General features: G+C 66.2%; 36 protein-coding genes and 2 pseudogenes. 11 read left to right on the forward strand and 27 right to left on the reverse strand.

The features are described 5' to 3' along the window. Positions 1-204: 204 nt before the first annotated feature. Both AC1DBQ_RS05525 and AC1DBQ_RS05530 read right to left on the reverse strand, forming a co-directional pair. A complete protein-coding gene (locus AC1DBQ_RS05525; protein ID WP_476927548.1) occupies positions 205-969 on the reverse strand; it encodes a hypothetical protein in 765 nt (254 codons plus the stop codon). Positions 970-1078: 109 nt separating this feature from the next. Further along, on the reverse strand, positions 1079-1654 hold the full coding sequence (locus AC1DBQ_RS05530; RefSeq protein ID WP_116768469.1) for a helix-turn-helix domain-containing protein: 576 nt from the start codon (positions 1652-1654) through the stop codon (positions 1079-1081). Positions 1655-1935: 281 nt separating this feature from the next. On the opposite strand from AC1DBQ_RS05530, the gene AC1DBQ_RS05535 reads away from it, so the two are divergent. Beyond that, positions 1936-3459, forward strand: coding sequence for a sodium:solute symporter family protein (locus tag AC1DBQ_RS05535; RefSeq protein WP_476927549.1), 1524 nt, complete (start codon positions 1936-1938; stop codon positions 3457-3459). A 99-nt stretch (positions 3460-3558) separates the two neighbouring features. Here the strand turns inward: AC1DBQ_RS05535 and AC1DBQ_RS05540 are convergent, their stop codons facing one another. Beyond that, positions 3559-3792, reverse strand: a complete 234-nt coding sequence (locus AC1DBQ_RS05540) for a hypothetical protein (RefSeq protein WP_476927550.1) — start codon at positions 3790-3792, stop codon at positions 3559-3561. 410 nt (positions 3793-4202) lie between these two features. On the opposite strand from AC1DBQ_RS05540, the gene AC1DBQ_RS05545 reads away from it, so the two are divergent. Together AC1DBQ_RS05545 and AC1DBQ_RS05550 are read left to right on the forward strand one after the other, a co-directional pair. Then, positions 4203-5318: a VIT1/CCC1 transporter family protein gene (locus AC1DBQ_RS05545; RefSeq protein ID WP_476927580.1), complete on the forward strand. Its 1116-nt coding sequence runs from the start codon at positions 4203-4205 to the stop codon at positions 5316-5318. Positions 5319-5380: 62 nt separating this feature from the next. Beyond that, positions 5381-6277 carry a matrixin family metalloprotease gene (locus tag AC1DBQ_RS05550; RefSeq protein WP_476927551.1) on the forward strand — a complete coding sequence of 299 codons (897 nt, stop codon included), beginning with the start codon at positions 5381-5383 and terminating at the stop codon, positions 6275-6277. Between the two features lie 16 nt (positions 6278-6293). On the opposite strand, the pseudogene AC1DBQ_RS05555 reads toward AC1DBQ_RS05550, so the two are convergent. The 5 genes and pseudogenes from AC1DBQ_RS05555 to AC1DBQ_RS05575 all read right to left on the reverse strand — a co-directional run bounded on the left by AC1DBQ_RS05555 (position 6294) and on the right by AC1DBQ_RS05575 (position 11195). Continuing rightward, positions 6294-7427 (reverse strand): annotated as a pseudogene (locus AC1DBQ_RS05555) (LOG family protein). A gap of 126 nt (positions 7428-7553) precedes the next feature. After that, positions 7554-8330: an SDR family NAD(P)-dependent oxidoreductase gene (locus AC1DBQ_RS05560; protein ID WP_476927552.1), complete on the reverse strand. Its 777-nt coding sequence runs from the start codon at positions 8328-8330 to the stop codon at positions 7554-7556. Between the two features lie 27 nt (positions 8331-8357). Beyond that, positions 8358-9728, reverse strand: a complete 1371-nt coding sequence (locus tag AC1DBQ_RS05565) for an MFS transporter (protein WP_476927553.1) — start codon at positions 9726-9728, stop codon at positions 8358-8360. A 218-nt stretch (positions 9729-9946) separates the two neighbouring features. Next, the gene (locus AC1DBQ_RS05570; RefSeq protein ID WP_476927554.1) at positions 9947-10654 is read right to left on the reverse strand and encodes a FadR/GntR family transcriptional regulator; all 708 of its coding nucleotides are present in this window, start codon (positions 10652-10654) and stop codon (positions 9947-9949) included. 85 nt (positions 10655-10739) lie between these two features. Then, positions 10740-11195 (reverse strand): SRPBCC family protein, encoded by a 456-nt coding sequence (locus AC1DBQ_RS05575; protein ID WP_116768461.1) that lies wholly within the window; start codon positions 11193-11195, stop codon positions 10740-10742. 40 nt (positions 11196-11235) lie between these two features. Here AC1DBQ_RS05575 and AC1DBQ_RS05580 point away from each other — a divergent pair, with 40 nt between their 5' ends. After that, positions 11236-12015, forward strand: a complete 780-nt coding sequence (locus AC1DBQ_RS05580) for a gamma-glutamyl-gamma-aminobutyrate hydrolase family protein (RefSeq protein WP_476927555.1) — start codon at positions 11236-11238, stop codon at positions 12013-12015. Positions 12016-12170: 155 nt separating this feature from the next. On the opposite strand, the gene AC1DBQ_RS05585 is transcribed toward AC1DBQ_RS05580, so the two are convergent. The 4 genes from AC1DBQ_RS05585 to AC1DBQ_RS05600 form a co-directional block, all read right to left on the reverse strand. Then, a complete protein-coding gene (locus AC1DBQ_RS05585) occupies positions 12171-13205 on the reverse strand; it encodes a Gfo/Idh/MocA family oxidoreductase (RefSeq protein WP_476927556.1) in 1035 nt (344 codons plus the stop codon). 76 nt (positions 13206-13281) lie between these two features. Then, positions 13282-14199, reverse strand: a complete 918-nt coding sequence (locus tag AC1DBQ_RS05590; protein ID WP_476927557.1) for an ATP-binding cassette domain-containing protein — start codon at positions 14197-14199, stop codon at positions 13282-13284. A gap of 13 nt (positions 14200-14212) precedes the next feature. Next, a complete protein-coding gene (locus tag AC1DBQ_RS05595) occupies positions 14213-15262 on the reverse strand; it encodes an ABC transporter permease (protein ID WP_476927558.1) in 1050 nt (349 codons plus the stop codon). A 53-nt stretch (positions 15263-15315) separates the two neighbouring features. Beyond that, positions 15316-16311, reverse strand: coding sequence for a substrate-binding domain-containing protein (locus AC1DBQ_RS05600; protein WP_476927559.1), 996 nt, complete (start codon positions 16309-16311; stop codon positions 15316-15318). Positions 16312-16660: 349 nt separating this feature from the next. On the opposite strand from AC1DBQ_RS05600, the gene AC1DBQ_RS05605 reads away from it, so the two are divergent. Next, entirely contained in the window at positions 16661-17401 is a 741-nt protein-coding gene (locus AC1DBQ_RS05605; RefSeq protein ID WP_476927560.1) for a GntR family transcriptional regulator, read from the forward strand. Between the two features lie 151 nt (positions 17402-17552). Continuing rightward, positions 17553-18449: a 5-deoxy-glucuronate isomerase gene (gene iolB, locus AC1DBQ_RS05610; RefSeq protein WP_476927561.1), complete on the forward strand. Its 897-nt coding sequence runs from the start codon at positions 17553-17555 to the stop codon at positions 18447-18449. Between the two features lie 17 nt (positions 18450-18466). Here iolB and AC1DBQ_RS05615 read toward each other — a convergent pair whose 3' ends face one another. After that, positions 18467-19711, reverse strand: a complete 1245-nt coding sequence (locus AC1DBQ_RS05615) for an MFS transporter (protein WP_476927562.1) — start codon at positions 19709-19711, stop codon at positions 18467-18469. A 164-nt stretch (positions 19712-19875) separates the two neighbouring features. Between AC1DBQ_RS05615 and AC1DBQ_RS05620 the strand changes: the two genes are divergently transcribed. After that, entirely contained in the window at positions 19876-20325 is a 450-nt protein-coding gene (locus AC1DBQ_RS05620) for a MarR family winged helix-turn-helix transcriptional regulator (protein WP_476927563.1), read from the forward strand. A 100-nt stretch (positions 20326-20425) separates the two neighbouring features. On the opposite strand, the gene AC1DBQ_RS05625 is transcribed toward AC1DBQ_RS05620, so the two are convergent. The 9 genes and pseudogenes from AC1DBQ_RS05625 to AC1DBQ_RS05665 form a co-directional block, all read right to left on the reverse strand. Continuing rightward, the gene (locus tag AC1DBQ_RS05625; RefSeq protein ID WP_476927564.1) at positions 20426-21919 is read right to left on the reverse strand and encodes a sugar porter family MFS transporter; all 1494 of its coding nucleotides are present in this window, start codon (positions 21917-21919) and stop codon (positions 20426-20428) included. Further along, a complete protein-coding gene (locus AC1DBQ_RS05630; protein WP_476927565.1) occupies positions 21916-22791 on the reverse strand; it encodes a sugar phosphate isomerase/epimerase family protein in 876 nt (291 codons plus the stop codon). The genes AC1DBQ_RS05625 and AC1DBQ_RS05630 overlap by 4 nt, the downstream gene beginning before the upstream one ends. Before the next feature lie 87 nt (positions 22792-22878). Then, positions 22879-23892: a Gfo/Idh/MocA family protein gene (locus AC1DBQ_RS05635; protein WP_476927566.1), complete on the reverse strand. Its 1014-nt coding sequence runs from the start codon at positions 23890-23892 to the stop codon at positions 22879-22881. 18 nt (positions 23893-23910) lie between these two features. Further along, complete coding sequence (locus tag AC1DBQ_RS05640) at positions 23911-24822, reverse strand: sugar phosphate isomerase/epimerase family protein (protein WP_476927567.1); 912 nt, start codon at positions 24820-24822, stop codon at positions 23911-23913. Positions 24823-24978: 156 nt separating this feature from the next. Then, a complete protein-coding gene (locus AC1DBQ_RS05645; protein ID WP_476927568.1) occupies positions 24979-26487 on the reverse strand; it encodes a CoA-acylating methylmalonate-semialdehyde dehydrogenase in 1509 nt (502 codons plus the stop codon). Between the two features lie 47 nt (positions 26488-26534). Further along, positions 26535-28463, reverse strand: a pseudogene (gene iolD / locus AC1DBQ_RS05650) (3D-(3,5/4)-trihydroxycyclohexane-1,2-dione acylhydrolase (decyclizing)). A gap of 39 nt (positions 28464-28502) precedes the next feature. After that, positions 28503-29468, reverse strand: a complete 966-nt coding sequence (locus tag AC1DBQ_RS05655) for a Cgl0159 family (beta/alpha)8-fold protein (RefSeq protein WP_476927569.1) — start codon at positions 29466-29468, stop codon at positions 28503-28505. Beyond that, on the reverse strand, positions 29465-30466 hold the full coding sequence (iolC, locus tag AC1DBQ_RS05660) for a 5-dehydro-2-deoxygluconokinase (protein WP_476927570.1): 1002 nt from the start codon (positions 30464-30466) through the stop codon (positions 29465-29467). Before iolC ends, AC1DBQ_RS05655 begins: the two co-directional genes overlap by 4 nt. Before the next feature lie 212 nt (positions 30467-30678). Next, positions 30679-31083 (reverse strand): tautomerase family protein, encoded by a 405-nt coding sequence (locus AC1DBQ_RS05665; protein WP_476927571.1) that lies wholly within the window; start codon positions 31081-31083, stop codon positions 30679-30681. Positions 31084-31361: 278 nt separating this feature from the next. On the opposite strand from AC1DBQ_RS05665, the gene AC1DBQ_RS05670 reads away from it, so the two are divergent. Together AC1DBQ_RS05670 and AC1DBQ_RS05675 are read left to right on the forward strand one after the other, a co-directional pair. Next, positions 31362-31724, forward strand: coding sequence for an ArsR/SmtB family transcription factor (locus AC1DBQ_RS05670; protein WP_476927572.1), 363 nt, complete (start codon positions 31362-31364; stop codon positions 31722-31724). Further along, a complete protein-coding gene (locus tag AC1DBQ_RS05675) occupies positions 31721-32203 on the forward strand; it encodes an SRPBCC family protein (RefSeq protein ID WP_476927573.1) in 483 nt (160 codons plus the stop codon). Before AC1DBQ_RS05670 ends, AC1DBQ_RS05675 begins: the two co-directional genes overlap by 4 nt. A 178-nt stretch (positions 32204-32381) precedes the next feature. Here the strand turns inward: AC1DBQ_RS05675 and sucD are convergent, their stop codons facing one another. From sucD to AC1DBQ_RS05695, 4 genes are all read right to left on the reverse strand, one after another. After that, on the reverse strand, positions 32382-33284 hold the full coding sequence (sucD, locus tag AC1DBQ_RS05680; RefSeq protein WP_476927574.1) for a succinate--CoA ligase subunit alpha: 903 nt from the start codon (positions 33282-33284) through the stop codon (positions 32382-32384). A 12-nt stretch (positions 33285-33296) separates the two neighbouring features. Next, on the reverse strand, positions 33297-34466 hold the full coding sequence (gene sucC, locus AC1DBQ_RS05685) for an ADP-forming succinate--CoA ligase subunit beta (protein WP_476927575.1): 1170 nt from the start codon (positions 34464-34466) through the stop codon (positions 33297-33299). 432 nt (positions 34467-34898) lie between these two features. Then, positions 34899-37448 carry a DNA helicase PcrA gene (gene pcrA, locus AC1DBQ_RS05690; RefSeq protein WP_476927576.1) on the reverse strand — a complete coding sequence of 850 codons (2550 nt, stop codon included), beginning with the start codon at positions 37446-37448 and terminating at the stop codon, positions 34899-34901. A 355-nt stretch (positions 37449-37803) separates the two neighbouring features. Beyond that, positions 37804-38661 (reverse strand): inositol monophosphatase family protein, encoded by an 858-nt coding sequence (locus tag AC1DBQ_RS05695; RefSeq protein ID WP_476927577.1) that lies wholly within the window; start codon positions 38659-38661, stop codon positions 37804-37806. 77 nt (positions 38662-38738) lie between these two features. Here AC1DBQ_RS05695 and AC1DBQ_RS05700 point away from each other — a divergent pair, with 77 nt between their 5' ends. Beyond that, entirely contained in the window at positions 38739-39389 is a 651-nt protein-coding gene (locus tag AC1DBQ_RS05700; protein WP_476927578.1) for a hypothetical protein, read from the forward strand. A gap of 302 nt (positions 39390-39691) precedes the next feature. On the opposite strand, the gene AC1DBQ_RS05705 is transcribed toward AC1DBQ_RS05700, so the two are convergent. Then, positions 39692-40717, reverse strand: a complete 1026-nt coding sequence (locus AC1DBQ_RS05705; protein ID WP_476927579.1) for a hypothetical protein — start codon at positions 40715-40717, stop codon at positions 39692-39694. Positions 40718-40926: 209 nt separating this feature from the next. Here AC1DBQ_RS05705 and AC1DBQ_RS05710 point away from each other — a divergent pair, with 209 nt between their 5' ends. Further along, positions 40927-41073 (forward strand): hypothetical protein, encoded by a 147-nt coding sequence (locus AC1DBQ_RS05710; RefSeq protein WP_456507406.1) that lies wholly within the window; start codon positions 40927-40929, stop codon positions 41071-41073. The last annotated feature ends 17 nt before the right edge of the window (positions 41074-41090 follow it).

Consider the following 41090-nt stretch of genomic DNA (forward strand, 5'->3'; position numbering starts at 1 on the left):
GGCGAGACCGGCGAGACCATGAGACGAATGGGACTGTTGTGCGTCCCCCCGCTGATGACGCTACTCACAGCGTGTTTCAGGAAGGCTTTCCTCGTTTTGCGGGCGCGTTACGGGAGGGGCCCGGGCGTGAATTCGCCGTTTCCGGCAGATTACCGGAATGTGACGAACATCTCACCAAAGTCGCAGCGGTCGGCCGCGTGCGGGTCAGCTGTACTTGAGACTGAGCAACAGGSGCTTGAGCTGGGTGTACTGTTCCGTGGTCATCCAGGCTTTCGCGGAGTCGACGGAGGCGAACGCCGGGCTGCCGAACAGCACCTTGGCCTCGGCGCCGCCGTTGGGGAACTGGACGTAGGAGTAGCCGGCTTCGGTGACCGAGGGTGCGAAGTCGCGTTCTTTGCGCACTCCCATGTGGAAGTCCGACTTGTCGGCGAAGGAGTCAAACGCGAATCCGAAGGCCAACTGTTCGCCGTCCACATCTTTCAGCCCCGGGACCGGAGCGGTGTCCAGGACGGTCCGGGCCACCGGGCCGGACGCACTGCTGCCGTTGGTGCTGCTGATAATCGACGCCAGCTCGTTGCCCGTGGCATCGGCGAGGACCGCCTGCACGCCACGCAGCTTGGCGGCGTTCTCGGGAKAGCCGACCACCCGGATGGACCAGGTGKCCGGGTAGGAAAAGGACAGATGTCCGTCCGGGAACGTGAAGGTCTTGACGCCGGCCTGAGCGCCCGCCGTCGGCGTGGCCGGGGAGGTGGCAGTGACAKCGGGGGCCGGCGTGGCCGCGGTTGCGGAGGGCTCCGCCGTCGCGGCGGGGCCGGATTCCTGCTGTGTCGAGGCCGCCGCAGTGGCGCTCGCTGTGCCGCTTCCGGTCTCGCCGGCACGCTGGCCCGGCGCGGCACAGGAGCTCAGGCCGAGTCCGGCCGCGAGCGTGGCGGCCAGCGCCAAGGACAGAAAAACGTCGTTGCGGTTCATGAAATCCCCCAGTTGAAGCTAATGTGAGCGGCTTCCGCTCGTCCTGTATGGTTCCGGCACAGATATTTCCGGCAGAGCCGGAGTGGTAACTTCTTCACGCTTACCAGCCCTACCGGCTGGCGGCCGGTACCAGCACCCACAGCACCTCGACGGCGTCGTCCGTGGGGTTGACCCAGGTGTGGGGCTCCCGGCCGGGGAACGTCACCGTGTCACCCGTGCTGAGCTCGAATTCTTCATTGGTGAGGATCAGCCGGATGCTTCCCTTGACCACGTGAAGGACGTCGACATCGCAGTCCACGGCATAGAGTTCGGACTCGCCGCGCCCGCGGGGCTCGATCACGGCCTGGATGATCTGGACGCGGCGCTCGGAGCGGGCAGTCAGCAGCCGCTCGACGATCCCCTCGCCCCCGAGGGAGATCCGGGGGCCTTCGTTCCGCTTCGTGAGGTGGGTTTCGGGGGCGGCGAAGAGGTCGCCGATCGAAATGGACAGGACCTGGCACAGTGTCACCAGGGATGCGACCGAGGGCGAGGTGAGGTCCCGTTCGACCCTGCTGAGGAATCCCTTGGTGAGCCCCGTGGCGTCGGCAACCTGTTCAATGGTGAGCCGCTGGGACTGCCGGGCCGCGCGGATCCGCGAACCGATGGCAACGGGAACGTTGCTCGGTTCAACTGGTAGAGCCTTCATTTAGGAACCTTTCACGGCCGGCCGCTTGGCCCCATCATTGGAGCAATCCTAGCCGGAGCGGGCGTTCGTGACGCGGAACCGGCGGCGGCACGCGCTGCGCCTTGACTGTTACCGGAGTCACAACATACCCTTTGGCAACATGTGTTGCCTATTGGGCAATACCGGAGGTTCCGACGGACATCCTCCTCCACCCACGTCACGCAGCAGCTGACTTGCCGAACGCACTGTTGAGGCCCGGCAATGCCCGCGCACGCTGCCCATCAGCTCCAAGGAGCCCTTTTATGGACGCAAGTTTCGTCAACATCGCCATTGTGGTGGTGTATCTGCTCGCCATGCTGGCGTTCGGATGGTGGGGCAAGTCCCGCACCAAGAACAACAGCGACTTCCTCGTCGCCGGCCGCCGTCTCGGGCCGTTCCTCTACACCGGCACCATGGCCGCCGTCGTGCTGGGCGGCGCCTCGACGGTCGGCGGCGTGGGCCTGGGCTACAAGTTCGGCATCTCCGGCATGTGGCTCGTGGTCGCCATCGGTTCCGGCGTCCTGCTGCTGAGCCTGCTCTTCGCCAGCACCATCCAGAAGCTGAAGATCTACACCGTCTCCCAAATGCTCACCCTGCGCTACGGCAGCAATGCCACGCAGACCTCCGGCATCGTCATKCTCGCCTACACTCTGATGCTCTGCGCCACCTCCACCGGCGCCTACGCCACCATCTTCGTGGTGCTCTTCGGCTGGGACCGCGCCCTCGCGATCGCCGTCGGCGGCGCAATCGTGCTGGTCTACTCGACCATCGGCGGCATGTGGTCCATCACGCTGGCCGACCAGGTCCAGTTCGTCATCAAGACGGTCGGCATCTTCTTCCTCATGCTGCCGTTCACGCTCAACGCCGCTGGCGGCCTCGACGGGATCCGCAGCCGGGTGGATGCCACCTTCTTCCAGATCGACGGCATCGGCGCCCAGACGATCATCACGTACTTCGTGGTCTACACCCTCGGCCTGCTGATCGGCCAGGACATCTGGCAGCGCGTGTTCACCGCCAAGACGCCCGAAGTGGCACGCTGGGGCGGCGCCACGGCCGGCATCTACTGCATCCTCTACGGTGCAGCCGGTGCCCTGATCGGCCTCGGCGCCCGCGTGGCCCTCCCGCAGATCGACGTCAAGGCCCTTGGCAAGGACGTTGTCTACGCCGAGGTCGCCACCCACCTGCTGCCCATCGGGATCGGCGGCCTCGTGCTCGCCGCCGCCGTCGCMGCCATGATGTCCACCGCCTCCGGTGCCCTGATCGCGGCCGCCACTGTGGCCCGCGCCGACGTGCTGCCGTTCGTCGCCGGCTGGTTTGGCAAGACCGTCAACACCGATGACACCGACAACCCGGAGCACGACGTCAAGGCCAACCGCCTGTGGGTCCTGGGCCTCGGCGTCGTGGCGATCGTGATCGCCATCATCACCAAGGACGTCGTCGCCGCTCTGACCATTGCCTACGACATCCTTGTTGGCGGCCTGCTCGTGGCCATCCTCGGCGGCCTGGTGTGGAAGCGCGGCACCGGCGCTGCCGCCGCGGCGTCCATGGCGGTCGGCTCGGTMATCACTCTTGGCACCATGATCATCCTGKAAATCAACGCCGAGGTTCCGCTGGACGGCATCTACGCCAACGAGCCGATCTACTACGGCCTCATCGCCTCCGCGGTCGTCTACATCGCGGTGTCGCTGCTGACCAAGCCGACGGATCCGGCAGTTATGCAGAACTGGCACCGGCGCGTCGCCGGCGGCGCAGCCGAGGACGAACAGGTTCCCGTTCTGACGCACTGAAAGTACGTCAAAGCTCGACGGCGGCGCTCCCCTTCCGGGGGCGCCGCCGTCGTCGTTTGTTGGATCGTCGTTTAGTGAACCATCAAGCGGGTGGGAGCATCACTCGTTTTCCTCGGGCTCCAGGAATTCTTCCCCTTCGAGGGGCACTACCGGTGTCTCCTCGCCCAGGAAGTCCTCCCTGTCCAAGGGAACAAGCCGATCCGCCTCCTCCAKAAGCTCCTCCTCCTCGGTCTCCGCGCCATCACTCACGGGCGCGTCCTCGGCGTAATCGTAAGCGGGATCGGATTCGAGGGAATCCCGGGCCGGCTGGATGGGTGATCCGGTGCTGTCCATGGTGCAACCTCCGTGTGACAGGGGTGGCGGCAAGGGCCCCGGAGGGCCCGCCCTGGGTTTCATTCGAACACCGTGAACCCGGGTGGTCAAGGGCCCGCAATCGTTGGCGGAAACTATCTGCGGGCGGCCCCGCCCCTGCTCGCCGGTTACGGCTTCCCGAAACTTTCCGCTAAGGATTGCCAGCCGGAAAAGCTCGGAATTACGGGGTACTCTGGAGTCGCAATGGGGCCGGACCATGCCCGACCAAACCCAGGAGTTTTTTCGTGTCTCAGTACACCGAATCGGACCACAACGATTCCCAGCAGCACCACCCGACACAGGATTCTTCGGACCGCGGCCACACGGACCCGCGCCCCGCGCCGCCGCAGGCCTCAACGCCCAGCGCCGCACCCACCGCAACTCCGAGCGCCGTGCCCAGCTCAACTCCCGGCACCGCACCCACCGCAACTCCCAGCGCCGCGGACATCAAACGCTGGCGCCAGTACCTCGCCGATGAACGCGCCGAGGCATCCGTCTACCGCGATCTGGCGCAGAACCGCAGCGGCGAGGAACGTGCCATCCTGCTCGCGCTGGCCGAGGCCGAGGGCCGCCACGAGGCCCACTGGCTTCAACTGCTGGGCGAGCACGCCGGCAAGGACCGGCATGCCTCGCTCCGGAGCCGGTTCCTTGGCTTCCTCGCCCGGCACTTCGGCTCGGTCTTCGTCCTGGCCCTGGCCCAGCGMGCGGAGAGCCGCTCCCCCTACGCCAACGACCCCTCTGCCACGCCGGCAATGGTCGCCGACGAGCAGATCCACGAGGAAGTGGTCCGCGGACTGGCCACCCGGGGCCGCAACCGCCTGGCCGGAACCTTCCGGGCGGCCGTTTTCGGCGCCAACGACGGGCTGGTCAGCAACCTGTCCCTCGTCATGGGTATGGCGGCCTCGGGCGTTGGAAGCCAGGTGGTCCTCCTCAGCGGTGTCGCCGGGCTGCTGGCCGGTGCGCTGTCCATGGGTGCCGGCGAGTTTATTTCCGTCCGGTCGCAGCGGGAGCTCCTCGCCGCGACCCGGCCCACCCAGATCACCTTGGCGGCGGCGCCGTTGCTGGACATCGAGCACAACGAACTCCTCCTCGTGTACCTGGCCCGCGGCATGTCCCGGGAGGCTGCCGAGCACCGCGTCGCCGAGCGCATGGGCCTGCTGGACTGCGACTGCGATCCGAGCCTGTCCCTGCAGCCGGAACTGCCGGATGCCGAGGACCAGCATGAGGCCGTCGGCACGGCCTGGGGAGCAGCGGCGTCGAGCTTCTGCTTCTTCGCCTCCGGCGCGATCGTGCCCATCATCCCCTTCCTGCTGGGCATGACGGGAATAGCCGCGCTGGTGGTTTCCGCCGCCCTGGTCGGCCTGGCGCTGCTGCTCACGGGCGGCGTCGTGGGCCTGCTGTCCGGCACGTCCCCGACCACCCGCGGCCTGCGCCAGCTGGGCATCGGCATGGGCGCCGCGGGCGTGACGTACCTGYTGGGCATGGTCTTTGGCGCGGTGGTGGGCTAGTGGACGGTCCTGAATTTMGGGACCGCGGGCCGCAGCACAGCCGGCCCGCCACGGCATTGCGGGTGGTCAGGAACCTGGCCGCCGCTGCCGTGATCGCCGGTGCGGCGTTCCTCGCGGCCGGACTCATCCACGGCGATCCCGGGTTCACGGGGCTCTTCGAGGTCTCCCGCGGCACCGGGCACAACGCCGGGCAGAATGCAGGCCACAGCCAGGGCGCTGACGTGCAGCCGGCGCCGCGGACCGGCCAGGTGTCGGGCCAGCCTGCTGTTCCGGCCGGAGAATCCGGGACGGACACTCCCCCGCCCGGGCTCGAGGAACAGGACAAACCCCTCGGCTCGGCCCGGAAGCCGGACGTCGCCAGCACCTCCTACAAGTTCCTCACAACGAACGAGGACGGCAGCCCGGTGGGCTACTCGCCGTGCCGGCCGCTGCACTATGTGGTCAATGCCGCTCTGGCTCCGCAGGGCTCCGAACGGCTCGTGGACGACTCMATCCGGACCATCTCGGAGGCCACCGGGATCAAGTTCATCAATGACGGCCCCACGGGCGAGCTCCCCTCGCCAACCCGCGCGCCATATCAGAAAGACGTCTACGGGGACAGGTGGGCGCCGCTGCTGATTGCCTGGACCACACCGGAACAGGCCCCGCAGCTCAAGGGCCCGGTGATCGGCACYGGCGGCAGCACCCACTTCAGTTTCGGCKACGGTCCCAAGAGCTTCGTTACGGGCAGCCTGKAACTGGATGCCCCGCAAATCACGGAAGACCTGGGCCGGTCCGAAGGCGCTGCCTATGCCACGGCTGTGATCCTGCACGAACTCGGCCACGTCATGGGCCTGGAACACGTCGATGACCCCGCCCAGCTGATGTATCCGGAAATCGGAACCCCCGAGGGGCTTGCCGYCGGCGACCTGAACGGCCTGTACGAGCTCGGCCACGCCCAGTGCCGCAAAGACCTCTAGCCGGATAGCAGGACAGCTAGCGCGCCAGCGCGTCGAGCGCTTCCTCCACGGTGTCGACCAGGAAGATCCGTCCTTCCATGCGGCGGCCGGAGGCCAGGCTCTGCAGGAGCGGCCATGCCGGGAACCGCCGCAGCCAGTGCTCCTGCCCCACGAGGACCATCGGCGTGATGGTTTCGGGGGCGCCGTAGTAGTTTTCGCAGGCGTCCTGGAAGATCTCCTGCACCGTGCCGCCGGAGCCCGGCAGGAACACGATGCCGCCGTTGCAGAGCTCGAGCAGGATCGCTTCCCGGATGGCATTCGMGAAGTATTTGGCCACGTGCGTGGCGAAGAAGTTGGGCGGCTCGTGACCCTAGTACCACGTGGGAATCCCGAGCGACGGCGTTCCCTCCGGGTAGCGTTCGACGACGGCGGCGGCTGCCCGTGCCCAGGCAGACACCGAGGGGCGGAAGGCCGGCACCGCCGCGAGGTCGGCCAGGGCCTGCCGGAAGTCCTGCTCCGGGGCGTCACTGAGGAAGGCGCCCAGGTTGGCGGCCTCCATGGTCCCGGGACCGCCGCCGGTGGCAACCACCCTGTTGTTCCGGGCCAGCAGCCGGCCCAGCAGAGCGGCTTCCTCGAAGAGGGCGGTGCCGCGGCGCGCAGCGTGCCCGCCCATGACGCCCACCATCGTGCGGCCCGCGCAGAAGTCCGAGCGGGTCAGCTCGTCGAGGGCATCGCCGATCGAGTGGTCATGCAGGGCCGCAGCCAGGGTGGCACCGAGGCGGTGGCGCTGGCCGGGCCGGATGCTCCACTGGTAGATCCGCGCGTCGAGAGTGTCCTCATAGCGTGACGTGTTGATCCCGGCATACAGTTCCTGCGGCGTGTACAGCTTGCCGCGGTAGGGGTTGAACGGCACGGCCTCGAGCCGCGGAAAGAGCAGGGCTCCGCGGTTGCGCAGCGAATCCTCCACGCCGCCGTCGAACGTGCAGCCCAGGAAGATCGCGCCCTGYACGTCCAGCGCTTCGAGCTGGTGCCGGCGGCCCCGCAGGTCCAGCGATTGGACATGCCAGCCGTGCATGCTGCGCGCTCCGGCGGCKACCAGCCGGTCGAAGCCGGCCAGGCTCTCGACCTCCAGGGTGCGGGGGCTGGGGTGCAGGCTGCGGGCGGCGCTCATGGAGCCAGCCTAGACTGTGGCCGGCCCCTCCCTCCCCCCGTTGCGCTATCACTTGTGGCGGCCATTCGGGGGTTTTAAGGGCCACAAGTGATAGCGCAACGGGGAGGTTGGGAGGGTGGGGGTCGGTCAGGAGACCTGGAGGCCGCCGTTGATGTCGTAGGTGGCCGCGGTGATGTAGCCGGCGTCCGGGCCGAGCAGGAAGGCGATGAGGGCCGCCACTTCCTCGCGGCTGCCGACCCTTCCCATCATGATGCCCTCGGACATCTGGGCCTTGCGTTCCTCGCTCAGCGTGCCGCCCATGATGTCGGTGTCGATGGGGCCGGGGGMGATGGCGTTGACGGTGACCCCGAACTCGCCCACCTCGCGGGCCAGGGCGCGGGTGAACCCGATGATGCCGGCCTTCGATGCGCTGTAGGCGACCTTGGAGTACGTGCCGCCGCCCCGCTGTGCCGAAATCGAGGAGATGCTCACAATCCTGCCGAGCCTGCGCTCGATCATACCCTTGAGCACCCGCTGGGAGACGATGAAGGATCCGCGCATGTTGATGGCGAAGACCTTGTCCCATTCTTCGACCGTGGTCTCCATGAACGGCGTCGGGGAGCTGATGCCGGCCAGGTTGGCCAGGGCGACGATCGGGGGCAGCGTCCCCTCGATCTCCGTGATGGCCCGGTCTACCGATGCGGCGTCGGAAACGTCCGCGCCGACGCCGATGGCCTTGACCGCGCGGTTGGAGCCGATTTCGGCGGCAGCTGCGGCAGCGTCCTCGGCATTGATGTCCAGGATCGCAATCGACCAGCCCTCGCTGGCCAGGCGGTCGGCGCCGGCGCGGCCGATGCCGCGGGCCGAGGCGGCGCCGGTCAGGACCACGGTGCGTTCAGTCGGGAAAGGGGTAATTGATGTCATGACGACGGTTCCTTCTGGGAGGTCGGGTTAGGAGACTTTGGCGGGGTCGACGGCGGCCGCCGCTGCGACGGCGGGGTCAAGGGCGGCGTCACCTTCAGGGCGCTTGCGGGCGTAGAGGTACGTGGCCGCCGCGGTGAGGAACAGGCAGAGRGAGAGGAACAGCAGTMCKCTCTGGTTGCTGCCGGTGKCGTCCTTGAGGAGGCCAACGGCGTACGGGGAGATGAAGCCGCCGAGGTTTCCGAGGGAGTTCACCAGGGAGAGGCCGGAAGCGGCAGCCGCGCCGGTCAGGGCGGCAGAGGGCATCGAGAGGAACGGGGCGATGGCCCCGTAGATCCCCATGGCCGAGACCGTCAGGCCGATCATCGCGAGGACAGGGTTGACCGACAGCAGATAGCCGGCGGCCAGGAGTCCCACGCCCGCGAGCACCATACTGACGGCGGAGTGCCAGGCACGCTTGCCGGTCCGGTCAGCCCGCTTGCTCCAGAAGTAGACAAAAACTGCGGCCACGGCATAGGGGATAAAGACGATGAAGCCGACCTCGGCCGTGGAGAACTTGCCGAGGGCTGCGACGATGGTGGGCATCCACAGGCCCAGGCCGTAGATTCCACACACCAGGCCGAAGTACAGGGCGGAGTAGACCAGGGTGCGCTTGTCCTTGAGCCCGGCCAGGAAGCTGTGCTTTCCGGACTGCGACTTGGCCGCCAGTTCAGCATCCATGGTGGCGGCGAGCCAGTTACGCTCGTCAGTCTCAAGCCATTTGGCGTCCCGCGGGCGGTCCGTCATGAGGAGGGGGGTCAGGACGCCGAGGAGGATCGCCGGGATGCCTTCGATGATGTAGAGCCACTGCCAGCCCTGGAGGCCCATGACGCCATCCAACTGCAGGAGGAGCCCGGATACCGGGGCGCCGAGCGCATTGGAGACGGGCTGGGCGAGGATGAAGATGCCCAGCACGGTCACGCGCTGCGCAGCGGGGAACCACAGCGTCAGGTAGAACAGGATCGCCGGGAAGAATCCGGCCTCGGCTGCGCCCAGCAGGAACCGGACGATGTAGTAAGTGCTTTCGCCGTTGACCAGGCACATGGCGGTGGCGAAGAGCCCCCACGTGATCAGGATGCGGGCCAACCACTTCCGGGCCCCGAACCGGTACATGCCCGCGTTGCTGGGAACCTCAAGGAGTGCGTAGCCGAGGAAGAAGATGCCGGCGCCAAGGCCGTAGGCAGCGGAGTTCAGGCCGATGTCCTCGCTCATGGTGAGTTTGGCGAATCCGACGTTGTTGCGGTCCAGATAGGCAACGAAGTAGAGCAGGACAATCAGGGGCATGACGCGGCGGCGGACCTTGCGGAGCGTGCGGTCACCCAGTTCGCCGAGTCCGGAGGACTTGGGGGCTAATAGAGTCATCGTCGACCTTCTTACGTGCAGTTCCCTCCGCCAGCTTTGCCGGGCAGGGATTCGTGGGTATGTGGGGAACGTCCTGTCCGCAACTGCGACTGCGGAATCAGGATCAACCTTTGAGTCAGATGTCAKACATCTGACTCAAGAACTAGGCACGAGCTTAGAATGTGATTCGGATTACGTCAAGAGTCTGTTGGATGACGCCAGGAGTCCGAAGGCGGGCGTCAGGACTTGGCGCCCCGGACGTAGCGTTCGTAGTCCGCATTGGTCTGGTCCATGTGCGCATCCATCGCCTGCCGCGAGCGCTCGGCGTCGCCGCTGAGGATGCCATCCAGGACTCTCTGGTGGTAATCGATKGCGTGCTGCTGGATCACGTCGACGGCGGATGTTTCGCGTCGCGTCATGTACAGCAGCTGGCCCAGCTGGGCGAACAGGGCACGGACAAAGGGGTTGCCGGAGGCCCTCAGGACGGCGTCGTGGAATCCAATATCCGCTTCCACGAAGCGGTCCAGGTCGCCGGACTCGCGTGAGCGCTTCATGTCCTCGATGCACTMGCGCATCCGCTCGGCGTGCTCCGGGGTATAGCGTGTGGCGGCGAGTGCGGCCGCCCCGGTTTCCACCATGCGGCGCATCTCGATCAKCCCCACGGAGACCTGCTCAGCCGCATTGCCGTGCGAGGCCGCCCTGAAGATCGCGTCCAGGCCGGTCCAGTTGTCCGTGGGATTGACGAAGGTTCCCCGGCCGGCCTTCACGTAGAGGATGTTTTGCGCGCGGAGCGCCTTGAGGGCTTCACGCACGGTCAGCCTGCTGACACCGTAGGCCTTGGCGATGTCGGCTTCCGGCGGAATCGCAGTGTGGGGCGGGAGCTTTCCGTCGAGGATCTCGGTCAGCAGGCCGTCGACGAGATCGTCGACCAGTGTCCTGCGGCCCATCCCAGTTCCCACCTTCAGTCGCGGCTCGTGCTTCCATCCACATTACCCAAGTCTCTGCGTCGCCCAAGTCCCTGCGTCCCCCAAGTCACCGCGCAGCCATGTAGGCGTCGAGCTTGGCCAGCGTCTGTTCCAGGTTGACCGGATGGCGGCGAAGGTAGCCGGCCAGCCGGAGCAGGCTCTTGCCGCGGACCCGCCGCGCGTCCCACTGCTCCGTAACGAGGGTGCCGGCGGTGCCGTCCGGACCCGTGGACGGCTCTAGCAGGTAACGCCACACGTGGCCGTAGAAGTGCCGCCAGGCGATCCGGTGGCCTTCCTCGAACTCGCAGACCCTGTTCAGGATCTTGTAGTTCACGCGCATCCTCATTTGCATGCCGAACTTGGCGCCGAGGTAGAGCCGTTCGGGCCCGCGCGGCTGAGCCCCCTTCACGGTGTCCGAGCCGTCGATCGCGCTGTGCAGGGCGGGCGTGGCGAGCACGTCGAAGATGGCATCCGGGGCGGCGGCGATGAACCGGCTGCGGGACACGAGATAGCGGGCTTTCATCTGRCAATCCTAGTTCGGGGATGGTGTTGCAGAATGAGGCATGCAGATTTCCCGCAGCAGCCCGGGCAACCGGCCGCGCATCGGCGTTCCTGTCCGGCTCACCAGCTCATCCGATCCCGACCCGCGGGTGGCGGAAGCCAACGCATTGTTCGAATACATCGTGGAGCTGTTGCGTGAGGGCGGCGGCGAACCGGTGCTGCTCACCGCTGCGGTGACCGACGACGGCGGCCTCGCGGCTGCGCTGGAATCTCTCGACGGCGTCGTGCTTCCCGGCGGCGGCGACCTCGACCCCGGCCTCTACGGCGAGGAGCGGAGCGGAGTCTGTTACGACGTCAATCATGCCCAGGACGAGCTGGACGCGGAGGTGGCGCGGCAGGCGATCGACGCCGGTCTGCCGCTGTTGGGCATCTGCAGAGGGCATCAGCTGCTCAATGTCCTCTATGGCGGAACCCTCATCCAGGACATGGCTCCAGGGACGGTKGCGCACCGCGAGCCCGCGCCGGCGCCGGCGCACGGGGCCGGCCCGTGGGCCTGGCACGAGGTAGCGGTCCAGGCCGGCTCCAAAGTGGCAGCCCTCTACGGCGGCGGATCCGGTGCCGTGACGGTGAAGATCGCCTCGGGCCACCATCAGGCCGTGGCCCGGGTGGCCGGAGCACTGCGGGTGACGGCCGTCGCCGAGGACGGGACCGTTGAAGCGCTGGAGGATCCGGACCGCTGGGTGGMGTCGGTGCAGTGGCACCCMGAGGCGTTGGAACTTTCTGCGGCGGAGCGGCTGGCACCGTTCCGGGCCTTCGTCGAGGTGTGCCGGAACCGGCCCTGAGCCGGACTCAGAGAACCCGACCGCAGAGCCCGAAACCATGGTCGTATCACGCCAGACAACAGAACCCCCGGGGCCAGTTAAATGGGCCCCCGGGGGTTCTGGTTCGCTGTATTCGGTCCCGGGCGAGTGGCCTCGTAGGGGCACGAGCTGTGCGGTCAGCTKACGACGCTCACCGCCACCTTGACCGGGACGCCGGTGGCCAGCGATTCCTGGGCCGCGTCTGCGACCCGGGAGGCCGCGACGGCGGCTACCGGGGTGCAGGGGTTCTCCCGGCGGCCAAGGATCAGTTCGACGAAGGCCTCCATCTCGGAGCGGTACGCCTGGTCGAACCGTTCGGCAAACGTCTGGTGGGGCTTCCCAGAGGGGAAGGTAATCCCCGGTTCGGCGGAGGCCAGCGCCGTTTTGTCGTCCAGGCCCACCATCAACGAACTGCGGGAACCCTGGATTTCGAGCCGGACGTCGTGGCCTGCCCCGTTGTAGCGGGTCGCGGAGACCGTGCCCACGGTGCCGTCGTCGAACGTCACCAGCGCGAGGGCGGTGTCCACATCGCCGGCTTCACCGATCGCCGGATCTCCGTTGTTGGAGCCCTTGGCGTAGACTTCGACGATTTCGCGGCCGGTGAGCCAGCGCAGGATGTCGAAATCGTGGACCGAGCAGTCCCGGAACAGCCCGCCGGAGCTGGCCAGGAACTCGACTGGGGGCGGCGTCATGTCGCACGTGACGGCGCGCAGGGAATKGATCCAGCCCAGCTCGCCGGCCTGGTAGGCACGGCGGGCCTCCAGGTAGCCGGCGTCGAACCGGCGCTGATGCCCGATCTGCACCACGCCGTTCCGTTCCCGGACGTAGTCCAGCACCGGCAGGGCGTCGGCCACGTTMAGGGCCACGGGCTTTTCGCAGAAGACCGGGATCCGGGCGTCCACGCCGGCCTTGATGAGCTCGGGGTGGRTTCCGGTTCCGGTGGCGATGACGAGGCCATCCAGCCCCGAAGCCARCAGGGCCTCGACGGACGKCAGGAATTCGGCGCCGAGACCGGATGCCACGGTCCGTGCATGCTCTTCGGCAACATCCGTGAGGCGGAGCCGGACACGGATCCCCTGCGGGTTCAGGACCTCGTTGAGGGCGGCGATGTTGTTGGCGTGCATGACGCCGATCCGCCCAACTCCKACAAGTCCAAGGATTACGTCTTTCATACTTCTACTCTCGTGTAGTTCGGGCACGGTGGTTGCTGCCCGGAACGCGCCAGGCCTCCCKGCATGGGGATGGCCGCTACGCGTACGTGTTGCCGGACGTCTGGGCCACGTCGGCGACTTCGCCCTGGACTTCTTTGACGATGTCGCTGTGGMCGCCGAGTTGTTCGAGTTCGTGGGCGAGTTCGGCAAGTTCCGCGCCGCCGGCCATTTGGGCGGTGAGTTMGTCGAGGGTGATGTCTTTTTTGTCGTAGTAGCCGATGGATTTGCCGCGTTTGAGCAGCAGGAACCGGTCACCGACGGGGAAGGCGTGGTGCGGGTTGTGGGTGATGAAGATGACGCCGAGGCCGCGGTCGCGGGCCTGCAGGATGTAGCGCAGGACCACGCCGGACTGCTTCACGCCCAAGGCGGCGGTGGGCTCGTCCAGGATCAGGACCTTCGCGCCGAAGTACACGGCCCGGGCGATCGCGACGCATTGGCGTTCGCCGCCGGAGAGCTGGCCGATGGGCTGTTCGACGTCGCGCAGGTCGATGCCCATCGCGGCGAGTTMCTTCAGCGTGATGTCCTTCATCTTCTCGACGTCCATGCTCTTGAACGGGCCGAAGCCGGAGGTGAGTTCGGAGCCGAGGAAGAAGTTCCGCCAGATCGGCATCAGCGGCACGACCGCGAGGTCCTGGTAGACCGTGGCGATCCCGACGTCCAGGGCGTCGCGGGGGGAGGTGAACTTCCGTTCCTCGCCCATGACCTTCAGGACCCCGGCGTCGTGCTGGTGCAGGCCGGCGATGATCTTGATCAGGGTGGACTTGCCCGCACCGTTGTCGCCCAGGACGCAGGTGACGCGGCCGTTGTCCACGGCCATGGTGACCTCGGACAGGGCGATGATGTTGCCGTAGTGTTTGCCGACCCCGTCCAGGGAGAGCAGATGCACCGGGGTGTGGGTGAGGGGATCTTTTTCGTTCTGCAGCAGGGTCTGCTGGTCGATCTCTTTGGCATTCATTTCCGGGCCCCTTTTACTTCAGTTCCGCGCGGCGTTTGACGATGAGGTTGACGATGGTGGCCAGCAGCAGCATCAGGCCCAGGAAGAACTTGAACCAGTCCGGGTTCCACTGGGCGTAGACGATGCCCTTGTTGGCCATGCCGAAGATGAACGCGCCGATCGCGCCGCMGATCGCCGAGCCGTACCCGCCGGTCAGGAGGCAGCCGCCGATGACCGCGGCGATGATGTAGAGGAACTCGTTGCCCACGCCTTCACCGGACTGCACGGTGTCGAAGGCGAAGAGGTTGTGCATGCCCAGGATCCAGGCGCAGAACCCGACGGCCATGAACAGGCCAATCTTGGTGGCCTTGACCGGCACGCCTACGGCACGGGCCGCGTTCGCGTCCCCGCCGACGGCGAAGATCCAGTTCCCGACCCGGGTCCGCATCAGCACCCAGGTCGCGACCGCGACGAGCGCGAACCAGTAKAACACGGTGATCTTGATGTCGACGCCGCCGATGTTGACCGAGGAGGCGAACACCGCCCGGGCCGAGGCGAAGCCGTCCATGGAGGAGATCGAGGGCGAGGACACCGAGCCGCCGATCAGGCGGGTCAGGCCCAGGTTCAGGCCGGTCAGCATCAGGAAGGTCGCCAGGGTCACGATGAAGGACGGCAGCTTGGTCTTCATCAGGATCCAGCCGTTGATGAAGCCGATGGACAGCGAGACCACCAGGGCCAGGCCGACACCGACCCAGACGTTCGTGGTGAAGTACCAGCTGAACAGCGACGCCGTCAGCGCCGAGGAGATCACGGCGACGCCGGTGGAGAGGTCGAACTCCCCGCCGATCATCAGCAAGGACACCCCCACGGCCATGATCCCGATCGTGGAGGAACCGTACAGGATGGTCGCCAAGGCGCCGGGCTGGGTGAAGGTTGGGGACACCAACGCGAAGAAGATGAAGAGGACGATGGCGCCCACCAAGGCACCGACCTCGGGACGTCCGAGCAGTTTTTGGAACGGACTACGCTTGGCGACGCGCTCATCGGGCRCCGGCGACTTGGTCTTTGTCTGGGTGATGGTCATGATGATTCTCCTTGCTGCCKGGCCGGCACGGGGCCGGCCCGGCCAGCGGGCTGTTAGCGGATACCCTKTTTGGCGAATGTCAGGACATCGGCCGCATTTGACTTGTCGACGATGCTCGGGCCGGTGAGGACCGACTGGCCGCCGCCGAGCTTGAAGCCGCCGCGCTTGTTCTGCCAGAGCGCGTCAATGGACATGTAGCCCTGCAGCCACGGCTGCTGGTCCACGGTGAAGAGGACTGCCCCGTCGACGATCTTCTGGGCGAGGTCCGCGTTCAGGTCGAAACTTGCCACCTTGGCTGAGCTGCCGGCATCCGTGACCGACTTGAGGAGCGTGAGGGTGATTGGGGCGCCGAGGCCGATGATGACGTCGGCGTCCTTGGAGGCCTGGAGCTTGGCGGTCGCGGTGGACTGGACGGCGGTCATGTCCTTGCCGTCGACGTAGAGGATTTCCGTTCCGGGCACCTTGGCTTTGACGCCGGCACAGCGGGCTTCAAGACCGACGTGGCCCTGTTCCTGGATCACGCAGACCGGGTGCTTGTAGCCCTCCGCCGCGAGCCGGGTGCCGACTGCCTCACCGGCGAGTTGTTCGTTGGAACCGAAGTGGGTGAAGGCACCGAGCGCCTGGGAGACCCCTTCGCCGGCGTTGAGGCTCACAACGGGGATGCCGGCGTCGGTGGCCTTCTTCAGGACGTCCTTGAGCGCTTCGGGCTTGGCGAGCGTGACCGCAATGCCGTMAACCTTCTKGTCGATAGCCTGCTGGATGAGTTGGGCCTGGCGCCCGGCTTCGGGATCGGACGTGTAGAGGAGCTCAATGTTGTCCTTCGCGGATGCCTCCTCGGCGCCCTTGCGGACGATGTCCCAGAACGTGTCACCGGCCGCAGCGTGGGTAATGAGGGCGACCTTGAGCCGCGGCGTCGAGACGGCCTGGCCGCCACCGGCCGCATTGTTTGTATCTGCGGGCTTGCCGCCGCTGCTGGAACACGCGCTCAGGGCCAACATGGGTACAACGGCCGCCACAAGGGCCGCCTTCCGCCACGAGAACTTGGTCACGATTAATCTCCTTTGATTCCGGGCCACGCCGGCCGCTTCATCGCGTCGGTCTATGAGCCATCTACAACCGATCATGGTGACTTCAATCACAGATGTCAATAGTTTGTCCTGACATTAGGATGTTTTGACGTAACGCTACGCGCCGTAGGCGTCGTAGTCACCGGCCTGACCAGCCCAAAGTCGTCAGCCTGGCCCCTACTCCCATCGCGCCCCGCGGGACCCCTTGGCTCCACTTGGCGGCCCTGCTACTATMAGAAAAAGGCAGTATGTCCTATCAAGCGAACATGAGCCTGACATACGCAGCCAGGCCGGCACCACGGCCGTTGCGKAGCACAAGGGAGCACGCCCAGTGGCGAATCAACTAAATCTGCGGATCGACCGTTCGTCCCCGATACCGCTGTACCACCAAGTGGTCCAGGGCATCGAGGCCGCGATACACACCGGACTGCTGGAGCCCGGCAGCCGGCTGGAAAATGAGATCGATCTGGCCGCCCAGCTGAACCTGTCGCGCCCCACGATGCGCAAAGCCATGGATGAGCTGGTCCGCTCCGGCCTCCTGGTCCGCAAGCGCGGCGTGGGCACCCAGGTAGTGTCCAGCCAGGTACGCCGCCCGCTGGAGCTCTCCAGCCTCTACGACGACTTGAGCAACAGCGGCAGCAAACCCACCACCGATGTGCTGAGTTTCTCCCATGAAGAGGCGGATGCCTCGATCCAGAAGGCACTCCAACTCCCCGCGGGCGCCAAGGTCTATCACTTCACCCGGCTCCGCAAAGTCGGCGGCAAGCCGCTGGCCCTGATGGAGAACTGGGTACGCGACGACATCACCACGATCGACGAGGCCTCCCTGGCGTCACAGGGCCTCTACGGCATCCTGCGCAATGGCGGCGTGAATTTCCGCCTTGCCTCGCAGCGGATCGGCGCCATGATCGCCAACGACTACCAGGCGCCGTTGCTCGAAACGACCGCTGGCTCCGCCCTCGTCACCATGGAGCGCACGGCCGTGGACGACACCGGACGCATGGTGGAAACCGGCCACCACGCCTATAGGGCCGATTCCTACAGCTTTGAAATGACACTGGTTCAGAGATAAGGACTCAGTGCTAGGCGCTCGAACATCAGCGTCTAGACATCAGCGACTAGAGAAACACTAATCGGACGCCGGCGTTCACCAACGAGCGCTGCCGTCTCCAACCCCGCACACCCGTGCCTGCTTCCGGCGCGACAACGAAAGGGCAGCTTCCATGGCCAACTGGGTCTATCCGCTCGGCACCGCCGCCGAAGGCAAGTGGGACATTTCCATCGGAACGTCTGATTCCGGACTGGAGGTGGACGGCTGGGCACATACCGGGCTGAAGGTCGCCACGCTGCCGTCCGGCGGCGCCGTCGAACTGGACGCGGCGGCGGAGGAGCGCATCGTGGTGCCGCTCAACGGCTCCTTCGTGGCGACCGTGGACGGGCAGGACTATCCGCTGGCCGGCCGAGACAGCGTCTTCAGCGGCCCGAGCGATGTGCTCTACACGGGATCCGGCAAGGCGGTGACCATCACCTCGGCCGACGGCGGTCGGGTGGCGGTAGCCACGGCCCCGGCCAAGGCGTCCTATCCGACCCGCCTCATCACGGCCGCCGAGACGCCGGTGGAACTGCGCGGAGCGGGCAACTGTTCCCGCCAGGTCCACAATTTCGGGACCCCCGCCGCGCTGGAGGCGGACCGCTTCATCGTCTGCGAGGTCCTCACCCCGGGCGGCAACTGGTCCTCCTATCCCCCGCACAAGCACGATGAGGAAAAGGACGGCGAGACTAACCTCGAGGAGATCTACTACTTCGAAACCCGGGTCACTCCCGGAGCGCCGCAGCGCCCGGGCGCCGACGACGCTATCGGGTACCAGCGCGTCTATGCCTCCGACGAGCGGCCCATCGACGTTGCGGCCGAGGTCCGCACCGGCGACGTCGTCCTGGTGCCCTACGGCTGGCACGGGCCCGCCATGGCCGCCCCCGGTTACGACTTGTACTACCTCAACGTCATGGCCGGCCCGGGCCCGGTCCGTGAGTGGCTCATCAGCGACGACCCGCACCACGGCTGGATCCGCCAGACCTGGGAGGGCCAGGACCTGGATCCGCGGCTGCCGTTCGGTCAGTAGGCCTGCAGGCCGGGCCGCTAGGCCGGCTGCAGCTCGGTCTCGCTATCGTTCGCGGAGGTGTCGACGTCGGCCGGCCGGCCGGCGTCGTGCTTCTTTGCAGCGGCTGCCGCGAACACCATTACCGCCAGGCCCAGCACGGTGATGCCGGCACCGGCCCAGATCGGCGAGGTGTAACCGAGGCCGGCGGTGATGGTGACGCCGCCCAGCCAGGCGCCGAGGGCGTTACCGACGTTGAAGGCGCCGATATTAGCGCCGGAGGCCAGGGTGGGGGCGCTGCTGGCGTACTTCATGACCCGCATCTGCAGCCCGGGGACGGTAGCGAAGCCGAAGCCGCCCAGCAGCACCATGGAGGCGATGGTCATCGGCTGGTTGCCGGAGGYCAGTGCAAAGACCACGAGCACCACCACCAACACGGCGAGCACCACGAGCAGGGTGCGGTCCACGTTCTTGTCGGCCGCCTTGCCGCCGAGGGTGTTGCCGATGAAGAGCCCGACGCCGAAGAGGATCAGCAGCCACGGCACGGTGGAKGCGGCGAAGCCTGTGACCTCGGTGAGCGTGAATGCGATGTAGGTGAAGGCGCCGAACATGCCGCCGTAGCCGAGGATGGTGACGAGGATGGAAAGCCAGACTTGGCCGGACCGGAAGGCACGGAGCTCCCCGCGCAATCCGCCAGTGGCAGAACCAGCGGCAGCCTCGCCGGAGCCAGTTTTCGGGACTGCGGTTTTCGGGACAAGGGCGAGGATGCCCGCCAGGGCAAGGACGCCAATGACGGTGATCGCCCAGAACGTGGCGCGCCAGCCCGCAGCCTGGCCCAGCATGGTGCCGAACGGGACACCCAGCACGTTGGCCGCCGTGAGACCGGTGAACATGATCGCGATCGCGCCAGCCTTCTTATCCGGCGCCACCATGCTGGCGGCCACCACGGCGCCGATGCCGAAKAACGCGCCGTGCGACAGCGCAGCAAGGATGCGCCCTGCCATCATGATCGGGTAGTCGGGGGCGAGCGCCGAGACGAGGTTGCCGGCAATGAAGAGCACCATCAGCACGGCCAGCACGGGCTTGCGTTCGAATCGCGTCACGGCCGCGGTGAGGCCCAGCGCCCCGACCACGACGGCGAGCGCGTAGCCGGAGATGAGCCAGCCCGCGCTGGCCTCGGTGACGTGGAAGTCTGCGGCCACTTGCGGCAGCAGGCCCATGATGACGAACTCGGTGAGTCCGATGCCGAACCCGCCGAGGGCTAGGGCTATCAGGCCAACAGGCATGGGGGTGCTCCTTACAAAGCTGTACGGAAAGGGATATGGCGCGTAAGCTAGTAGTTGCAGGCGCGTTATTTATTCTTGCACAAGCAGATACAGCGCGCAAGCAACTATTATTTGATGTGTCCGGCCGCACCCCGCCCGGCACGCTAGCTGAAGGGATTCACCAGATGGGCATCAAGGACGACGCCGTCGAGGTCCGGGCGCAAGGCTGGCGGACCCTGGCGGCGCTGCACGGGCTGATCGAGGCCGAGCTGGAGCGTTCMCTGCAGGCCGAGGCGCAGCTCTCCGTCGTGGAGTACACGGTGCTGGACGCGCTGAGCCGGCAGGACGGCTGGCACATGCGGATGCAGCAGCTGGCCCGCGCCACGGCGTTGAGCGCGAGCGCCACCACGCGGCTGGTCAACCGGCTGGAGGACCGCGGGTTGCTGACCCGGATCCTGTGTGCGGATGACCGCCGCGGGATCTATACCGAGCTCACGCCCAGCGGCATCACCCTGCTMGAGCAGAGCCGGCCGGTCCACGACGCTACCCTGGAGCGGGCGCTGGCCGAGGCCCAGGAGGTGCCGGAACTGGCGCCGCTGGTTGACGCCCTCCCCCGGCTGCACGMCGCGGTCTAACGCGACAACCGCTTCAACCGTTTCAACGCACAAAGCCCCGCCCCCGCGACGAATCGCGGGGGCGGGGCTTTGTGCTGGTCAGGCTATGCGGTTGGTAACGCTATACGGTGACGGACTGCTTGACTGCCGCCTGTTTGAAGAAGTGTTCCAGATCCTCGAGGCTCTTGCCCCGGGTCTCCGGAACCACGCGCTTCACCCAGACGATGGCCGCCAGTTGGATCGCCACGAAGATGAAGAAGGTCACGGAGACGCCAATCCAGGACACCATCTGCGGGAAGAAGAACCCGATCAGGAAGTTGATCATCCACAGCACGAAGACACAGATCCCCATGCCAATGCCGCGGACGTGCAGCGGGAAGATTTCGGCCATMGTCAGCCACGTCACCGTGCCGATGCAGGACTGCATCGAGGCGAGGAACGTCACCATGAACAGCAGCACCAGATAGCCGCGGAGCATGCTTTCCGGGATAGCCATGGAGATGATGCCGATGGCCAGCAGGGACGTTGCCGTGCCGATCAGGCCGGCGATCAGCATGGACTTGCGCGGCAGACGCGACATGAGGGACATTCCGACGACGACGGCGACGACCGAAGTKACGCCGTTGACGACGTTGGCAATCAGGGCACCCTGATCCCCGAAGCCGGAGCTGGAGAGGATGGAGGTGCCGTAGTACATGATGGCGTTGACGCCGCTGATCTGGTTGATCACGGCCAGCCCCAGTCCGACGACGAAGATGCGCCGGATCCACGGCACCGTGAGGTCGCGGAATGTGCCGAGTTTGGATTGGTAATCTTCCCTCGCGGCCTGCCGGACTTCATCGAACTCGGTGGAGATGTCCTCCGTGGCGCGTGACCGGCGCAGTATCTCAAGGACTTCGCCGAAGCGGCCGGCCGAAGCCAGCCATCGGGGGCTTTCCGGCAGAACCAGCATGCCGAACCACAGAACGACGGCGGGCAGCGTGGCAATGACCAGCATCCACCGCCAGACGTGGGAGGCCTCCGGGAAGGCGTTGCCCAGTACGGCATTGAACGTAAAGGCCAGGAACTGCCCCGTGACAATCATGAGTTCGTTCTGCGTCACGATGCGTCCGCGCTGGGCCGCCGGGGACATTTCCGCGAGGTAGACCGGAACGATCACCGATGCCCCGCCGACGGCAAGGCCCAGCAGGGTGCGCGAGGCGATGAGCAGTTCCGTGCTGGGAGAAATGGAGCAGGCGATGGTGGCCGCCRCAAAGATGAATGCGAGCCCCATGATGGTCCGGCGCCGGCCGAAGCGGTCCGAGAGCCGGCCCGCCGAGATGGCACCGAACGCTGCACCGAAGAGCAGGGTGGAGGTCACGAGTCCCTCGGTCAGCGGGGTGAGGCCGAGGTCCCGCTGCATGAACGGCAGGGCGCCGTTGATGACGCCCGTGTCGTAGCCGAAGAGGAGCCCGCCAAACGTGGAGAAGAGCGCCACGCGCCGCATGAACCGCTTGGGATTCGATGCTCCACCGGTTCTCCGGACGGCGGCTTCCTGGACATCGGAGTCAGCGTCGGAAACGGGCGCGGCCGCGCGCGGAGCTGAGTTCGTCAGTGTTCCGTCGGACTTCGTCATAGGCTCGCCTTCTCGATGCGCTGCGTCATGGTCTCCAGCTGGTAGCGGGAGACCTCGGCAGCGTTGTCGTCCTCTGCGAAGACGCTCGAGACCATGACGGTGTCCTCGCGGTCGAGGAAGCCGATTTCCTTCAGGCCGCCGAAGAACTCGTCCCAGTTGACGTCGCCGTCGCCGATTTTCAGGTGCTGGTGCACCCGCACCGGGTTTCCGGGCGGGTTGGTGATGTAGCGCAGCCCGTGCGAGGCGTGGTGGTTCATGGTGTCGGCTACGTGGACCAGGCGCAGCTTGTCCCCCGCGGCCCGCATGATCTCCAGCGGCTCGTTCTTCATGTGKAAGCTGTGCGAGGCCACGTAAACCAGGCCCACATTCTTCGAGTTCAGCCCACGGATCACACGGATCGCGGCGAGGCCTTCCTCGACGAAGTCGTCCGGGTGCGGATCGATCAGCAGGTAGATCCCCTCCCGCTCGATGATCGGCAGCAGTTCCTCCATTGACCGGTAGAAGGCACGCTCGGATTCCTCGGCCTTCTCCGGCCGGCCGCTGAATTCGGTGTTCATGGTGCCGACGCCGAGGTCCACGGTGATCTGGATGGCGCGCTTCCAGTAGCGGACGGCCGCCTCACGGGCATCCTCGTCCGGGCCGGACCAGCGCAGCACGGGCAGCACCGAGGCGATTTCGATTCCCGTGTCCTTGCAGGCCGCCTTCAGCTTGCCCACAAGCTCGTCGTCGGCCTTCGGGTGGTTGAAGAACGGGATGAAATCGGCGTGCGGGGTCATCTGCATGTATTTGTAGCCGAGGTCGGCGACTACGCGCGGGAACTCGAGGAGTCCGTGGCTGTGGTGGAACGGCGTGGGGTCAAGGGCGATTTTCACTTCTGAACACTCCATTGTRGATCTGGCGGGCGTGCGGCCGGCCGGCGCCGTTTATTTAGCAGTAGAGGGCGCCGGCCGGCAGGGTTCCTAGCGGTAGAGGGCAGGCTTGGCGTTGAGTTTCACAGCGACCTTTTCGCCGTTCTTCTGCGCTTCGACGCCGGCCTCGCAGCAGGCGGCGGTGGCGTAGCCGTCCCAAGCGGTGGGGCCGCCGATCTCGTCGCGGAGGGCCGCGTCGACCCAGGACTGGATTTCGACGTCGTACGCCGCCCCGAAACGCTCCTCGAAGCCGGGGGTGACAGTGCCGMCCCAGTGGCCGTTGCTGCGGGTGTACGGGCCTTTGTCCCCGCCGATGCTGACGATGCCGTCCTCGAAGGAGGCCTGGGTGGCCACTTCGTAGCCGAACTTCGCGTTGACGTAGATCTCGACGTCGGCCAGGACGCCGGATTCGGTCTCGATCAGGACGTGCTGCGGGTCGTGCTGACCGGCCGGGGCGTTCCGGGTGGGCTTGCCGAGGCGGACCTGGACCGATGTGATTTCCTCGCCGGTGAAGTAGCGGATGGCGTCGAACTCGTGGACCACGGAGTCGTTGATCAGCATCTCGTTGGTGAAGCCCGCCGGGGTGGTGGGGTTCCGGTGCTGGTAGTGCAGCATKAGCAGTTCGCCGAGTTCGGAGTCGCGGATGATCTTGCCAAGGGCGGCGTATTCGGCGTCGAAGCGGCGCATGAAGCCGACCTGGATGCGCTTGTGGCCGAGCTTTTCTTCGGCCTCGACGATCTTCCAGGCGGACTCTGCATCCGGGGTGAKCGGCTTCTCGCAGAGGATCGGGATGTCCTTGGCGAGAGCCTTGAGCAGGATGTCCTCGTGCAGGAAGCCKGGGGTGGCGATCAGCACGGCGTTGACGTCGCCGTTGTTGAGGGCTTCGTCGGCGTCGGCCAAAGCGACAGCGCCCGGGATRCCTTCGATGGCGGCCTGCGCCCGGGCGAGATCGACGTCGACGACGGCGGCGACTTCTGCGCCGTGGATGCGGGTGTTAAGCCGCTGGATGTGGTCTGCGCCCATACGGCCGGCGCCGATAACGGCGACGCGGAGGATCTTGGTCATGGTGGGTTCCTTCGAGTTCTAGTTGACGGCGGTGCGGGAGCCGCAGGAGAGCAGGTAGTTGCGGGTGCGCTTGGCGATCGGCATCGGGACGTCGAAGGCCACGGGGTACATGTCCTGTTCCACAATGCCAAAGATCGGGCGGTTGAGCGCCTCGACGGCTTCGATGACGGCGCGAAGGTCCGGCAGGCCGTTCGGCGGTTCGGTCATGACGCCGGCCAGGTTGGCGGCGGCCCAGGTCATGTTTTCCTCGTTGACTTGTCTGAGGACGTCCGGGTTGATCTGCTTGAGGTGCAGGTAGCCGATCCGGTTCGGGTAGTTCTTGATCAGGTCGAGGCTGGAGGCCCCGCAGTATTCGGCGTGGCCGGTGTCCAGGCAGAGGTTGAGGTACTTGGAGTCCGTGGCGGCGAGGAGGGTCTCGATGTCCTCCTGAGCGCCGACATGGGAGTCGGCGTGGGAGTGGAACTGCTGCTTCAGGCCGAAGTCCTMCAGCAGGGTCTTGCCCAGGCGGTTGTGGCCRGTGAAGAGGTCGCTCCAGGCCTTTTCGGTGAGCTTGCCGCTCTCCACGGCCTCGCCGGTGACGTCGTCGCGCCACATGGCCGGGATGACCACGATGTGTTCCCCGCCCATCGCGGCGGTGAGTTCGGCGACCTTGCGGGCCGGTTCCCAGGCGGTTTCCCACTGGTCCAGGCCGCGGTGGAAGGCGGTAAATACGGTTCCTGCGGTGACCTTCAGGTCGCGGGCCTTGAGCTCTTCGGCCAGGCGGGCCGGATCGGTGGGCAGGTAGCCGTAAGGGCCGAGCTCGATCCATTTATAACCGGATTCGGCGACCTCGTCCAAGAAGCGTTCCCACGGGGTCTGCTGGGGGTCATCCGCGAACCAGACGCCCCAGGAGTCCGGCGCGGTGCCGATGATCAGCTTGTTCTCTGTCATTTCCATTCCTTCTCATCGATTGCCCCGCAGGTGCCGTTTTGGACGCTCAAAACGGCGGTTGCGGAGCAATCGATCGTGGTTGTTGGGTGGCGGTGGGTGGGCCCACGCCGCCAKGGTTCCCTGGCCGAGCTTKCGAGGCGAGGGTGGCGGTGGGGACTAGTTGGAGGGGAAGTTGTAGGAGGCTCCGGAGGCGTGATGCGTTTCCGGCCAGCGGGAGGTGACGACCTTGCCGCGGGTGTAGAAGGAGACGCCTTCGGGGCCGTAGATGTGCTTGTCGCCAAAGAGCGAGGCCTTCCAGCCGCCGAAGGAGTGGTACGCCACCGGGACCGGCAGGGGCACGTTGATGCCGATCATGCCCACGGTGACGGAGCGCTGGAACTTGCGGGCGCTGGCGCCGGAGGAGGTGAAGATCGCGGTGCCGTTGCCGTAGGGGTTGGCGTTGATCAGGGCGATGCCGGCGTCGAGGTCCTCCACGCGGACCACGACGAGGACGGGGCCGAAGATTTCCTCGGTGTACGYGGTCATCCCGGCCGTGACGTGGTCCAGGACGGTGGGGCCCACCCAGAAGCCGTCCTCGTGGCCGGGGACGACGAGGTCGCGGCCGTCGACCACCATGGCGGCGCCGGCGGCTTCGGCTTCGGTGACGATCTTCACGATGCGTTCCTTGGAGGCCGGGGTGATGACCGGGCCCATTTCGGCGTCGGGCACGGTGCCGTTGTTGACCTTGACGGCCAGGGCGCGTTCCTCGACCTTCTTGACCAGCAGGTCCGCGGCCTCGCCGACGGCGACGGCGACGGAGATGGCCATGCAGCGTTCGCCGGCGGAGCCGAAGGCGGCGGCGGCGAGGTGGTCGGCAGCGTTGTCGAGGTCGGCGTCGGGCAGAATGATCGCGTGGTTCTTMGCCCCGCCCAGGKCCTGGACGCGCTTGCCGTGCTTGGTGGCGGTCTCGTGGACGTACTTCGCGATCGGAGTGGAGCCGACGAAGGAGATGCCGTCCACGTCCGGGTGGGTCAGGAGGCCGTCGACGGTTTCCTTGTCGCCGTGCAGGACCTGGAAGACGCCGTCGGGCAGGCCGGCCTGCTTCCACAGCTTGGCCAGGAGCATGGAGGCGGAGGGGTCGCGTTCGGAGGGCTTGAGGATGAAGGCGTTGCCKGTGGCGATCGCMATCGGGGCCATCCACAGCGGCACCATGACCGGGAAGTTGAACGGGGTGATGCCGGCGACGACGCCGAGCGGTTCGCGGAAGGAGAAGACGTCGATACCGGTGGAGACCTGGTCCGAGTAGTCGCCCTTGAGCAGCTGCGGGATGCCGCAGGCGAACTCGATGACCTCCAGGCCGCGGCCGATCTCGCCCTTGGCGTCGGAGAGGACCTTCCCGTGTTCGGCGGTGATCAGTTCGGCGAGCTCGTCGATGTGGGCCGCGACGAGTTCGCGGAACTTGAACAGCACGGCGGTGCGCTTGGCCAGGGAGATGTCGCCCCAGGTGTCGGCGGCGGCGCGGGCGGCGGCGACGGTGGCGTCCAGGTCTGCCCGGTTRGCCAGCCGCAGCTCCGCGGAGATCGCGCCGGTCGCGGGGTTGTAGACGGGCTGGGTGCGGGTGCCCTCGCCGGAGGTTTCGGCCCCGTTGATGAAGTGGCTGATGGTGGTGACGGTCGTCGTTGACATGGTGATGGACTTCMTTGGTCTGTGGCTGTTCGTGGTGATGAAGGGGGTCAGCCGAGCAGCTTGCKCTGCCGGCTCTTGTGGTCGACGTAGGTCTGGAAGGCCTGCTTCGTGGATTCGAGCTCGGAGACCTGGGAGACCGGAACGTCCCACCACGACTCGGAGCTGGGGGCATCCAGCAGCGGGTCAGATTCGACGTGGATGACGATCGGGCCGCCGTTTTCCGGGGCGGCCTTGGYGTCGCGGATGGCCTGCTCAAGCTCGGCAATGACCTTCTCGCCGGGTTCGATCCGGATCACCTTCACGCCGAGGGACTCTGCGTTCAGGGCCAGATCCACCGGCAGCCGCTCGCCGTCGTCGAAGCTGTGGTGTTCCTCATCCAGGGCCCGGTACTGGGTGCCGAAGCGCTGCGAGCCGAGGGACTCGGAGAGCGAGCCGATCGAGGCGTAGCCGTGGTTGTGGATCAGGACCACGATCAGCTTGATCCGTTCGGCGACGGCGGTGACGAGTTCGGTGTGCATCATCAGGTAGGAGCCGTCCCCCACCATCACGACGACGTCGCGCTGCGTCCCGCCCTTCGCGGCTTCGGCCAGGGCGGCGCGCTTGACGCCGAGGCCGCCGGGGATTTCGTAGCCCATGCAGGAGTAGGCGTATTCGACGTGGTAGCCGAACGGGTCCCGCACGCGCTACATCTTGTGCAGGTCACCGGGCAGGGACCCGGCGGCGCAGATGACGACGTCCGCCGCGTCCATGGCGCGGCTCGTGGCACCRATGATCTCGTTCTGCGCCGGCAGCGGCGTGAAGCGGGTGTCGAAGGCCGTGTCCACGGTGGCGTTCCAGCGGGCCTTCTCGTTCGCGATCTGCTGCTCGAGGTCCGCGCCGATCCGGTRGCCGCCGAGGGCTTGGTTCAGCTTCACCAGGGCCTTGCKGGCGTCCGCGACGATCGGCAGGGAGGTGCCGTGCTTGTAGGCGTCGATGGCGGCAACGTTGATGTTGATGAACTTCACGTCCGGGTTCTGGAACGCGGTCCGGGACGCGGTGGTGAAGTCCTCGTAGCGGGTGCCGATGCCGATAATGAGGTCCGCTTCCGCGGCGATGGCGTTGGCCGCCGTCGTGCCGGTGGAGCCGATCGCGCCGAGGGAGAACTTGTGGTCCCAGGGCAGGACGCYGACGCCGGCCTGGGTGTTGCCCACCGGGATGCCGGTCAGTTCGACGAACTTGGCGAGTTCTTTGTTGGCGTAGGCGTAGAGGACGCCGCCGCCGGCGATGATCAGGGGGCGCTTGGCGGCGCGGATCGCGTCGGCGGCGCGGCGGATGTCCTCGTCGTCGGCGTCGGGGCGGCGGATCCGCCATTCGCGTTCGGCGAGGAATTCCTCGGGCACGTCGAAGGCCTCGGCCTGGACGTCCTGCGGCAGCGAGATCGTAACCGCGCCGGTCTCGGCCGGGTCGGTCAGGACACGGAGGCCGTGGTGGAACGCGGAAAACAGCTGCTCGGGCCGGGAGACGCGGTCAAAGAACTTCGACAGCGGACGGAAGGCGTCGTTGACGGTGATGTCGTAGGCGTAGGGCTGCTCAAGCTGCTGCAGCACGGGGTMGGCGGCACGGGTGGCGAAGGTGTCACTGGGCAGCAGCAGGACCGGCAGCCGGTTGGTGGTGGCCAGCGCCGCGCCGGTGAGCAGGTTTGAGGAACCCGGGCCGATCGAGGTGCTGATCGCGAACGTCTGGCGGCGCCGGGTGTGCCGGGCGTAGCCGACAGCCTGGTGTGCCTGGGCYTGTTCGTTGCGGCCCTGATAGTACGGCATGATCGTCGGATCGAGCTGCTGGTACTGCTTGAGGGCCTGTCCAACGCCGGCAACGTTGCCGTGGCCGAAGATGCCGAACGTGCCCGGAATCAGGCGTTCCCGGAAGTCCTGGCCGCCGATCGAATCGACGGTGTACTGCTTGGACAGGTATTCCACGACAGCCTGGGCGACTGTCATTCTGCGTGTTCCTGAGGCAGTTCTCATTCCCATGGGAAGTTACTCCGATGCTTCTTCGGTGCGGGTGGATTCGGTGCGGGGATCGTCCGTGTGGTGCAGCAGCGAGGCGGCGGTGGCCACGGCGCCGGCGACGTCGCCGTCATGCGGGTACAGCAGGGTCCGGCCGACCGTGAGACCCTGGACACCCGGCAGGGCCAGGGCCGCCTGCCAGCTGGCGAAGACGTCCTCCTGGCTGCCCTCGGGGTMTCCGCCGAGGAGCACGGTGGGCATGGTGGTGGACGCCATGACGCGTTCCATYTCGGCCACCACAGGGAGCTTCATCCAGGTGTAGGCGCTGGTGGAACCCAGGCCCTCGGCGATCCCAACTGACTTGATGACGGCGTTGGTGGAGAGGTCGTTGCGGACCTTGCCGCCTTCGCGGACGGAGAGGAACGGTTCCACCATGGCGATCAGCTTGCGCTCGGCCAGGGAATCGATCGCCCGTGCGGTTGCTTCCAGGGTGGCCACCGTGTCCGGGTCGCCGAGGCAGATGCGGGTCAGCATCTTGCCGCCGTCGGCGCCCAGGGCCTCGAGAGCGGCCGCGGTGTGGCCGGTGAAGCGGTCATCGAATTCGTTGACCAGGCCGGAGAGCCCGCCGCGGTTCATGGAGCCGAAGAGCAGCTTGCCTTCGAGCGCGCCGAGCAGGAGAAGGTCGTCCATGATGTCCGGCGAGGCCAGGACACCGTCGACGTCCGGGTTGGCCAAGGCAATCTGTAGGCGGTCCAGGAGCTGGCGGCGGTCGGCCATGGCCACGGGATCGCTGCCGACCGCGAGGGCCCCGCGGGCGGGGTGGTCGGCGGCGACGATGAAGTTCTGCTGGCCGGCCTTGACGCCGGGGTGGCGGCGCCGGGCCTTCGCGGCGCGGGCGATCGCGTCCGGGTCTTCGAGCCGGATGATGCTCAGGTGCTCGTAGCGGCGGGGGTCATCGCCCAGCGTGAGGSTGGCGGCGGCTGGGTTGACACTCACAGTGTTGCTCCTTCGGTGGCGTACGAACCCGGTGCCAGGCGGCCGCGTTCGGCGAGCAGGCCCGTGACTTCTTCCGGCGTCGGCATCGCGTCGGCGCAGGACAGGCGGGAGGCGACCAGAGCGCCGGCTGCGTTGGCGAAGTCGAGCACCTGCGCCAGCGGCCAGCCGGAGAGCAGACCGTGGCAGAATGCACCGCCGAAGGAGTCCCCGGCGCCGAGGCCGTTGACGGTTTCCACCGGCACCGGGGCGGAGACGATGCGTTCGGTGCGGGTCTTGGCCATGACGCCTTCCGGGCCAAGCTTCACGACGGCGATTTCGACGCCGGCGGCGAGCAGCCGGTCGGCCTGTTCGTCCGGGGTGCCCTCACCGACGGCGACAGCGCATTCCTTGTCGTTGCCGATTGCCACGGTGACGTGCGGCAGGATCTTTGCAACCTGTTCCCGGGCTTCCTCCTCGGAGGCCCAGAACATCGGCCGGTAGTCGAGGTCCAGGATGGTGAACTGGCCTGGCTTCAGCCCGGTGCGGGGACGCGCCTCGTGGGCCTTGATGTGGGCGGTGCGGCTGGGTTCCTGGCAGAGGCCGGTGACGGTGGACCAGAAGATTCCGGCGTCCCGGATGGCATCCAGGTCCAGTTCCTCAGCCTTGATCTGCAGGTCCGGTGCCGTGGGGAACCGGCCGTAGAAGTAGAGCGGGAAGTCTTCCGGCGGCTTGATCGCGCAGAACGTGACCGCGGTGGGCMATTCCTTGACGGAGGTGACGTAGGAATCGTCCACGTTGAACTTGCGCAGCTCGCGGTGCAAGTATTTGCCGAAGGCATCGTCGCCGGTGCGGCTGATGACGGCCGCGCGGCGGCCATGGCGGCCAGCGGCGACCGCTACGTTGGACGGGGATCCGCCAAGGTACTTTCCGAAGGATGTGACATCCTCCAGATCCACCCCGATGTCGTTCGGGTAGATATCAACGCTGATTCGCCCGATCGTGAGCAGTTCGTGGGTCACGGTGATCGTGGACCTTTCTGGTGTGAACTCGGTACCTTTTCGCAGCCTGAGCTTCGGTGCGTAGGGGCCGGCGTGAGCCGGGCCACATCCACTACTTTGCCCTAGAATCCATGTACTGTCAAAGGTTTGTACTGACATATTTACAACTTGACACGGGAGGCACTGACGGCGCCGTGGAGGGGCCGTCCTGACGGCCGCAGGACGGCCCTCGGCTACTGACTGGGGACCCCAAGTTCGCCGGTCATGTACTGGGCCCGGCCAAATCCGAACGACCAGTCCCCGGCCGTGTTTTCGACGTAGCCAATGAAGACGTCCTCGCCGGAAACCCCTACGGCGGCCAGTTTTTCCGCGATGGCGGAAAACAGGGACTGCTTCGCCGGCTGACTGCGGCCGGCCTGGGTGAAGATCTGGATCATCACGACATCCGATGTGCGGTCAAAGCCGAGGCCGGCGTCCTGGGCGACGATTTGCCCGGCCGGATGCTCAGTCAGGATGTGGAAGTAGTCCCGTTCCKGAATCCCGTATTCAGCCACGATCGCAGCATGGATTCCCTGGCTGAGTCCCTGCAGCTGCTCAGTGGTGCGGCCCTGATTGACGTCGATTCGCACGAGAGGCACTCGCATCTCCTTTGGTAGTTTGTCCTGACATACTAACAAAGTTCGCAAGGGTGGCGCAAGGATTCCCGGGCGGCACGCAGTAGCGCGGGGATCCTGAGCACCCCTCCTGAGGTGCGGGAGGGACGTCAAGTGACCCCGCGTTGGGGTATTGCGCGGGCGCAAGCCCAGGCGTAGCGTTAACAACCAGAAGGTTGATCAACATTGAGGTTGAATAATGCGACGTTTAAGCCACGAGCTTTGAGCATTGATTTCGAGCACTGAAGAGGAGGCCCCACCCCGTGGATTCCAGCGACGACGGCGAGCTCGACGCGGCCTTCCTGGCCCTCGCCGATCCCGTCCGGCGCCGCATCATTGCCCGGCTCAGCCGGGGTCCGGCCACCGTCAATGAACTGGCGGAGCCGTTCGCGATCACCAAACAGGCGGTCTCGAAACACATCCAGGTCCTCGAGCAGGCGCAGCTGGTCACGCGCACCCGTGACGCCCAGCGCCGGCCCGTTCACCTGAACCCCGCACGGCTTGAGGCGCTCACCGCCTGGATCGACCAGTACCGGCTGATCCGCGAGGGCCAGTACCGCAGCCTTGACGCCGTGCTTGAAACCCGCGCCGCGCAGGGCGGCACACAGGTAAAGGACGCATCATGAGCAACGCACTGACACTGACGGTCCCCGCGGKACTCCCCTTCATCGACTTCGAGCGCGACTTCGACTTCCCGGTCTCCGAGATCTTCCGGGCGCATCAGGACCCCGAACTCGTCGCCCAGTGGCTCGGGCCGCGGAGGATGCGCATKACCATTGACCACTACGACTTCCGGACCGGCGGCAGCTACCGCTACACCCACACCGCGCCGGACGGCAGCGCGTATGTTTTCAGCGGCGTCTTCCACACCGTCCGCGAGAACGACTTCGCKATCCAGACCTTCGAGTTCGACGGCTACCCGGATGTGGTGAGCCTCGATTCYATGACCTTCGTGGACCTGGGCGGCGGCCGGTGCCGGCTCATCGGCCACGCGGTCTACCCCAGCGTGGAGGCGCGCGACGGCATGGCGCAGTCCGGGATGGAGGGCGGCATGTCCGAGGGCTACGACCGGCTCGAAGAAATCCTMACCGGGGCAAAGGTCTAGCCGGAGCCCCAAATACATCGAACACAAAGTACGACGGCGGCAGGGCCACCTCCGCCGGGAAGGTGGCCCTGCCGCCGTCGTACTTAAACAAACAACGCGGGTTCACTTCGCGCCCGTCCCAGCGAGTGGGACGGGCCGTAAGTGACCCCGCGTTGCTTTTCGTGCGTGGTGCTTCGAACTAAAGGGTTGCGAAGACCTCGCGCAGGAGCTTGGCGGTCTCCGACGGCGTCTTGCCGACCTTGACGCCGGCAGCCTCKAGGGCTTCCTTCTTGGCCTGGGCGGTGCCCGCGGAGYCGGAGACGATGGCGCCTGCGTGGCCCATGGTCTTGCCTTCGKGAGCGGTGAAGCCGGCCACGTAGCCGACGACCGGCTTCGTGACGTGTGCCTTGATGTAGTCGGCGGCACGCTCTTCGGCGTCGCCACCGATTTCGCCGATCATGACGATCGCCTTGGTCTCCGGGTCAGCTTCGAAGGCCTCGAGGGCATCGATGTGGGTGGTGCCGATGACCGGGTCGCCGCCGATGCCGATGGCGGTGGAGAAACCKAGGTCGCGCAGTTCGTACATCATCTGGTAGGTCAGGGTGCCTGACTTGGAGACAAGGCCGATGGGGCCCTTGCCCGTGATGTTGGCCGGGGTGATGCCGACGAGGGCCTCACTCAGGGTGATGATGCCGGGGCAGTTCGGGCCGATGATGCGGGTGACCTGCTTGCCGTTGGCGTCAACCTTGGACTGGGCCAGCGCCCAGAACTCGGCTGAATCCTGGACCGGCACGCCTTCGGTGATGACCACGACGAGGCCGATGCCGGCCTCGATGGCTTCAACGACGGCGTCCTTGGTGAAGGCCGGCGGCACGAAGACGATGGAAACGTCAGCGCCGGTGTCGGCMATGGCTTCCTTGACGGTGCCGAAAACGGTGATCTCGGTGTCGCCGTGCAGGACCGTGGTGCCGGCCTTGCGGGCGTTGACGCCGCCAACAACGTTGGTGCCGGCCTTGAGCATCAGGGCGGTGTGCTTGGTGCCTTCGCCGCCGGTGATGCCCTGGACGATGACCTTGGAGTCCTTGTTCAGATAAATAGACATAGTCGAGTCCCTCTACTTCGCTGCGTTGGCGAGCTCGGCAGCCTTGTCGGCGCCCTCGTCCATGGTGGCGGCCAGAGTAACCAGCGGGTGGTTGGCCTCGGCCAGGATGCGKCGGCCTTCCTCAACGTTGTTGCCGTCGAGGCGGACTACCAGCGGCTTGTTCGCGGAGTGGCCCAGCTCGGCCAGTGCACCGACGATGCCCTTGGCGACGGCGTCACAGGCRGTGATGCCACCGAAGACGTTGACGAAGACGGACTTGACCTGCGGGTCGCCCAGGATGACGTCGAGGCCTGCTGCCATAACCTCGGCGGAAGCTCCACCGCCGATGTCCAGGAAGTTAGCGGGTTTGACGTTGCCGTGGTTCTCGCCGGCGTATGCAACGACGTCGAGGGTGGACATGACCAGACCGGCACCGTTACCGATGATGCCGACTTCGCCGTCCAGCTTGACGTAGTTGAGGTCCTGCGCCTTGGCCTTGGCCTCGAGGGGGTCAGCAGCGTCCTTGTCTTCAAGGTGAGCGTGCTTGGGGTGGCGGAAGTCGGCGTTMTCGTCGAGGGACACCTTGCCATCGAGGGCAACAATGTCACCGGCGCCGGTCAGGACCAGCGGGTTGACCTCCACAAGGGTGGCGTCTTCCTTCTTGAAAACGTCCCAGAGCTTCAGGATTACGCTGGCGACCTTGCCACGCAGTTCCTCGGCGAAGCCTGCGGCGGCGACGATTTCGTCGGCCTTGGCCTGGTCGATGCCCACGGCCGGGTCGATCGAGATCTTGGCCAGGGCTTCGGGTCGCTCAACGGCGAGCTGCTCKATTTCCATGCCGCCTTCAACCGAGCACATGGCCAGGTAGTTGCGGTTGGCCCGATCCAGAAGGACGGAGAAGTAGTATTCCTCGGCGATGTCTGCACCCTGGGCGATCATCACGCGGTGGACGGTGTGGCCCTTGATGTCCATCCCGAGGATGTTGGTGGAGTGTTCAAACGCTTCGTCAGCGGTCTTCGCGACCTTGACGCCGCCGGCCTTGCCGCGGCCTCCGGCCTTGACCTGCGCCTTTACGACAGTTACGCCGCCGATTTTCTCGGCAGCTGCCTTTGCTTCTTCAGGGGTGTGCGCCACGATKCCAGCAAGCACGGGTACACCGTGCGCCTCGAACATATCGCGCGCCTGATATTCAAACAKGTCCACGGTTTAGTGTCCTTCTACGTCGAAGTAGTTTCTGTACAGCCGGACCCCACGTACTCGCGGTTACCGGGCTGCGGAATAAACGCACCCTGCGACAAGCTTGGAAACGAGCCACACGGCGCAATGCTCCTCTGGGAACTCTAGTCCTTCGATCGGACCAGCCCGTTCCAGAGTACCCGTTATGTGAGTAAGGACACTATTCTATGGAGCGTAGAAAAACCGCTAGATTACGCGGTTTTTGGGGTGTCCGACGGCGTGCGGGCAGACCGTGCGGCCCTGTCAGATGCACCTTCGTAACGTAGGCGGGAGGAGCCGGCGCCAACGCCGGCTGATGCGCAGCGGCCGGCAGATGCGTGCTCGGCTGGGGCCGGCGAGCGGCCATGCGCAATGGCCTTCTGGCGCGTGCGCTGGCGGGGCCGGCGCCGGGCACCTCCCCTAGGCGTCCAGCTTGGTCAGCGGCGCGTAGCGCAGCAGCAGCCGCTTTTCGCCGACGTCGAACTTCACCTTGGCGACCGTCTTGTCCCCGGCGCCCTCCACGGCAAGGACGGTGCCGTTGCCGAAGCTGGTGTGGTTGACCTTGTCCCCCACGCTGACGGCGACGATTTCCTTCTGCGGCTGGACCCTGTTCTTCGCCACGGCGGCGGGAACATCGGCGTTGAAGCCCGCGGACKGGCTGGCGCCGGCGCCGCGGGGCGTTCCGGCACCCCAGAATGATCCGCTGTAGCGGCTGGAACCGATCGCGGGACCGCTCCCCCAGCCGCCGCCCTGGCGGCTGGCGCCTTCCCGCTTCCATTCCACGAGTTCGGCCGGGATCTCCTCGATGAACTGGCTKGCCGGGTTGTACTGGCTCTGGCCCCACATGCTGCGGACCTCGGACCGGGTGAGGTAKAGGCGCTTCCGGGCGCGGGTGAGTCCGACGTAGGCCAGCCGGCGTTCCTCGGCCAGTTCCTTGGGATCGGTGGCGGAGCGCTGGTGCGGGAACAGCCCGTGCTCCATGCCGGTGAGGAACACGACCGGGAATTCCAGCCCCTTGGCCGTGTGGAGGGTCATGAGCGTGACGACGCCCAGACGCTTGGCCTCGGCCACCGCGGCGTCAATATCTGCGCCCGGCGCATCGGGAATCTGATCGGCGTCGGCCACGAGGGACACCTGCTCCAGGAAGGCTCCGAGGGAGCCTTCGGGGTTGTCGCGTTCGTATTCGCGCACGACGGCGACGAGTTCCGCCAGGTTCTCGACCCGCGATTCGTCCTGGGGGTCCGTGCTGGAGCGCAGCGCCGCGAGGTAGCCGGTCTGTTCGAGCACGGCTTCCAGAGCGGCGGCGGCACCMGAGCCGGAGGCCACCTCGGCGAGGTCGTCGAGGAGTTTCACGAAGCCCAGCACGGCGTTGACCGAGCGGGTTGCCATGCCCGGGGCTTCGTCGGCGCGCCTCGCGGCGGCCATGAAGGAGGTGCGGTCGCGCTCGGCAAGGGCGGCGACAGCCCCCTCGGCACGGTCGCCGATGCCACGCTTGGGTTCGTTGAGGATCCGGCGGAGGTTGACGTCGTCGTCCGGGTTGACCAGAACCCGCAGGTAGGCGAGGGCGTCCTTGATTTCCTTGCGCTCGTAGAAGCGGGTGCCGCCGACCACCTTGTACGGCAGGCCCACGCGCACCAGGACGTCTTCGATCGAGCGGGACTGGGCGTTGGTGCGGTAGAAAATGGCGACGTCGCCGGGACGCAGATTACCCTCGTCCTGCAGACGGTMGATTTCCTTGGCGATGAACTGCGCTTCGTCGTGCTCGTTCTCGCCGACGTAGCCGACGATCTTTTCGCCGTCGCCCTCGGCCGTCCAGAGCCGTTTCTCCGGCCGGTTGGGGTTGCGCGAGATGACCGAGTTGGCGGCGCTGAGGATGGTCTGGGTGGAGCGGTAGTTCTGCTCGAGCTTGATGGTCCGGTCGTCCGGGTAGTCCTTCTCGAACTCCACGATGTTGCGGATGTCCGCGCCGCGGAAGGCGTAGATGGACTGGTCGGAGTCGCCCACCACAGTKAGCTCGGAGGCCTCGGGCCCCTCGCCGACGATCTCGCGCACCAAGGCGTACTGGGCGTGGTTGGTGTCCTGGTATTCGTCCACGAGGACATGCCGGAAGCGGCGCCGGTACGAGTCGGCGAGCGCCGGGAAGGCCCGGAACATGTAGACGGTCTGGGCGATCAGGTCATCGAAGTCCATGGCGTTGGCCTGGCGCAGGCGCTGGGTGTAGCCCTTGAAGACCTCGGCGACGGCCTGTTCGAAAGGATCGTTGTAGTTGGCGCTGGAGGCGTAAGAGTCGTCGTCGATCAGCTCGTTCTTGRGCGCGGAAATCTTGTGCTGGATGGCCTTGGGCGCGAAGCGCTTGGGGTCGAGGTCCAGGTTCTTGGCGACGAGCGTGATCAGGCGCAGCGAGTCCGCGGAGTCGTAGATGGAGAAGTTGGAATTGAGTCCGACGTTCTTCGCCTCGCGGCGCAGGATCCGGACGCAGGAGGAGTGGAAGGTGGAGATCCACATGGTCTTTGCCCGGGCGCCGACCAGGACCTCGATGCGTTCCCGCATCTCTGCCGCGGCCTTGTTGGTGAAGGTGATGGCCAGGATCTCGCCGTGGTGCGCCCGGCCAGTGGCGATCAGGTAGGCGATCCGGTTACTGAGCACCCGGGTCTTGCCCGAGCCGGCGCCGGCCACGATCAGCAGGGCGCTGCCGGCGTGCTTCACGGCTTCTTCCTGCTGCGGGTTCAGGCCTTCGAGGAGCTCGCTCGCGTTCGGAAGCTGTGGACGGTCCCAAGCGTTGCCGGGGCCGCTGCCGAGGGCGTGGCCCGGGGCGCTGCCGTCCGGGCCGAAGCCGTTGCCGGCCGGGCCKAAGCCGGCCCCCGAATCCAGCCCCGGAAGGCCGGTCCCGGCAGGCTCTTTGGTGCCTGCCGCCGCCTTGGAGGCAGCTTGGAARGGTCCGTCGGCATAAGGGTMAAACAACATATCCATGGTGTATCTAAGTCTAGGCGGTGGCGCTGACAGCCGCGTCCGCCCCTCAGGACATGCCCTCCGCCGCCCGCAGCCACCGGACATAATCCCCTTATGACCAGTCCTGGCCGCAAAGAATGAGCATGTCCCACGGTCGCCGGGTTGCGGGCTGAGCATGTCCCCCGGAGCCTGCGCCATGTGGAATGAGCATGTCCCACGAACGCTGGGCTCCGAGCGGGACATGCCCTCCTGAGCCAGCAACCAGCGGACATAGTCCCCCTATGCCCACTCCTGGCCGCAAAGAATGAGCATGTCCCGGGGCCGCTTCGCCGTGGGATGAGCATGTCCCCCGGCGAGGTCCTGCGGATTGAAAAGGCTAGCCGACCGAGCCGGAGACGAGTGCGGCACGCAGCTGGCGCACCGCCGTCGTGCCTCCCGCGATGAACCAGTCCAGACCGTTGACTCGCACGACGTCGGTCGCGCCGCCGGCCGCCTCGACGATTGCCTTGCCCGGCAGCCAGTCCCACTCGGGGMAACTGTGCTGGAACCAGCAGCCGAGCTCGCCGTCGGCCACCCGGCTAAGGTCAYAGGAGCCGGATCCGAACATCCGCAAGGCCGCTGCCGATGTCGCTGCCGCATGCCAGGGCATGGCACACATCGGATCGGCGAGCCACGTCGGGTGGATGTACGTCGCGGCGCCGAGTTCCGAGACCGGGGTGTCCGACCTTCCCTTGCCTCCCGACGCGCCGGGGAGKAACGAGACGAGCTTCTCGCCGTTGAGCGTTGCCGCACGGGAGGTCCCGCCGAGCCAGAGCTTGTCCTCCTCCGGCTGGAAGATGGCGCCGAGCCCTGCACCGGACGGGTCCTTTAGGGCGATGGCCGAGCACCAGTAGGTGGAGCCGTGCAGGAAGTTGTACGTCCCGTCGACGGGGTCGATGACCCAGGTCCGGCCGCTGCTGCCCGCCACGGAAGCGCCCTCTTCGCCCAGGATGCCGTCCTCGGGCCGGCAGCGCCGCAGCTGCTCCAGCACATAGGACTCGGCGGCGTGGTCTGCGGCCGTGACAACGTCAGAGACAGACGTCTTCTGCCGGCCCTCGAGCCCCGCCTGCCGCATCAAGAGCGCCAGCGTGCCGGCCTCGCGGACCAGGGCCTCGGCCAGTTGGTAGTCATCCAGTGACGGGTCAAGATCTGCGGTGCTGTGCCGGCCAAGCCGGTGTTTTCCTAGTTCGGTCACGCGTTCCAGAGTATCGGCGCCCGTTGTCAGTGAACAGCMGGCGCGGGAGGCCGAGCCGGACGGGCGATAATGGAGCCATGGCCAAGACACCCGCGCAGCGGATCAAGAAGCACGGCGCCAATGCGGCGGTCCCCCAACACCACCTCCCGCCGGTGATCAATCCGACCACCGACCGGACCCCGCAGAAGGCACAGAACAACACCCACCTGATTGTGATCGCCGGGGTCGTGGCCAGCCTGTTCCTGTTCTGGTACCTGCATCTGCTCACCCTCAACCAGCTCACGCAGCTGTCGGGCGGCCAGGCCATGCCGGATTCGATGGTGGGCGGTTTCAACCAKGGGTTCGTGGAGCAGCTGCGAGGGGCCATGGACTCCGACGCCCGCGGCCAGCTGAGCTATGTGCACAAGACAGCCGGCATGCTCTTCCCGCTAATCTTCGGATTCACCTGGCTGCTCCTGATCGGAACTAACGTGGCCAAAAAATCCCTGCGCTGGGCGCTGTGGGCATTGCCGCTGCTCTTCGCCGTGGTCAGGCTGTGGGGCAACATCGTGATCGATGCAATGATGTCCGCCGGGACTCTCGACGCCGGTCAGGTGGCCCTGGCCTCCGGGCTCACCGTGGCCGGCTGGGCACTTCTGGCGCTGAGCCTCGTGGCCGGCGGCGTGGCCGTATTCCTCGGACGCAAGGCCACCGCAGCTTCCCCCACCACGGGACATGTCCAGCCTTAGTCCCCGGGCCTGGGCTTGTMCCTCGCACCTGGATTTACCCGTGGAACATGTCCAGCCTTAGTCCGTGGCCCTGGCCTTGTTCCTCGTCCCCGGGTTCGACCACGGGACATGTCCAGCTATGACCCCGAGTACTGGGCCCGGTGGCCTTATGCCCATTCCTCGGTCCCTGCACGGGGCATGTCCCGCGACGCAGCACGGCACCCACGACGGGACATGTCCACCCTTGGTCGCGCCCGCCGAACATCATGTCGTTTTGTGCAGTCTTCGCCKGCAACGAGGGGCATGTCCACCTCGGCGGGAAGTCAGGGCACGTTCGTGAGAAATTCTCGGGCCTGTTCTGCGCGTTGCGGGGCGCCGGCCTTCTCGAAGTGATCTGCGGCTTCCAGCAGGTGTGTCTGTGCCTCGGGAACGTTGCCCATGGCAGCATAGGATCGGCCGAGCAACAGCGATGCCTCGCCCAGAATTTGCGGCGATGTCTTTTCCGCAACCGTGCTGACCTCAGTCAGAATTTCGATGGCCGACTGTGGGTCGCCCGCCAGGAAATTCCAATGACCGCGATTTAGCTTCAACAGAATATGGTCCTCGTCGGAGCCGCCAATGACGTCTGTGGCGAGTTCCGCCCGTTCAATGCAGCGGAGTGTGTCCGCGTCGGCGACCTCGGCGGCCAGGCGCATAGCCGCCGATGCCTTGTTGAACTTTGCCCAGACATCAAGATTTCGCGCCGGCGAAAACGTCTCCGCCGCAAGTTCGTGATACTCAAGCCCCTCGGTCACTTTGTTGCAGAGAAACGCAACATTGCCGATGACCCAGTACGCCTTGCCGACCAGCTGGTCGTCGACCTCGTTGGATATATCGTCGGCCAAAAGCAGACTCTCATCCCAGGCTTCCTCCAACCTTCCGCTTTCGGCGAGGGCCGCGATGAGGGCCTGCCTGGCCTTGACGTTGTTCTCCACATCGCCCGCACCCGAGGACAAAAGCGCGGCTATTCGCGCCGCGTCGGCCGCCTGTCCCAGCATCCCGGCGCCCTGCCTGGCTTTTGCGAGCAGGATATTTGCTTTGCCACGGGCATCTTCAGCCGGGGCTCCAGGAGCGCCATCCACCAACTCGGCTGCAATCACGGCGCAGGCCTCAAAATCGCCGGCGTCGAGCAGATTCTCGGCCTGAAAGAGCCGCATGCCCCAGGCTGCCGCCAAGTCACCATCGTTCCTCGCGATTTCCGAGGCCACCTGCGCACTGCCAGCCGCACGGCCGAAGTCATGGCTGGTTCGATATTCCCGTGCCTGCAGCTCTGCAGCGGCGTAGGAGGGTGAAACAGAGTTTCGTTGCATGCCTCAATTATCCGTTGCCGCGAGAGCGGAATCGAACCAGCCACGCAAGAAGGACCTGCGCAGGCTTCACGCAAGTTTCACCCATGAGCGCGAATATCACACTCCACCACAATTCTTTATAAATCCTTACCTTGTGGCGTGTCGATTTCCACATATACTAAACCTGCACCACATGAGTCACATCAGCCTCTTACGTATCASGAGTTCAAATGAAGAAAATCCTCGCAACGCTCCTCGTCGCTGGCGCGCTGGCCGGCGCCGGTCTGTCCGCCTCAGCAGCAGTGTCTGCCTCAAGCGGTTCGAGCCAGGGCTCTGTTGTAGCGGTCGGCTGGTGGCCGAACTCCACTCAGAAGTAACGGAGACTGTAGTGACA

The sequence above is a fragment of the Arthrobacter sp. 10T413_2 genome (assembly GCF_056394205.1).

Excerpts from the sequence above, each read along its gene's own strand:
- iolB (WP_476927561.1), top strand. The coding sequence starts at position 17,553 with ATGGCCAACTGGGTCTATCCGCTCGGCACCGCCGCCGAAGGCAAGTGG.
- AC1DBQ_RS05530 (WP_116768469.1), bottom strand. The coding sequence starts at position 1,654 with ATGAAGGCTCTACCAGTTGAACCGAGCAACGTTCCCGTTGCCATCGGT.
- AC1DBQ_RS05705 (WP_476927579.1), bottom strand. The coding sequence starts at position 40,717 with ATGCAACGAAACTCTGTTTCACCCTCCTACGCCGCTGCAGAGCTGCAG.
- AC1DBQ_RS05710 (WP_456507406.1), top strand. The coding sequence starts at position 40,927 with ATGAAGAAAATCCTCGCAACGCTCCTCGTCGCTGGCGCGCTGGCCGGC.
- AC1DBQ_RS05575 (WP_116768461.1), bottom strand. The coding sequence starts at position 11,195 with ATGAAAGCCCGCTATCTCGTGTCCCGCAGCCGGTTCATCGCCGCCGCC.